Origin of the sequence: Asaia sp. SF2.1 (assembly GCF_000505765.1) — a bacterium.
Taxonomy (GTDB): Bacteria; Pseudomonadota; Alphaproteobacteria; order Acetobacterales; family Acetobacteraceae; genus Asaia; species Asaia bogorensis.
Map to the genome: position 1 here is coordinate 1 of NZ_AYXS01000023.1, position 57671 is coordinate 57671.

General features: G+C 60.9%; 42 protein-coding genes (1 of these 42 running past the window's edge). 23 read left to right on the forward strand and 19 right to left on the reverse strand.

The annotated features are described in order from the left end of the window. On the reverse strand, positions 1-2403 hold a 2403-nt coding region (locus P792_RS29475), incomplete at its 3' end, for a hypothetical protein (RefSeq protein ID WP_152530209.1). 239 nt (positions 2404-2642) lie between these two features. After that, positions 2643-3929 (reverse strand): TIGR03862 family flavoprotein, encoded by a 1287-nt coding sequence (locus P792_RS29480; RefSeq protein ID WP_235075470.1) that lies wholly within the window; start codon positions 3927-3929, stop codon positions 2643-2645. Positions 3930-4109: 180 nt separating this feature from the next. Between P792_RS29480 and P792_RS29485 the strand changes: the two genes are divergently transcribed. Both P792_RS29485 and P792_RS29490 read left to right on the forward strand, forming a co-directional pair. Next, a complete protein-coding gene (locus P792_RS29485; RefSeq protein WP_031240952.1) occupies positions 4110-5594 on the forward strand; it encodes a mannitol dehydrogenase family protein in 1485 nt (494 codons plus the stop codon). Between the two features lie 168 nt (positions 5595-5762). Beyond that, positions 5763-6791: a redoxin family protein gene (locus tag P792_RS29490; RefSeq protein ID WP_051395892.1), complete on the forward strand. Its 1029-nt coding sequence runs from the start codon at positions 5763-5765 to the stop codon at positions 6789-6791. Between the two features lie 66 nt (positions 6792-6857). Here the strand turns inward: P792_RS29490 and P792_RS29495 are convergent, their stop codons facing one another. The 6 genes from P792_RS29495 to P792_RS29520 all read right to left on the reverse strand — a co-directional run bounded on the left by P792_RS29495 (position 6858) and on the right by P792_RS29520 (position 14610). Continuing rightward, positions 6858-9185, reverse strand: a complete 2328-nt coding sequence (locus P792_RS29495) for a TonB-dependent receptor (protein WP_023978937.1) — start codon at positions 9183-9185, stop codon at positions 6858-6860. 465 nt (positions 9186-9650) lie between these two features. After that, entirely contained in the window at positions 9651-10511 is an 861-nt protein-coding gene (gene nadC / locus P792_RS29500; protein WP_031240957.1) for a carboxylating nicotinate-nucleotide diphosphorylase, read from the reverse strand. Then, a complete protein-coding gene (locus P792_RS29505) occupies positions 10508-12082 on the reverse strand; it encodes an L-aspartate oxidase (RefSeq protein WP_235075471.1) in 1575 nt (524 codons plus the stop codon). Before P792_RS29505 ends, nadC begins: the two co-directional genes overlap by 4 nt. An 11-nt stretch (positions 12083-12093) precedes the next feature. Continuing rightward, positions 12094-13071 carry a quinolinate synthase NadA gene (gene nadA / locus P792_RS29510; RefSeq protein WP_369794239.1) on the reverse strand — a complete coding sequence of 326 codons (978 nt, stop codon included), beginning with the start codon at positions 13069-13071 and terminating at the stop codon, positions 12094-12096. Positions 13072-13222: 151 nt separating this feature from the next. Next, positions 13223-14131 (reverse strand): NrtR DNA-binding winged helix domain-containing protein, encoded by a 909-nt coding sequence (locus P792_RS29515; RefSeq protein WP_031240959.1) that lies wholly within the window; start codon positions 14129-14131, stop codon positions 13223-13225. Beyond that, positions 14128-14610: an NADH-quinone oxidoreductase subunit B family protein gene (locus tag P792_RS29520; protein WP_023978942.1), complete on the reverse strand. Its 483-nt coding sequence runs from the start codon at positions 14608-14610 to the stop codon at positions 14128-14130. The genes P792_RS29515 and P792_RS29520 overlap by 4 nt, the downstream gene beginning before the upstream one ends. A gap of 65 nt (positions 14611-14675) precedes the next feature. Between P792_RS29520 and P792_RS29525 the strand changes: the two genes are divergently transcribed. From P792_RS29525 to P792_RS29540, 4 genes are all read left to right on the forward strand, one after another. After that, entirely contained in the window at positions 14676-15353 is a 678-nt protein-coding gene (locus P792_RS29525; protein ID WP_023978943.1) for an NUDIX domain-containing protein, read from the forward strand. Positions 15354-15475: 122 nt separating this feature from the next. Next, positions 15476-16282 carry a 3'(2'),5'-bisphosphate nucleotidase CysQ gene (locus tag P792_RS29530; RefSeq protein ID WP_023978944.1) on the forward strand — a complete coding sequence of 269 codons (807 nt, stop codon included), beginning with the start codon at positions 15476-15478 and terminating at the stop codon, positions 16280-16282. Continuing rightward, positions 16279-17292 carry an L-threonylcarbamoyladenylate synthase gene (locus tag P792_RS29535; protein ID WP_023978945.1) on the forward strand — a complete coding sequence of 338 codons (1014 nt, stop codon included), beginning with the start codon at positions 16279-16281 and terminating at the stop codon, positions 17290-17292. The genes P792_RS29530 and P792_RS29535 overlap by 4 nt, the downstream gene beginning before the upstream one ends. After that, positions 17292-17822 (forward strand): hypothetical protein, encoded by a 531-nt coding sequence (locus P792_RS29540; protein WP_023978946.1) that lies wholly within the window; start codon positions 17292-17294, stop codon positions 17820-17822. The genes P792_RS29535 and P792_RS29540 overlap by 1 nt, the downstream gene beginning before the upstream one ends. Positions 17823-18409: 587 nt before the next feature. On the opposite strand, the gene P792_RS29550 is transcribed toward P792_RS29540, so the two are convergent. Further along, positions 18410-18934, reverse strand: coding sequence for a hypothetical protein (locus P792_RS29550; protein WP_023978948.1), 525 nt, complete (start codon positions 18932-18934; stop codon positions 18410-18412). A gap of 438 nt (positions 18935-19372) precedes the next feature. Between P792_RS29550 and P792_RS29555 the strand changes: the two genes are divergently transcribed. From P792_RS29555 to P792_RS29565, 3 genes are all read left to right on the forward strand, one after another. Next, the gene (locus P792_RS29555; RefSeq protein ID WP_023978949.1) at positions 19373-20227 is read left to right on the forward strand and encodes an ABC transporter ATP-binding protein; all 855 of its coding nucleotides are present in this window, start codon (positions 19373-19375) and stop codon (positions 20225-20227) included. Then, positions 20224-21606 carry a hypothetical protein gene (locus tag P792_RS29560; protein WP_023978950.1) on the forward strand — a complete coding sequence of 461 codons (1383 nt, stop codon included), beginning with the start codon at positions 20224-20226 and terminating at the stop codon, positions 21604-21606. Before P792_RS29555 ends, P792_RS29560 begins: the two co-directional genes overlap by 4 nt. Before the next feature lie 149 nt (positions 21607-21755). Beyond that, entirely contained in the window at positions 21756-24548 is a 2793-nt protein-coding gene (locus P792_RS29565; protein ID WP_023978951.1) for a pitrilysin family protein, read from the forward strand. Between the two features lie 144 nt (positions 24549-24692). Here the strand turns inward: P792_RS29565 and P792_RS29570 are convergent, their stop codons facing one another. The 3 genes from P792_RS29570 to msrB are packed head-to-tail and all read right to left on the reverse strand — an operon-like array spanning position 24693 to position 25995. Beyond that, positions 24693-24920: a hypothetical protein gene (locus tag P792_RS29570; protein WP_023978952.1), complete on the reverse strand. Its 228-nt coding sequence runs from the start codon at positions 24918-24920 to the stop codon at positions 24693-24695. A gap of 2 nt (positions 24921-24922) precedes the next feature. Further along, positions 24923-25564, reverse strand: coding sequence for a uracil phosphoribosyltransferase (upp, locus tag P792_RS29575; RefSeq protein ID WP_023978953.1), 642 nt, complete (start codon positions 25562-25564; stop codon positions 24923-24925). Positions 25565-25596: 32 nt separating this feature from the next. Beyond that, positions 25597-25995, reverse strand: coding sequence for a peptide-methionine (R)-S-oxide reductase MsrB (msrB, locus tag P792_RS29580; RefSeq protein WP_023978954.1), 399 nt, complete (start codon positions 25993-25995; stop codon positions 25597-25599). A 383-nt stretch (positions 25996-26378) separates the two neighbouring features. On the opposite strand from msrB, the gene P792_RS29585 reads away from it, so the two are divergent. From P792_RS29585 to P792_RS29600, 5 genes are all read left to right on the forward strand, one after another. Further along, entirely contained in the window at positions 26379-27317 is a 939-nt protein-coding gene (locus P792_RS29585; RefSeq protein WP_023978955.1) for a YncE family protein, read from the forward strand. A 181-nt stretch (positions 27318-27498) separates the two neighbouring features. After that, on the forward strand, positions 27499-29037 hold the full coding sequence (gpmI, locus tag P792_RS29590; protein ID WP_023978956.1) for a 2,3-bisphosphoglycerate-independent phosphoglycerate mutase: 1539 nt from the start codon (positions 27499-27501) through the stop codon (positions 29035-29037). A 7-nt stretch (positions 29038-29044) separates the two neighbouring features. Continuing rightward, positions 29045-30628, forward strand: a complete 1584-nt coding sequence (locus P792_RS36030; RefSeq protein WP_023978957.1) for a murein hydrolase activator EnvC — start codon at positions 29045-29047, stop codon at positions 30626-30628. Between the two features lie 192 nt (positions 30629-30820). After that, a complete protein-coding gene (locus P792_RS29595) occupies positions 30821-32362 on the forward strand; it encodes a S41 family peptidase (RefSeq protein WP_023978958.1) in 1542 nt (513 codons plus the stop codon). Positions 32363-32443: 81 nt separating this feature from the next. Next, positions 32444-32941, forward strand: coding sequence for an RNA pyrophosphohydrolase (locus P792_RS29600; RefSeq protein ID WP_023978959.1), 498 nt, complete (start codon positions 32444-32446; stop codon positions 32939-32941). 137 nt (positions 32942-33078) lie between these two features. Here the strand turns inward: P792_RS29600 and P792_RS29605 are convergent, their stop codons facing one another. The 3 genes from P792_RS29605 to P792_RS29615 form a co-directional block, all read right to left on the reverse strand. Then, positions 33079-34851 carry an ABC transporter ATP-binding protein gene (locus tag P792_RS29605; RefSeq protein ID WP_231944689.1) on the reverse strand — a complete coding sequence of 591 codons (1773 nt, stop codon included), beginning with the start codon at positions 34849-34851 and terminating at the stop codon, positions 33079-33081. A gap of 81 nt (positions 34852-34932) precedes the next feature. Beyond that, positions 34933-36204 carry a CCA tRNA nucleotidyltransferase gene (locus P792_RS29610; RefSeq protein ID WP_023978961.1) on the reverse strand — a complete coding sequence of 424 codons (1272 nt, stop codon included), beginning with the start codon at positions 36202-36204 and terminating at the stop codon, positions 34933-34935. Positions 36205-36273: 69 nt separating this feature from the next. Next, positions 36274-36855 carry a DUF1285 domain-containing protein gene (locus tag P792_RS29615; RefSeq protein WP_152530222.1) on the reverse strand — a complete coding sequence of 194 codons (582 nt, stop codon included), beginning with the start codon at positions 36853-36855 and terminating at the stop codon, positions 36274-36276. Between the two features lie 239 nt (positions 36856-37094). Between P792_RS29615 and P792_RS29620 the strand changes: the two genes are divergently transcribed. From P792_RS29620 to P792_RS29640, 5 genes are all read left to right on the forward strand, one after another. Next, on the forward strand, positions 37095-38123 hold the full coding sequence (locus P792_RS29620) for a MoxR family ATPase (protein ID WP_023978963.1): 1029 nt from the start codon (positions 37095-37097) through the stop codon (positions 38121-38123). A gap of 2 nt (positions 38124-38125) precedes the next feature. Continuing rightward, positions 38126-39061, forward strand: a complete 936-nt coding sequence (locus P792_RS29625) for a DUF58 domain-containing protein (protein ID WP_023978964.1) — start codon at positions 38126-38128, stop codon at positions 39059-39061. Beyond that, complete coding sequence (locus tag P792_RS29630; RefSeq protein WP_023978965.1) at positions 39058-41871, forward strand: DUF4159 domain-containing protein; 2814 nt, start codon at positions 39058-39060, stop codon at positions 41869-41871. The genes P792_RS29625 and P792_RS29630 overlap by 4 nt, the downstream gene beginning before the upstream one ends. Continuing rightward, positions 41868-43937 (forward strand): glutamine amidotransferase, encoded by a 2070-nt coding sequence (locus P792_RS29635; RefSeq protein ID WP_023978966.1) that lies wholly within the window; start codon positions 41868-41870, stop codon positions 43935-43937. The genes P792_RS29630 and P792_RS29635 overlap by 4 nt, the downstream gene beginning before the upstream one ends. Before the next feature lie 90 nt (positions 43938-44027). Next, on the forward strand, positions 44028-44621 hold the full coding sequence (locus P792_RS29640; protein ID WP_369794245.1) for an ankyrin repeat domain-containing protein: 594 nt from the start codon (positions 44028-44030) through the stop codon (positions 44619-44621). A gap of 171 nt (positions 44622-44792) precedes the next feature. Here P792_RS29640 and P792_RS29645 read toward each other — a convergent pair whose 3' ends face one another. From P792_RS29645 to P792_RS29660, 4 genes are all read right to left on the reverse strand, one after another. Then, the gene (locus tag P792_RS29645; protein ID WP_181950274.1) at positions 44793-47027 is read right to left on the reverse strand and encodes a glycoside hydrolase family 3 protein; all 2235 of its coding nucleotides are present in this window, start codon (positions 47025-47027) and stop codon (positions 44793-44795) included. A 371-nt stretch (positions 47028-47398) separates the two neighbouring features. Continuing rightward, on the reverse strand, positions 47399-48487 hold the full coding sequence (locus tag P792_RS29650) for a DNA methyltransferase (protein ID WP_023978969.1): 1089 nt from the start codon (positions 48485-48487) through the stop codon (positions 47399-47401). Then, complete coding sequence (locus P792_RS29655) at positions 48487-49128, reverse strand: ribonuclease HII (protein WP_023978970.1); 642 nt, start codon at positions 49126-49128, stop codon at positions 48487-48489. The genes P792_RS29650 and P792_RS29655 overlap by 1 nt, the downstream gene beginning before the upstream one ends. Positions 49129-49327: 199 nt before the next feature. Continuing rightward, complete coding sequence (locus P792_RS29660; protein ID WP_023978971.1) at positions 49328-49621, reverse strand: CsbD family protein; 294 nt, start codon at positions 49619-49621, stop codon at positions 49328-49330. Between the two features lie 263 nt (positions 49622-49884). On the opposite strand from P792_RS29660, the gene P792_RS29665 reads away from it, so the two are divergent. The 4 genes in view from P792_RS29665 to P792_RS29680 are tightly spaced (at most 8 nt apart) and all read left to right on the forward strand, a layout consistent with a single transcriptional unit that may run on beyond the window. Continuing rightward, positions 49885-51204, forward strand: a complete 1320-nt coding sequence (locus P792_RS29665) for an efflux RND transporter periplasmic adaptor subunit (RefSeq protein ID WP_023978972.1) — start codon at positions 49885-49887, stop codon at positions 51202-51204. A gap of 8 nt (positions 51205-51212) precedes the next feature. Further along, positions 51213-54392, forward strand: a complete 3180-nt coding sequence (locus P792_RS29670) for an efflux RND transporter permease subunit (protein ID WP_023978973.1) — start codon at positions 51213-51215, stop codon at positions 54390-54392. Then, positions 54389-57667 carry an efflux RND transporter permease subunit gene (locus P792_RS29675; RefSeq protein ID WP_023978974.1) on the forward strand — a complete coding sequence of 1093 codons (3279 nt, stop codon included), beginning with the start codon at positions 54389-54391 and terminating at the stop codon, positions 57665-57667. Before P792_RS29670 ends, P792_RS29675 begins: the two co-directional genes overlap by 4 nt. Next, positions 57664-57671, forward strand: the 5' end (the start) of a protein-coding gene (locus tag P792_RS29680; protein ID WP_023978975.1) for an efflux transporter outer membrane subunit. The gene runs 1531 nt beyond the window's last position; 8 of the gene's 1539 nt are visible here — the first part of the coding sequence; the start codon lies at positions 57664-57666; its stop codon lies beyond the right edge, outside the window. The genes P792_RS29675 and P792_RS29680 overlap by 4 nt, the downstream gene beginning before the upstream one ends.

Here is a 57671-nt window from a genome sequence, read left to right on the forward strand (position 1 = left end):
AATATCGGCAATGCTGGCGCCATTGGCTAGCGCTCCCTGATAGCAGTCATACTGAAACTGTTCGGGGTTCTGAATGCCAGCCGTACGCGCATACACGGCCTGGACGGCACTCTTTCCCTCCCAGGCGTAAGCAATGTCATGCGTGATATCTGAGGTGGAAGAGCCTGTCGCTAGAGCGCGTTGATACCAATCATACTGACTTTGCGTGGGATTCTGGATGCCAGCTGTGCGTGCGAACGCTTTTTGTACAGCGTCATGTCCGAAATCAGACCAAGCCAAATTCTGACGCAGAGTGACGTAATTGCTGCCATTGGCGACAGCATTCTGAAGCCACTGTACATCCCCGTCACCAGGGTCTTTGCCCGCGACGTTGCGGAACATGACCCGGTAGTCCTGCGCTGCGGAAGCGCTATGAGCCTCGTTCCAACGATAGTCGGCGACAGACCAGCCGTTACCGATTTGTGTTGCTGCGTAATTGCGATCTCCGACTCCGGGAGCTCTGCCGTGAATGGCCTGGAAGGTGGCATCGTATCCTCCATTATCAGCGGTCCAACGCGCTATAGACTGACGAATCTGCGCCGGGGTCTGGTTTCCATTACCGAGATCGTCTTGCCGGGCTCTCACCCATGCAGCATCACCATCCTGATAGGACCTCCCCTGCGTTGTCGAGATGATCTCTCGCAACTGGTTGGCTACGGCATCACTATGGGCTTCGTCCCAGCGGTATTGCTGCCGGGAGGCGCCATTGCCGATCTTGTCCTGCGCGAACTGGATATCGGCTCCTGTTGGCTCGCGCCCATGCACCTGACGGAAGACATCGCCGAATTCCTGCGCCGTCTGCCCGTTATGGGCCTCGTCCCAACGATATTGCTGAAGGGAAGCGCCATTGCCAATCTTCTGTTGGGCATACTGGATATCTGCGGATGATGGTTCGCGCCCGTGAACCTGGCGAAAGACGTCGCCAAATTCCTGCGATGTCTGCCCGTTATGGGCTTCATCCCAGATATATTGCTGCAGAGATGTCCCGTTACCGATCTTGTCCTGCGCAAAGCGGATATCTGCCGCAGAGGGCGGATGACCGTGAACATCCTGATATTTCTGAGCATACAGAGTTGCTGCCTGCGCAGAATGAGCAAGACTCTGGCGTTCGGTGGAAAGCGTCGCATGCCCTATCGAGATTTGCGTGACGGCGTCGGATAGTTCAGATGACGTGATTGCGACCCCGAGAACCGTGTGCCAGATATTATTGAGCTGGGTCGTGGTCTGATTGTCTTGCGTTGCCAGCATATGCAGGACGTTCGAGATCGTCTCCTGATTCCCCATATGATGCTGTTTGATTTCACCGTGCAACCAGTCACGCAGCGCGATATAGCGATCATGTGGTATCGGGGTTCCAATAACGTTATAGCCGATCGTATCCGCATTACCCTCAAACCACGTCTGCACGGTATCAGCGCGCGCGCCAGAGTCAGTTGTCGCATAAGCGTGCATAGGGGGTTGAACCCAAGCCGCGTCGCGCCGGTCCCCAATGTCATCATAAGAGGTATTAACGATGACACCTGGATAGGCACGATTGAAATTATCTGCCAGACTTAGCTGGTTTGCCCAGCTATTGATCACGCCATTAACAACGACAACACCACTTGCCTCGTAACTGTAAGATGGTGCGTCTCCATAGGATGATAATACAACAGCATTGCTGCGTAACATCATGCTCGGTTGGGCGGCTGCCGTGTTTACACTCGAGGATTTCGTATTGACTTCTATAGTGTTGATTTGACTGTCTTGGATTATACCTGAAGACGTCCGATCCTGAACTGTCTCAGTTGGCGATGAAAAAGAGGCTTGCCCCACTGCGCCGGTTACTGTTTTTGGCTCTACTACCGACGTAACGGAAGGGGCAGCCGCTACAAACGCCGTTTTATCGCTGGATGTATTAGCCGTTTTCCCGTCAGCGACGACGGCAGGCGTTTTGATTGCGGTTGTATCGCTCAAGAATTGTAATTTGGGTGAACCCGTAGAGGGGTCTGTTGGCTGGGACAGCGCCTTATTACTTAATGACAGCAGATCAGACGCCGCGTTTCCGGCGCCGCTCGCAACTTCACCTAAGTTATTGCCTAAACGTATCGAAGAAGAAATCTCAGGAGCGAGGTCCTGGGTGCTCTGGCCTGAGCGATTCAAATCCAGAGAAATGCTCTTTGCCTGCAAGGCGGCAAGTTGATCACTGACACTGCCTGAGGCTCCGCCCGCGCTGACAGTTATGTCGTGTGGCTGGCCGACAGGCGATGTCATCGCTGTTGTGACGAGCATAGTGGGCGCCATGCCGGCCATACTGCCCGCCGGTTGAACCAGAGCATCCATCCCGTGTTCGGGGGGAAGCAGCAGCGTTTGTATGTCCGACATGGGTAGCCTTTTGCTCGTTTGTTACTGATGTAACGGAAAGCAAAACTTTGTCGTTATAAAGCCGTCAATCGATGACAAAATATTTCAAACTCTGTAAATTCAAGTATTAGATGGAATTGCACTGCCATCGCTCAGTAAAAAAAGACCGTCATGTTGCGTGCGCGCAACACAAAAGAACATATCCAAAAACGAGTCTTGTCTTGTCGCCGCCGTCATTTTCCGATGCGGATCAATGAGTCTTACCTCTTAGGCCCCGCCTCCAGCCACGACAGTACCCCTTCACCTGCCGCCCGACCGGTGGCGAAACAGGCCTGGAGCAGATAACCACCCGTTGGCGCTTCCCAGTCCAGCATCTCTCCTGCCACGAACACGCCGGGCCGCGCCTTAAGCATCAGCGCCTGGTTCACGGCATCGCGCCGCACACCGCCCGATGTGGAAATGGCCCGGTCAAGGGCATCTGTGCCGCTCAGCCCTAGCGGGCAGGATTTGATGAGCGCGGCTAGCCCGTCAGACGTTCCTTGGCCAAGATTTTCAACGCAGGACCCTGCGGGTTGCACCCTCCCCTCAAACGCCTCGCGCAGCAGCCAGCGGGCGGGTGCGGAAAGGCCAAGACGACGCAGCCTGTTCGCCTGGCTCTCCCGCGCGCGGAATTTGTCCAGACGCTGGGTGAGTGCGTCACGGATCAGGCCGGGGCGGAAATCGATCCTGATGTCGAGCGGCGCCCTCTCCGCCAGCGCGTCGCGCCATGCCGCCGACACGCGATAGACGGGTGCCCCTTCGATGCCGCGCTGCGTGATGGTCACATCACCCCGTGCCTGCACGCCCACCCCACTAATGACGACCGAATGGAGCACCTCACCGTGAAAGCGCTCGTGAAAGGCCGCAGGACAGCACGTCTGAAAGCCGCAATTGGCTGGCTGGAGCGGAGCAACGCTCTCGGGGGGCAGGTACTCGACCCATCCGCCATCACTCCCCAGTCGAGACCATGATGCACCACCGAGAGCCAGAACGACAGCGTCCGGGCAGGCGCTGACCACGCCTTCAGGCGTGGAAAATTGCAACCGTCCCTGTGCGTCCCATCCTGTCCAGCGGTGGCGCAAAGCAAGCCGCACGTTTTGCGCTGCCAGACGCCCGAGCCACGCCCGCAAAAGCGGTGAGGCCTTCATGGCATGAGGAAAGACGCGACCACTGCTGCCCGTAAAACAGCTCTGCCCCAGCCCGTCGGCCCAGTCGCGCAGCGCTTGCGGAGGAAAGCGCTCGATGAACGGCGTCAGCCATGCCTCTGCTGCACCATAGCGCGTCCGGAACAGGGAGAGATCTTCGGCATGAGTGAGGTTCAGCCCGCTGCGCCCGGCCATCAGGAATTTACGGGCCGGGCTTGGCATATGGTCATAGACCACTACATCGTGCCCGGCCGCCGAAATCCGCTCGGCGGCGGCAAGTCCGGCCGGGCCCGCGCCGATTACGGCAATCGTTTTCCTGTTCGTCATCGGGGCGGTGTAATCCTCCTCACCAAATAGTGCCATAGACAGTCCGTTTTATCGCTTGAGGGATATCAGGGAACCGCCACATCATCCGGCGCGCTGCACTACAGATTGCGTGGCCGAACGAGGCCATGCCCGGACTGTTCCGGCATTTTTCCATCCGGGGCAGGACGACCCCAACGCCATTGTTGTGATCGCGAAAGATCACACCCAGGATAGCTCATGATTGCTCTTTCCACAGCAACTCTCCCGGCCCTGCCCTCCAGTGTCGAGACATTCTCCTATGATCGCGACGCCCTGACAGCCGGGATCGTGCATCTGAGCGTGGGCAATTTCCACCGCGCCCATCAGCTTTGGTACATGGACAAGCTTCTGCACGAACCGGGCAACAGCCATTGGGCCTTCTGCGGCGTCGGACTGATTGATGACGCCACCGAGCGCCTCAAGCTGGAGGCCTTTCCGGCGCAGAACGACCTGTACACGCTGACCCGCTACGCCCCTGACGGAAAGACCCGCCATCAGGTGATCGGCAGCATGATCGACTATCTTTTCGCCCCGGCCGACCCTGAGTCCGTTCTGGCCCGCATTGCTGCTCCTGCGACGCGCATCGTCTCCATGACCATCACGGAAGGCGGCTATAATCAGGATCACGCCACAGGTGCCTACCGTCTGGAAGCCCCTCTGACCCAGCGTGAGCTGGCCGATCCGGCCCGACCGGAATCGGCTTTTGGCTTCATTGTCGAAGGGCTGCGCCGTCGCCGTGAGGCGGGCATTGCGCCCTTCACCGTGCTGTCCTGCGATAATCTGCGCGATAATGGCGTGGTGACGCGCCGTTCCGTTCTGGCCCACGCCGAGGCGCTCGACCCCGATCTGGCAGCCTGGATCGCCCAGGAGGTCTCATTTCCGAGTTCGATGGTCGATCGCATCACGCCAGCCGTGCTCAAGGAAGATGCAGAGCGGGTCAATGCCGAATGTGGGGTGATTGACCAGCTGCCCGTGATCTCGGAAGAATTCGCGCAATGGGTCATTGAGGATCATTTCGTCAACGGGCGCCCCGAACTCGAAAAGGTCGGCGCGCAGCTTGTCCCTGACGTGCATCCCTACGAGCTGGCCAAGGTGCGTATGCTCAATGCCTCCCATTCCATGCTGGCCTATCCCGGCCAGCTTGCCGGGCTCGACACCGTGCGTGATGCGATCACCGATCCGGGCATCCATGCTCTTGTCGATCGTTTCATGACGCTGGACGTCATCCCGCATCTTACCGCGCCCGCCGGTATGTCCCTGACCGATTATCGCGACCTGATCGTAGCCCGTTTCAGTAATCCAGCCGTGGGCGACAGGCTGGCCCGCATCACGGGTGATGGCGGCAGCAAACTGCCCGTCTTTCTTGCGCCGACATGGAACGTGCTGATTGAAAAAGGGGCTGACATACAGCGCATCGCTTTCGTGCTGGCCTGCTTCATTCGCTACCTGCACGGCCGCACCGATGCCGGCGCTCGCTTTGAGCCCTTCGAACCCGCCATGGGCGACGCCCAGCGCGAGCGCGCCCTGTCATGGGAGAGCGTTTTCAGCATGACAGTGTTCGAGAGCTTCACCCTGAGCGAAGCGCATCGCAGCCTGATACGTGAAATGGCAGAGAGAATGGAACAGAAGGGAACCCCCGCCGTTCTTGCTGAACTTCTCGCAGCGACGGGTTCCGGCAACTGACCTGACAGGCCCCGGAAGCACGTTGCCCCTGCCCAAAAAGGCCTGTTCATGGCTCAGCGCGCTTCCGGTTCTTTCCAGCCTCTCTCAACCCAACCTGCCATTTCGCGGCCCAGAACAGCCGGGTTCCGGTTCAGGTCAGGCCTGCCAGCGATTCCCCACCTTGGAGAAATGCGTCTCGCCCTGGGTGGCCTGTGCCTCGCCCTGGCGTTCGGGTGGGGCATTACAGGGGCAAAAGCGGCCCCGCTCGACTCACTGAGTGGCGCCACCAACTGGCTGAACTCTGCGCCGCTCACGGCGCAGGCGCTCAAGGGCAAGGTGGTTCTGATCGATTTCTGGACCTATTCCTGCATCAACTGCCTGCGCGAAATGCCTTATGTCGAGGCCTGGGCCAATAAATACAAACCCTACGGGCTTGTCGTGATTGGCGTCCATGCACCCGAATTTGCCTTCGAGAAAAATCTCGAAAACATCGAGAAAGCGGTTGCACGCTTCCACATCACCTTCCCGGTAGCCGTCGATAACGACCGCGCCATCTGGAACGGCTTCAACAACGAATACTGGCCTGCCGCCTATTTCGTTGAAGGCGATGGCAAGATACAGGCCCATCATTTTGGTGAGGGTGATTACGACCGCTCCGAACATCAGATACAGGCCATGCTGCGCGATAATGGCGCGAAGAACGTGCCAGATGACCTTGTTCATCCTGTGGGAACCGGCGAGCAATCCGAAGCCGATCTCTCTGCTATCGGCTCCCCCGAAACCTATATTGGCTATGAACGCGCCAGTCATTTCATCTCGACCGGAGGGGCCGTTCAGGACTCACCCAATGATTATGTCATCGAAAACAGCCCCGCCCTCAATGAATGGGGTCTGAGCGGGAACTGGACGATCGGGCCTGAGGCGGCGCGCCTCAACAAGCCGGGTGGGTCGATCGCCTTCCGCTTTCATGCGCGTGACCTGCACCTTGTGCTCGGTCCGGCGAAAGACGGCAAACCCGTCAGGTTTCGTGTCACCCTCGATGGCCAGCCTCCGGGTGCCATGCACGGAACAGATTGCGATGCCGACGGCATGGGAACGGTAAGCGGCCAACGTCTCTATCAGCTCATCCGCCAGGGTGAGAACAACGTGGGCGACCATCTGTTTCGCATCGAGTTTCTGTCACCCGGTGTCGAGGCATTCTCCTTCACCTTTGGCTGACCTGCGAAAAACGCCCCGCGCTTCGGCCGGGGCGTTTTCGCTGGTTCTACCTTCAGCGAGATCCACTCAGAAGCTGGTGGAAACCGTTCCTGTCATGGTGAAGCGTGCAGCTGTCATGAAGGAATTGCCGTAGCCGGTATAAGGCGCAAGGCTGCCGCTATAGACTGTGCTCGGATCCTTCGCGCTATAGATCGCACCCATAGCCCCCGTTCGCACAATCGAGCCCGTTACATTGGCGAAGTTCAGCTTGATGGTTGGCGACTGGGCGATACCGATTGGCTTGAAGCGATAGCCCAGTGAAATCGTGTTCGTGACGAAGCCGGGCATGCGTTGATCGCCTGCAACACTGACCGATTGCGGGCCCGTGTAATGCAGGCTCGCATTGCCAAAGAACCCGGCATATTTGTAGGTCAGACCGAAATTCGCGAGTACACGCGGCGCCATGATGGCCTGCGTGCCCTTCGAGTTCAGCATGACATTTGTATAGGGGTCGAACACATTGCTGTCCTGAACAGCATGGAGATACTCGACCGAGGCATAGGGGCTGAATCCGTGAATCGGGCGGCCCGAAATCATGAAATCGAAACCACGCATATGCTGGTTACCGATTGAGAACGGCTTGAACTGGTTCATGCCCAGATACTGGTTCACGATACGGTTAGTGACATTGTAGTTGAAGAATGACGCATCAACGATGATGTGCTGATCATGATAGCGATAACCCAGCTCTTCCTTGATGGAATACTGGTTTTTCGGGATCGGTACGCTGGTATAGAGCCATCCCAGATCCACGGCGCTCGGCTGACGGTAATCCCCTTCGGCATTCAGGTAGATCTGGCTGTGCTCGTCGATGGTATAGCCGACAGAAAGCTGTGGCAAAGGGGCAGTCCGGTTGTTGGACATGCGCCCGTACAGATCCTTGTTCCAAGTATTGGACATGACGAATTTGAATCCGGCCTGGATATCAAGCTTGTCATTTAGATATTTGGCATGATCCTCGACAAACAGGCTGTGGATTTCCGTGCCAGCATTCTGCTGATCGCCCGCGTCGATCCGATAGGCTGCCCAGTTGGGGCTTGGGGCAGCCCCGTTACCCTGCGTGTAGCTGGTTGGGTAGGATTGCTGGGTGTAGTTGTTTTCGTACCAGTATCCAAAGGACACATGGTTGTGGCGATCCACATCAATGCCGAGCTTTGCGGTCGCCCCGCGGCGCTCGGTCGCTCCCTGCAGGAAGTAGCTGGTCACGTTGCGGGTGGTGCCGTCATTCTGCGTCACGGTGCCACCCGGTGACGCATCCCAGCCCCGTCCAAGATTGTAATAAGGCTGAAGATCGAAGGCGATGCGGCGCGTCAGGACAATATGGATCGGAGCAGAGAGATTGACCTGATTCCAATAATCCGTATTGTTTTTCCAGTAATTGATGTTGTTCGAATTTGCCGAGCGGCCGTAGCCTTCACCCGTATGCTTGTATTTGTAGAATTCCTGCTGCGTCGGATAATTGTCGATCGTGAAATCTTCCCAGTTCCACGAGACAAAGGCCTTGGCAAACGAGCCATTCTTCCACTGCTTGTTCAGGCCGAAATCAACATGACGGCGGTCATTGATACCCGCCCCCATCCAGCTGCGTGTGTGGGTGTTTGAAAACGAGACATAGCCGCGCACGCCACTATGGCCGATTTCGCCGGTTTCCAGCCGGATGAACTCGCGCGACAGGTTGTTCGTGCCATAGGAAAAATCGACCAGACCGCCAAACTTCTTGTCGGGCGTATGGGTGGTCTCGTTCATCGTTCCGCTGGCCGCCGACATCACAGGCAACGCGGTCTCGGAACTGCCGGGCGTCAGCGAGACCGACTCGACGTTCTCGGTATCCACATTCTCCGTGATGTATTTGGCCGCCGCCGCGGGCGCGCCATCGACCAGAAGCGCCATATCGAGATCAGTCAGACCACGTGTCTGGATCTGACCACCCTGCATACCATAGGGGTCGGGCGTGCTGATGCTGACGCTGGGGAGGTTCTGGATCAGATCGAGCGCCGTGCTGGATGGGTTACGCATGGAGATATATTCATGATCGACCGTCTGAACATTACGCGGCGCGTGCTCGATGCGCATCATGCCACCACCGCCATTGAGGGCCTGGCGTGAGGTGGTGACCGATATCTGCTCCTCGCCCCTGGCCTCGACAGCCTTCTTGCGACCCGCGTGCGGCACGGGTGCCGTCGCTGCCTGGCCAGGCCGGGCCACCATATGTTTCGGACTACCATGACGCGGGGTCCCGGCTGAAGCCGGCGCACCGGAGGCCGCATGGGCAAAATTCTGCCACAGACAGGTGGCCGAGGCCAGACAGATTGCCAGCCCGATTTTCAGTTTCGCACGACCAAACACATACGCCATCGAGATCCTCTTCCAAATTCCCGAAAGTTTTCGAGTTTATTACTTGAGAGACATAAAGTTACGCCTCGCGAGCCCCGCTTGCAGTTTTATATCTGCACGAACACAAGCAGGTATACAAGTCGAAATCAAGTCGTAATGTGTCGGATATGGAACGTTTCTGTTCGGGTCTGATGCATAGGGGCCACCCTGCCCCCACGGCCAGCATGTTGGACTTATGCCTTCCGAGGCATGGCTTTGCCCGACCTGCACCCACTTCGAACGCCTTCAGACCGCCCTCCCTCATGGGAGGCCGACGATCTTGCGCCTCAGGTCAACAGAGATGGAGAACACCGGCCAGAAGGGCCAGAACGCAAACCGTTCCATGCCGGATGGTACGCACTCATTTGCCGCGCTCATAAATCACCGGCATGCGAGCCTGCTCCCCCCTGCCCGAAATAAGGGTGGGAGCAGGAGAAGGCGACATCGTTACAGATCGATATCAAGCCCGATATCCAGAGCCTTGACGCTATGGGTCAACCAGCCGAGCGAGAGCACATCCACCCCTGAAGCCGCAATGGCTGGCGCAGTATCAGGCGTAATGCCACCGGAGGCTTCTGTAAGGGCGCGGCCCTTCACCATCTCCACCGCGCGCCGAAGCATGTCGGGCCCCATATTATCGAGCAGATAGACGTTTGCCCCGCCCGTCGAGAGGGCCGTTTCAAGCTGGTCAAGCGTATCGACCTCAAGCGCGATCGCCATCAGATGCCCCGCGCGCTGCCTTGCGGATTTGAGCGCCGAAGCCACCCCTCCGCACAAGGCAATATGATTATCCTTGATCAGGATCGCATCATCAAGACGATAGCGATGATTGCTCCCGCCTCCCGCCTTGACGGCATATTTCTGAATGGCTCTCAGGCCCGGCAGGGTTTTGCGCGTACAGCATACACGCGCTTTCGTACCGTGGATGGCGTCTACAACCTGACGCGTTGCGGTTGCGATGCCGCTCAGATGGGAGAGCAGATTGAGCGCTGTACGCTCTCCCCCCAGAACGATTTCCGCGGGCCCCTCAATTTCGGCAAGGATGTCACGCGGCAGAATGCGGCATCCATCCTCCTTGAGCGCTGTGAAATTCGCATTCGGGTCAAGCAGGGAAAATGCCAGCCTGACACCTGCCATTCCAGCCATAACGCCTTCATGACGGGCGCGGAATACCGCGCGCAGGCGTTGACCGGGCCGGACAATGGCCTGTGACGTGGCATCACCCCCGGTGCCGAAATCCTCGGCCAGACCAGCCCGTATGACAGGCTCCCACAACAGATCGGGCAAGGGAGGAATGAAAATTGTCATGCGTGTACAAAGCTCCTCTGCGCATGGATCATGGGGGCCGAACCCACCGCGACGATATCGCCCTGTCCGAGGCCAATTTCGGCAAGGGTAAACTGGAAACGCCCGGTCTGAGGCGCTTCGTCTCCATCGAGACGCCAGTGGCTTCCACGGCTCTCCTTGCGGCGTAAGGCAGCTTTGGCGATGGCAGCACCAACCAGAGCATGGTCATCGCGCGCGGCAAGCGGGGTGAGAAAGGACGACAGACCCTCCAGCCCGTCATGATCCCGCAGGATCCCTGCCCCCTTATCCATGCGCGGCCCAAAACTCGCCGCACCAAAGCGCACAGGCTCTGCGGGATTCTGGCAGGAATGGCGCTCGCGCGTGGCATTGTTCACATCCCACGCCACGGCCCGCCCCATCACGAACGCCTCAAGCAGGGAGTTGCTGGCCAGTCTGTTCGCGCCGTGCAACCCGGTGCAGGCGACCTCGCCGCAGGCCCACAGTCCCGCGAGGCTGGCCCGGCCATGCAGATCTGTCGCCACACCGCCCATGTGGTAATGAACCGCTGGCCTTACCGGAATGGGCTCACGATCGGGATCGATACCGTGCTGGGCACAGATGCGCGCAATACCCGGAAACTGGCGTGAAAAGACCTGCCGCAAACCCGTCGCCTGCCCGGCACCATGCCGGTTGCCCCGCACATGCGACCCGCTATATCGCGCATCGAGAAACACGCGATGCCCCAGTGCCCGATGGCGCGCAATCGCGCGTGATACGCGATCACGGGACTGCAGTTCGTCCGTGAAGCGGTTGCCGGTTTCATCTACGAGCACCGCGCCCGCACCCCGCACGGCTTCGCTGATCAGAGGCGAGCGTCCACCCCCTGTCTCGACATCGAGGGCAGTTGGATGAAACTGGACAAATTCCATATCGGCCAGCCGGGCCCCGGCTCGCGCGGCGGCTGCCAGACCCCGCCCCGTATTGCTGGCAGGGCTCGTTGCACCGACATAGAGCGCCCCTGCCCCGCCACAGGCCAGGATACAGTGATTGGTTGGAATGAACTGCCCCGTGTTGAGCCATACGCCGCGCACACGTCCGTCCAGCACATGGAGGTGGTCCAGTGTCACCCCATCGAGCACCACAATGCGCTGGGAGGCTTTGACCCGCGCTATGAGCGCCTCCATAATTCCCGCACCGCTGCCATCACCACTCACATGCGCAATGCGCGCGCGTGAATGGGCCGCCTCCAGATGCAGGTCCAGATCGCTGCTCCCTGTGCGGGTGAACGCCACCCCCCAGTCAAGCAGTGTCGCTATTGCAGATGGACCAGCCCCGATGATGGCCTCGACCGCACGGGGGTCACACAGCCCGTCACCGGCATCGAGCGTGTCGCGCATATGAAGCGCCACGTCATCATCATGGCCGATGGCCGCTGCGAGGCCGCCCTGCGCCAGCATGCTGGCCGCTTCCGTCCCCAGAGGTGACGGGCTGAGCACCACACACGGCCGGTCGAGATGCAGGGCCGCCGAGAGCCCTGCAAGACCCGCACCCGCAATGACGGGCCAGCCTGCGAAACGGGTGAGTGTCATCATGGCTCAGGCCCTCAGACCGCAAGCATCCGCTCGACCGCGCGCCTGGCCTGCGGGAAGAGCGCATCGGGAATGGTCACTTCCTCCTGCATGGTCTCCAGCGCACGACGAATGGCGGGCAGCGTGATGCGTTTCATATGTGGGCAGAGATTGCACGGGCGAACGAACTCGACCGCAGGGTTGAGCGCGGCAAGGTTGTCGCTCATGGAACATTCCGTGACCAGCAGCACCTTGGCGGGCTGCTTGACCGCCACAAATTCCATCATCCCCGCCGTCGAGCCTGCATAATCGGCTTCCGCTACAACTTCGGGCGGACACTCCGGATGGGCCAGCACCACGACACCGGGATGCATACGCCGGTACTGCCTGATCTCGAGGGGCGTGAACCGCTCATGAACCTCGCAATGGCCAGGCCAGGTGAGCATCTCGATGCCGGTCTCGTTCTGGATGTTCTTCGCCAGAAACTCGTCAGGAATCATGATGACGCGCGGCACACCCAGGCTCTCAACCACTTTTTTGGCATTGCCGGACGTGCAGCAGATATCGGTCTCCGCTTTGACGGCAACCGAACTGTTCACATAGGTCACGACCGGAACACCGGGATAAGCCGCCTTGAGAGCCCGGACATTCTCAGCCGTGATGGATTCCGCGAGCGAGCAACCTGCCATCGAGTCCGGTATGAGCACCGTTTTCTCCGGATTCATCAGCTTGGCTGTTTCAGCCATGAAGTGAACGCCGGCCATCACGATCACCTGCTCCTCACAGCGCTGGGCCTCGCGGGCGAGCGCAAGACTGTCACCGCGGATATCGGAGATGCAGTGGAAGATTTCCGGGGTCTGATAATTATGCGCAAGAATGACCGCATTGCGTTCGCGCTTCAGCCGCAGGATCGCCCGGATATCATCCTCGAAATTGCGCTCCCAGTCCTCGCGCGTCATCAGACGTGAAACGGGTTCGTACAGGGCATCGCCACGATCTCTGACGAGGGTCATCTGATCCATCGGATCCTCTCCGCTTAGTTATGCTCTATATGAGCATAATAGGGACAAAACTGTTGAGACCCATACATTGGGTGCCTCCCTGATGTTTTCAAAGCCACAAAGCCGTGATTGTCGAAAAAGCACGGCCAGGAACCATTCAAGATCACACTGACCGGGCAATCGGTAATTTGGAACCCATGAGCTGTCGCGCACCGATCACCTCGCGCCTGAAGCGATAGAGCCGTGCGGGGCGTCCCTGGGGCTGGTTTTCCGCCTCGCCCGTCTCTTCCACGAGGTCCTGGGCCAGGATCAGCCGCCTGAAATTCTGCTTGTGCAGCGGTCTTCCCGCAATGGCCTCGACCGTGCGCTGCAACTGCCAGAGGGTGAAGGTCTCGGGCATGAGTTCGAACACCACGGGGCGATAGCGTATCTTGGCCCGCAGACGCGCCAGAGCAGTCGCGAGGATGCGCCGACGGTCCGACGGCATGGCACGGCCAGGTACCACCCAGGCGCCGGGCCTGCGCGATTCAGGCAGAAGATCGGCCTCCCACAGCAGTTCATAGCGGTGCAGGACCAGCTCGTCATTCCAGGGCTGCCCTTCAAGCCCGAACGTCTCGGCGCAGCGCCATTGCCGTGCCGGATCGCGCCCGGCCCAGTTTTGCAGCGCCCGGCCGATTTCGCTCTCGATCAGTTCCGCGCCGCTGCCCCGCAAATTCTCCCACGGGAAATATTCGTACAGCCCGCGCCAGCCTTCCTGTGCATCCTCCAGACGTGTCAGCCCCATATAGGAAATGCGTATGAGACGCGGCGCGTCTGCGCTGGCCTGCCCTGCATCCGCCGATCCTGCTTCACCGCCCGACGCCTCAGCAAAGGTATAAAGCTGCTCGATATGGCCGAGGTGACATTGCGTCTGCTGCTCGACCCAAAGGCGCATGCCACGCTGCAAGGAGCGATGCGCCGTTTCAAGCGGCCCAGAAGGCAGGTTGCGCCCCTGGTCGAGTGTCAGCACGAGAGGCTGCTCATCCTGCACCGCAAGCAGCACCGCCACCAGTTCGGTCTCGATATTACTCATGCATTCACGACCCGTCCGGTCGTCAGCAAAAGCAGGGCGCGCAGGATTTCTGCCGGGCTGGGTGGGCAGCCACGCAGGGCCACATCGCATTGCCGCACACCGGCCAGACCCGCCTCCATGATACCGCCCAGCACGGCGTAATTCACCCCGAACGGCCCCATACCGAGCGCACAATCACCGATCGCCACAATGCCCTTTGGCCCCGGCATGGCCTCCCAGCGGGCCTGAAGCCCGGGCAGCATGGCGCGCGTCACAACGCCGGTGACAAACAAAAGCTCGGCATCATGGGGTGTCTCGACAAAACGGATGTCGTGACGGGTCAGATCATAGGCCGCGCCCTGAAGGGCCTGTGCCTCGATACGACAGCCATCGCAGCCACCACCTGCCACGATATGAAGCGTGAGTGGCCGCGGCGCGGGTGGCAGGGAATCACGGGGCCGCCATCTATTGGCGTCCAGCAGGGCGCGCAGAAAAATCATGGACAGTTCCGGTCATCTGGTTCGTTGTGAGTAAAACCATAAACCGGCTCAAGGAAAAACCCCGCATGGTTCTGGCCTTTGCGTCTCATATTCCACAAGACTGGCATGACGCCATTGCCAACGCACCCCATGTGCGTCGCTGGATTGAAGGCGTGGAATGCGAATTCGAGGTTTCCTCTCTCACGATCCGTGATGCCGTGAAGTTCGGAAGCCGGATCGGCTTTGTCTTCGCCGAGGCGCAGGCCCGTCATGAGGGGGTTTCCGTACCCCGCTATGCCTTCCTGCGCGGAAACTCCGTCGGGATCCTCGTGGTGCTGCGTCATCCCGATCACCCGCCAAGAACCGTGCTTACCTGCGAGCCGCGCCTCCCGATAGCCACCGCAGAGTCCCTCTCCCTGCCCGCCGGAATGGTCGATGACGGCACAGTACAGAGCACCGCGCTGCGCGAATTTGCCGAGGAGACGGGCATCTCACTGGCGCTTGCGGAACAAGACCTGATCTCGCTCGGCACCGTCACGCTTTCACCCGGTGGTTGCGACGAACATCTCACGCTTTATGCGCTGGAAATCGATCTGGATCCGTCGGTGCTGGCCAGTCTCGACAATCGCGCAACGGGGCTGGAGAGCGAGCACGAGCATATCAGACTTCGCGTGTTGCCCCTTGCTGCCATACCGACCCTTCCGCAGCAGGACGCCAAGCTTCTTCTGGCCTTCCACCTTTATGGCGCCCGCACGCGTGACTGACGCAGAGCCACCAAGCACATGGTCAGGCAAAATCCAGGCCGGATAATAACGATACGGAAAACAACACGTCGGCGGCTCTTTTTGCTCATGACGATATCCTGAACTTCGGGTAAGCCGGATCCATGACCCAGACCGAAGCCCTTCCCCCTGATGCTGAAGCCCTGCTTGCCCTAGCCGCTCGCCTGGCCGATGAGGCCGCCACACTTATCAACGAAATTCGCGACCGGGGCTTCGAGACGATCATCAAGGCGGATAAATCGCCGGTAACCGAAGCGGATCAGGCGGCAGAGCGTCATATTCTGGCAGGGCTGCGTGCCGCTCGCCCTGATATACCGGCTATTGGCGAGGAGGAAATCGCCAGTGGTGCCTTTGCGGAGCCAGGTGAAATCTACTGGCTTGTCGACCCGCTTGATGGCACGCGCGAATTCGCCGCAGGACGTGACGACTTCACGGTCAATATCGGGCTGATCTATCGTAACCGGGCTGTTCTCGGGGCGATGGCCCTTCCCGCTTACGGGCAACTCTATACCGGCCTCGTGGGCCAGGGTGCCTGGCGTCGTGACAGCAAGGGGACGACCCCCATCGCTGCGGTCGTGCCGCCCGAGAACGGGCTGCGTATCCTGGCTTCGCGTCACTACGCCGATGACCCGCGCCTCAAGGAATGGCTTGCCGGGCGAAAAATCGGAACGCTGGGCAATATCGGCTCGGCCGCCAAATTCGCGCGTGTCGCAGAGGGTGAAGCCGATTTCTACCCCCGCCTTGGCCCGACGATGGAATGGGACACGGCCGCCCCGCAGGCCATTGTCGAAGCCGCAGGCGGCCATGTGCTCGATGAAAAAGGCGCGCCCCTGCGCTACGGCAAGCCGGGCTGGTTCAATCCGCCCTTTCTCTGCACCGGACGCCACGCCACACAAGGGCAGGACGCATGACAGAAATTCTCAAGGCCGATCCTGAGGCCATCCAGCGCGCCGCGACACTTTTGCTTGATGGCAAGCTCGTGGCTTTCGGGACCGAGACGGTTTACGGTCTGGGCGCGCTGGCCACGTCCAACGCTGCCGTTGCTCATATCTTTGCCGCCAAGAACCGGCCGCGGTTCAACCCGCTCATTAGTCATTTCGCCAGCGCGGAAGCCGCATTCGAGCATGTCGAGGCCAATGACATGGCCCGCCGTCTGGCCGAGATCTTCTGGCCGGGCCCCCTCACCATGATCCTGCCGCGCAAGAGCGGTTCAACCATCTGCGATCTGGCGACGGCCGGTCTGCCAACCATCGCGGTACGCGTTCCGCGCGGCAAGACCGCTCTGGCGCTGCTTCAGGCGGTCGGCCAGCCGGTGGCAGCCCCTTCGGCCAACCCGTCGGGGCGTGTCAGCCCGTCCGATGCCTTTCATGTGCTGCGCAACATGCATGGTCGTATCGACGCCATTCTCGATTCCGGCCCCTGCTCGGTCGGGCTCGAAAGCACCGTCATCGACCTCTCTCGCGAGGTGCCTTTCCTGCTGCGTCCGGGCGGCATCACGCTGGAACAGCTCGAAGCCGTCTGCGGCACGATCCGCAATCCGGACGATTACGCCACCAAGCTTCCCTCCTCCCCCGGCATGCTTGCCTCGCATTATGCGCCCGGCCTTCCGGTCCGTCTGAGCGCCGAAAGCGTGGATGAGCATGAGGCGCTTCTGGCCTTCGGCCCGGCCCTGAGCGGCGCGGGACTGGTTTACAACCTCAGCGAGCGCAGCGACCTTGAGGAGGCCGCTTCGCGCCTCTTTGCCGGGTTGCGCTTTCTGGATGGCGAGGGGCAAAGGCGTGGCCTCAAGACCATCGCCGCCATGCCGGTGCCCCGCCAGGGCCTTGGCCTCGCCATCATGGACCGGTTGCGTCGCGCTGCCAGCCCACGGCCGACAGCGTCGGGTGATGACGATGATGATCTGGAGAGCATGATCGGCTGATGTCCGGCTCGTTCGACCCCAAGGAACTCAAGGTTCTCTCGGATATCCTCGCTCTGGTTCTTGAAGAACAGGAAGGGCAGTCCATTGCCGCGCTCAATGCGCTGCGCTCGCGTGCGCGCAAGAGCGGTACGACAGGCGGTGCCCTCAAGAACCTCTTTGTCGCCATTGCGCCCAACCCACCACCACGCGCCAAGCCCAGACCACGAACCACCAAGGCAGAGAGCGGCCCTGACGTGCAGGCCGCCAGACAGCAGATTGTGACGCTCACCAACAATCTGCGTCAGATGGACCTTGAGTTACGCAATTCACGTGCCCGTCTCGAATCCGTGCGGTCAGAGCTGTATCAGACCCAGCAATCCCGCGCTGAAATCCAGTCCAAGCTACTGGCCCGCGATGCGCGCAAGCCTTTCTCCAGTACCTTGATCTGGTGCGGCTTCGCTGTCGGCATTCTTATCGGGATCGCCAGCACACAGTTCATCCATTCCATAGTGGATGTCCCCCGCGTCGATCGCTCGGTCTTTCTGCGCTAGGCTCTACAAACAGCGTGATCCGAAGCAAGAGAGCCCCGCGCTGCGGGGCGTCTCGGTCCAGTGCGCGCATAGCTGCTACGCGCCTCACCAGATTTGCGCATGTTATGGAGCGTCGGCCTCAGCCTTCAACGGCTCACATGCGAGAGGGAACACTCTGCCACTCGCATCTCGTGCTCGAAATGACCCTCCTGATCGGCATCCTTGTGAATTCTCGCGGGCGTTCCACATTCCAGGCAGGCATAGATATAGCCCTTTTTCCCGGTCCTCTCTCGATAAGCGATGGCATCCGCAGCGCTTATCGGCTTCCCGTCTAGCTTGGCCATTTTCATTATTCGGATCTCCAGACTTATTAATGGAGAAACTCTACCTTATACTGAGTCATATTTTCATAGCAAGTGAGATCAACATTTCGTTGTCTTGATTTACCTGAACAGTTCATCCGCTCAGTTGACGCTGACTGCATACTGATCGCAACGCGTCCAAGCATCACTCTTGATCGCGATCAAATCCCAGGATCCAGTACATCAAATGCGGTGCGTCAGTGACTCAACCGCACTGTGCAGGCACGAATTTGCTTAATCCTGCCCCTAATCCTGCAAACCGCCCATGATGGGGGTCAGATGGGCGCGGCTCTTGCTCGTGCGGCGCACCGGAGGGCGTGGCTGGCAGGAGACGAAATAGAGCCCGATTACAAAAATCAGGTTGGTGATGTTGATGAACAGATCGACCAGCATGATCAGGCCGCTGCCCGACACGCCATTCCACAGGGATACCCCAAGCCAGACGATACCGAGCGGCCTCATGCCCAGCAGGAAGCTGCGCAGCGGGTTGGCCTGACCGGCGCGCACCAGCGGGCGCATACGCTGGATCGCCATGTAGAAGCAGACGAACAGCACCCAGTTGAGGATGTTGAACATCGACCCGCTTAGAGATGTGGCACCCGTGAAGATGAGTATGGCAATGGCTGCCAGAAAGAACAGGATCGCACCAAGCTGGAGGCTCATCCCCAGTTCGGCAGCAGAAAGCCGCTCAGGCAACCTGTCCGATACAGGCTGGAAGATCTTATCGAGCAGCCAGAGATCGGCCTGATTGACGCGTTCGACGAAGGACATGACGCTGACTTACCGCGCCGCTCCGGCGGACGCATCTGTTTTCTGCGCCTCACCGTGCGAGGGCTACCCCCCAAAGAAGAAAAGCCCCCTTCCACGCTCCACAAGCGCCCCGTGTCGCAGCCTGGAACAGCCCGGGCCGCAAAGCAGACCCGCGCAGACAGAGGCTCACGCCGGTGCGCGTTGTGATCGCAATTGAGTAGAATGCGCTCATTCGTCCGGTACAGATCATCAGCCAGACAACAAGTTGAGGGCGTGGCCCGCCTGGATATAAGCGCACAAGAAATGAGCCTCTGCCCGAAAGTCGAGAGGTTCAGCCCGTGCACAGGAAGCATGATTTCCAATAAATCGGCCCGACAGACTCCGTTTATCGGTTTTCTAACGGAACAATATGGAACATGATCGCAGTCAATCGACGCTATACAGGGTGGCCAGATAGTCATGTTTCCAGTTGGGATAGAGAGCCTTTCCAAAAACTACGGCACAAAGCGCGTGCTGGATCAGGTCTCTCTCAATCTGGAACCGGGAAGTATTACAGCTCTGCTTGGCCCCAACGGAGCAGGCAAGACCACCCTGATTGGTTGCCTGCTTGGCTTGCTGCAACCGGATTCCGGTTCGATCAAGGTCTGGAGCCAGTCAGCGGATTCCCTTACTTCATCACTCCGTGAGCGAATTGGTTTTGTTCCGCAGACGATGACCGGGCTCACCTGGTTTCGCGTTCAGGAACTGCTCGATTATCTCGCGGCCTTCCATGACAGCCAAGAACGAAAGGACGCAGGTAGCGCCACCCGGTCACGCGAAGATAAAAGCTGGTCGCAATGGGCCAGCCTTGATCCGAAATCGCGTATCTCGGCTCTCTCAGGGGGCGAGAGACAGCGTCTGGCCATCGTGCTGGCCTTGCGCTTTTCACCCGATCTTATCGTGCTGGATGAACCCGTTGCCAGCCTCGATCCTCTCGCCCGTCACGATTTCATCGCCCTGCTGGCAGAAACCGTGAAGCAGCGCGGCGCGACAGTGCTGCTCTCATCGCATATCATCTCCGATCTCGAGCGGATCTGCGATCGCTTTGTGACGCTCAACAAGGGCCAGATCATCAGTACGGTCGATGCCAGCCAATTCAACAGCCATATCCGCCATCTCGCCCAATGGCCCGACGCGCATCACGGACTTCGCGTTCTTGTCGATCTTCCTGACGGAAGTGTCTGGGTTGAAGGCTGGACACCCGCCCATGAGGCCCTTGGCCTGCCCATGCTACCCGGCGATCTGGAAGCCTTCTTTCTGGCGCTGACGCGATGAGGGATACCTTGCGCGCCATGAGGCTCTACGCCTCACCGATTTTCCTGCGCGAAAATCCCATGGTTCTGCTCGGACTGCTTTATGCCGTCATATGCTATGGTATAGCGGTTTGGCTCCGTCTGGCACCACCGCATGTCGATGGCCTGCCCATGCTAGTCAACCTTGTCATGTCCGCATGGTGGGTCTTGCTGCTGAGTGCGTTCAGTTCCGTCAACACCCATTACTGGCGTCAGATACGCTCACCCGTCACGTTCATGCTGCCTCGCCTGCAACACGGTGAATACTGCGCAGTCCACGCGATTATCGCCATCGCCTTCACCGTTCTCTGCGCCCCGCCCCTTTTGATGGGGGCCCCTCTTCTCAACACGCTTTCCGTTGAGGCATTGGCTCTGGCCCTGTGGTCGGGCGCGGATCAAACAGGCCCCAAATCGATGCGGCGCGCCACGCGCATCATGCGGCGTATCGTCTCGCGTATCGGGTTCATTCTGCTACTGGTCCCAAAAATCCAGCTTCTGGTCTTTACGGCCCCCTGGCCCGTAGCGCTCGGGTTGCTCCTGGCTGGTCTGGGCATTGCCCTGTACGAATACCGGTTTCGCGATTACCGCCTGGACCCACTGCCGGAAACCGTCTTAGTCGGCAGAGATCATTTCCCAAGGCTGCTGCAACCTGTCATTTCCTGCCTCATGTGGCGGCCAAGCTTTCTGCCGCATATTCCGCTGCAGGATCAGTTCCTGACAACACGACCTGTGATCGTCGCCCTTGTCCAGATTGGCGGCACCCTGATTTTCGCCGCGCTGAGCGCCATTATGCTTTTAGTCATGGACGGCCATCTTCCGACAATTGATGCGTTCCGCCACAGCCTGCCCGGCTATGCCCGACAGGCCACGCTCCTCGTGGCCCTTGGTCTTTGCCAGAAATTCCAGAAGCGCACGGACTGGCCCTTTCTCGTTGCGCTTTGCCCCTTTGGCGACAAGGCAGCCTTTACCCGCAAGCTGCTTCAGCTTCACCTCATGACGGCCGTCTTTGCCGGAGGCGTGTCCGGCCTGTGGCTTGGGCTGGTGAGCTGGTATGGCAAAAACCTTCCTCTCTTCCATTGCCTGACATGGGGACTTGCTGCGGGTATTTTTCTGGTAGGGACCGTATGCGTGCCATGTTTTGGCCTGCTCTCCGCCCGCCTGAACCGGCCTGCCGTCAATATGGTTCTCACGATCAGCGGCGTTGTCATCGTGCTTCAGGCCTGCACAGCTCTAATGATCGAGAGTGCTTTCTGGTGGCGTGGGTTGCTGCCCCTGGGCGCCATCGTTGTCGTGGCCCTGCTCTACATCATAACGCCGCATGCGCTGGCTCGGCAGGACTGGCCACTGGAACCGCCGCGCTGACCGGGCGGCCCGCCAGACGCCCATCACTGGGCGGCACCACACAGGCACACGGCATGGACAGATCATGCCAAGCTGTTACGCTGCGTCCGTTACATAGTATCATTCCATGTCGACCCGCCTGACTGAACGAGACCCCAAGGGAGTTATGAATGTCCGTGCTGCCCCCACTGCGTAAGGCGCTACTGGCGTCCAGCCTGCTCGTTGCACCAACGCTGTTTGTCGCGGTTTCAGCACCCTCGATGGCTGCCGAAGCGACGGTCCAGCAGGGCGCTGCTACCGGCACCTCCCCGAGCAGCCCTTCTGCGAGCCACACCGGGGGGATACCAACCCCGCATGGCGCGACGGCAATGGACAGCGCAGTGCGTAAGACCCTCTCCAACGGACTGCGGGTTGTCATCGTGCCCGACCGTCTGGCCCCTGTCGTTCAGACACAGGTGATCTACCTCGCGGGCTCTGCTTCTGCCCCGGCAGGCTTTCCCGGTACCGCTCATGCGCTTGAGCACATGATGTTCAACGGGTCGAAAGGGCTGAGCCGTGATCAGCTTTCAACGGTCAGCGCCCGTATCGGGAATGTGAGCAACGCCTTCACCACCGAGGATACAACCCAGTATTACTTCCAGGCCCCGTCTCATTATCTGGATGTGCTGCTCAAGATCGAAGCCGATCGTATGCGCAACGTCCTGTTGAGCGACGCCGACTGGTCGCATGAGCGCGGTGCCATCGAGCAGGAAGTCGCGCGTGATGTATCGATGCCGTTCGAGCGCTTTACCATCCAGCAAAACCTCGCCCTTTTCGCAGGCACGCCCTACGAGCATGACGCCCTTGGCACACGCGAGTCATTCGACAAGACCGACGCCAAACTGCTGCACGGCTTCTATGACAGCTGGTACCAACCCAATAACGCGATCCTGCTGATCGTGGGGGATGTCGATCCCAAGACCACGCTCGAGAAGGTAAAAGCGCAGTTCGGTGCCATTCCGGCGGGCAAGCTGCCTGCGCGCCAGGTCATCACCCCGGCCCCGGTCACGCCCCGCACCATCACGCTCGATAGCGATTATGCCACGGGCATATTGAGCATCGGTTTTCGTATGCCCGGTGCCGGCAGCCCCGATGCGGCGACGGCACAGATCCTGGCCGATGTGCTTGGCAGCCAGCGCGGCGCGCTTTTTGCGCTTGTGCCGCAGGGCAAGGCGCTGGCGACCGAATTCTCCTATAATGCCCGCAAGCAGGCAGGGGTTGGCAATGCGCTTGCCGCCTTCCCCAAAGGGCAGAACCCCGAGGCCCTTCTGGGCGAGATACGCGCGATCCTCTCAACCCTGCGCAGCAAGGGTGTGCCTGCCGAACTCGTCGAGGCCGCCAAGCGCAAGGAAATCGCCGCGCTCGAATACAACGCCAACAGCGTAACCGATCTGACCCAGAGCTGGGCCAGCGCCCTCGCCTATAATGGCCTGGAATCCCCTGCCGAGCTGGTGAAAGCCTATAACGCCGTAACACCCCAGATGGTAAATGCGCTTGCAGCAACCATCCTCGACCCAGACCATGCGGTGACCGGTATCCTGACCCCGTCGGGAGGGAAATCGCCCAATATCAGCAGCAATAAGGGGCCCGAATCCCTCCTGCCGCCACCGGGCAAGAACATTGCCCTGCCCGACTGGGCCGCGACCGCACTGGCCGATCTGCCAGCCCCCAAGCCGCTTGCCCAGCCTACACGATACACGCTCAGCAACGGCATCACCCTGCTGGTCCAGCCCGAGCATGTCAGCCATACCATCGTGCTCTATGGCAGCATCCGCCATAACAACGACCTGCAACAGCCCAAGGGCAAGGACGGTGTGGCCGGTTTGACGGGCGATCTGTTCCTTTATGGCAGCAAGACCCATGATCGCCTTGCCATGGCAGCGGCGCTGGATGATCTGGCTTCCGATGCCGATGGGGGCACCTCCTTCTCTCTCAGCACGCTCACACCCAACTTCGAGAAGACGCTGTCCCTTCTTGCCGAGATGGAGCTTCATCCGGCTTTCCCGGCGCAGGCCTTTGCCATTCTCAAGCAGCAGGCGGTAGCGTCGCAGGCCGGGGTGATGCAATCGCCCGGCTATCGCTTCCAGCGCGCCCTGACCAGAGCCCTTGCACCGGCAAACGATCCATCACTGCGTGAAACCACCCCACAGACGCTGTCCTCCATCACGCTTGCCGACGTCCAGAATTTCTACAAGGCAGCCTATCGTCCCGATCTGACGAGTATCTTCGTCATCGGTGACATCACCCCCGAAAAGGCGCGCGATGCGGTCGAGAAGGCCTTTGCAGGATGGAAGGCAACCGGCCCCAAACCCGCCGTAGACCTGCCGGACCGTCCGCTGAACAAGCCGTCTCAGGCCGTCATTGATGATCCGGGCCGTGTTCAGGATTCCGTCTATCTCGCCCAGACCGTTCCCGGCGGCATTCATAACCCGGACCGCTATGCGCTTGAGGTCGGCAACGAGATTCTCGGTTCCGGCTTCTCCTCGCGTCTCATGCAGGATCTGCGCGTGCGCACCGGTATGGTCTATACAACCGGGAGTGATTTCGGCTGGTCGGTCAATCGCGGCGCGTTCGTGATCACCTACGGTTCTGATCCTGACAAGACCCTCAGGGCACGCGATGCTGCCCTGCGTAACGTCCGCGATATGCAGACCCATCCCGTGACCGATGATGAGTTGCTGAACGCCAAGGCCTCGATCCTGCGGGCCATTCCGATGGAACGGGCCAGCTTCGGGGGCATTGCCGGGCAGTATCTCTCACTGATCGGTCTGGATCTGTCGCTGGACGAGCCCGATAAGCGCGCTCAGGCCGTTTATGGCATGAAGCCCGCACAGGTTCAGGACGCCTTCCATCGTTGGGCCAGACCGCAGGATATGGTGCAAATGATCCGTGGCCCCGCACCGATAAAGAGCACAGGGAAATAACATCCAGTTTCTCTTACCCTCTCCCTCCGCTCTTCACCGGTGGGAGAGGACCATCAAGTTCGCTCTACCTGTGTACGGCGGGGCAGAAGACAAAAAAAACCTGCCCGGATCGGGCAGGTTCAGGAACTCACCACAAAGGTGCTGTCAAAAGCCTTCGGGCGCTTCATCTGATGCTTCGGCAATCGCTTCGGCTTCTTCCTGAAGATAGGTCTCCAGATCACCATCGGCCGCGTCGTTCAGATCACGCGGGCTGATGCCGCTTTTTTCGGCATCGGCCAGACAGGCCGCGACGGCCTGCGAGGGCTCCCCCCAGTTTTGGTGGTGGGCTTCGATCCAGCTATCGAGCCATTCATCGATATCTTCGCCCGTCATGCTCAGCGTGTTCCGAAAAGACGATCGCCTGCATCACCGAGCCCCGGGCGGATATACCCTTTTTCATCCAGCCCACGATCGACAGCGCAGGTCACGATACGCACATCGGGGTGGCGTTCATTCAGGCAGATCACCCCCTCGGGTGCAGCCAGAAGGCAGACGAAGATGATCTTGCGCACACCGCTGGCCTTGATGCGATCGATGGCTGCTGCGGCGCTATGGCCCGTCGCCAGCATCGGATCGACCACGATACATTCACGATCGGCCACGTCCTCGGGCAGCTTCATGTAATATTCGACGGCTTCGAGCGTGTCGTGGTCGCGATAAAGCCCGACATGGCCAACGCGGGCTGCCGGGATCAGGTCAAGCATACCGTCGAGGATGCCATTGCCTGCGCGCAGGATGGACACGAAGCAAAGCTTCTTGCCGGAAAGCTGACGGCCTTCCATGCGCTCCAAGGGCGTCTCGATCTCGACCGGTTCGGTGCTGAGGTCGCGCGTCGCCTCGTAGCACATCAGAAGGCTGAGCTCGCGCGTCAGCCGCCTGAAGCCTGCAGTCGAGGTCGACGCCTGACGCAGGCGCGTCAGCTTGTGTTGAACGAGCGGGTGGTCAAGCACGACCAGGGAAGAAGGAAGGGCAGTCATGAGGCGTTCCTTAGCGTGAATTCGTTGCGCTGTCAGCTTGGTTCAAAGCGCAACGCCACACCATTCATGCAAAAGCGCAGCCCCGTCGGCTTTGGCCCGTCTGGAAACACGTGGCCAAGATGCCCCTTGCACTTGGCGCAATGCACCTCGATGCGCGTCATGCCATGCGTTTTGTCGACCGTCGTTTCAGTCATGCCATCGCGCGGTTTGAAAAAGGACGGCCACCCGCTGCCGCTCTCATATTTGGTATCTGAGTCGAACAGCGCCTCGCCGCAGCCTGCACAGTAATAGACACCCTCACGCTTCTCATCATTCAGCGGGCTTGAGCCCGGGCGTTCGGTGCCATGCTCACGCAGGACGCGATGTTGCTCGGCGGTCAGGGGCAGGCCACAGCTGGGCATTGCGCCGCTCTCTCGGGTGTCGTCGGTCATGGGAACGCTTCCTTCGCAAATCATCGGCCATGCGGGAGAAATCCCGCTCGGGCCCACAGGATATGGCGTCTCAACGCGCCGCTTCCAGAGTGTTTCATCCATCCTGCCAGTTGCTTCAATGACCGCCCTCCCGGCTCAAGGCTGCAGGGCGGGTGCGCTGGAGGATGCGCGGGTCATTTGCCAGCATGTCTTGATGCCGCCGTGGAACGGGATCCTCATTCACCATCCTCCGGGCCCACACATGCGCGTCTCGGCGACGATACAGAAATCTGTCCCTGTCCATTGGCTAAGAAGCGGGGGACACAAACGGTGATCGCGCAAACGCGTCTTGGCGGGCACGGCATGCAGGGTTTCAATGGTGCCATCAGCAAGGAGCAGGCATCATGAGCCGCAACAATCCGCACTCTCTCACGGGCAACGCCGAGGAAACCGGGGCTGACCCGCTCGATGCCTACGACGTGCTCTACACGCTGGAAACCGATCCGCCCCAGATCACGGCGCTTCTCACGGAGACGGGTGTTGTCGTCTCACGGTGCGATGCGCGCTGGGGCACACCTGATGGTATCTGGCTCGACCGGACACATATCTACTGGACCAATATGGGCGCCGATTACAATGTCGCCGATGGCACCATAGAACGCGCCCGTCATGATGGCAGCGCTCATGCAGTTCTGGTCGGACACGGGCTTGTCGTCACGCCCAAACAGCTCGCGGCAGATCCGCAGGCAGGTTGGCTCTACTGGTGCGATCGCGAGGGCATGCGCATCATGCGCAGCCGTTTCGATGGTGCCGATTTGCAGGTTCTGCTTCAGAACGGGACCTACCCCAGAGATACACGCGATATCACACGCCACTGCGTGGGCATTACGCTCGACCCTGAGCGCCAACACCTCTACTGGACCCAGAAGGGGCCACCCAAGGGAGGCAAGGGCCGCATCTTCCGCATGGCGCTCGCCCTGCCCGAAGGGGCCGATCCTGCTTCACGTGACGATGTGACCCTTCTGGCCGATCACCTGCCTGAACCTATCGACCTGCATTTCTGCCCGGCTTCGAACCGCCTCTACTGGACCGATCGTGGCGCGCCGCCAGACGGGAACAGTCTCAACGTGGCCGAGGTGACTGCCGATGGCCTGTGCAATCACAGGGTCATCTTCCGTGGGCTGGATGAAGGAATCGGACTGGCCATCGATCCGCAGGAGAAAACGGCTTTTGTCAGTGATCTGGGCGGCAACATACGTCGTATTGACATCGCGAGCGGGGTAGCGGTGATCCTGCGCCATCAATCCCGCACAACAGGTGTCTTTCTGGTTCCCCGGCGCTGACGGGACGCGCCTCATGATGAGCCACCCTGCCCTGATGCATCAGCACGCGAATACCGACAGGGTGGCCACCATTCGCCACTCACAGCATTCTTAGCCAGAAAATGGCGTGAACCCGCCGGGGGAGAGTTCGCAGAGCACGCAAAATGCGGCATCATGGGCGCAAAATTGCAGGAGACTACTCATGTCCGCATCCCCTTCCAGCGTGCCGCGCCCGGTCATGCTCGTCATCCTCGACGGTTTCGGCGATAGCGCCACCCGCGAGGACAACGCCGTAGCTCTGGCCGATACGCCGAATTTCGACCGTCTCTGGGCAGGCTCTCCTCATGCCTATCTGAAGGCGTGCGGCGAGGATGTCGGCCTGCCGGAAGGGCAGATGGGCAATTCGGAAGTCGGTCACCTCAATATCGGTGCTGGTCGCGTTGTTATGCAGAACCTGCCGCGGATCAGCCGCGCCGCGCGCGATGGGTCGCTGGCCAGCAACCCGGCCCTGTGTGCCTTGATCGACGCGCTCAAGGTCAGCAAAGGCACCTGCCATCTGATGGGGCTGGTTTCCACGGGCGGCGTCCATGCCCATATGGACCACGTCATTGCGCTCGCCCAAATCGTGGCACAGGCCGGTATTCCCGTGGCCGTGCATGTGTTCTCCGATGGGCGTGACACTGCGCCCGATTCCGGCGACGGCTTCATCCGCACTCTTGCTGCCGCCCTCCCGGCCGGCGCCAGCATCGCCACGGTCAGCGGGCGCTATTACGCCATGGATCGCGACAATCGCTGGGAACGCGTCAGCCGCGTCTATGATGCGATCGTCTCCGCAACCGGCAATCACGCAGATGACGCATTAAGCGTTCTGCCAGCCAGCCAGGCCCTGGGCGTGACAGACGAGTTCGTCGAGCCGACCGTGATCGGGTCCTACGCCGGCATGAAGGATGGCGATGGCATCCTGTCCGCGAATTTCCGTGCCGACCGCATTCGCGAATTGCTCGCTGCGATGGTTTTCCCCGATTTCGATGGCTTTGCGCGCTCGAAAACCATCAAATTTGCCGCTGTATGCGGCATGACCGCCTATAGCTCGGCTCTGGCACCGTTCATGAGCGTCATGTTCCCCAAGGAATCGATGGAGCACCTGCTGGGCGATGTCGTTTCACAGGCTGGGCGCACACAGCTGCGCATGGCCGAGACCGAGAAATATCCGCACGTCACCTACTTCCTCAATGGTGGCCGCGAGGCTGTTCTGCCCGGTGAAGAACGTATTCTGGTCCCCTCACCCAAAGTGGCCACCTATGACCTGCAACCGGAAATGTCTGCCCCGGAACTGACCGACAAGGCCGTAGCTGCCATCGAAAGCGGCAAGTTCGACCTTATCGTTCTGAACTTCGCCAATCCCGACATGGTGGGCCATACTGGCGTGCTGGCAGCCGCCATCAAGGCCTGCGAAACCGTGGATACCGGGCTCGGCCGTATTGTCGATGCCATCGACAAGATGGGCGGCGCGCTGATCGTCACAGCCGATCACGGCAATTGCGAGACCATGCGCGACCCAGTTACCGGTGGCGCTCATACAGCCCACACCCTCAACCGGGTGCCGGTGCTGCTTCACGGTGCGAAGGGCGTCACAGCCATCCATGACGGACGTCTGGCTGATCTGGCTCCCACGCTGCTTACCCTGATGAACCTGACCAAGCCTGCCGAGATGACCGGCAAGTGCCTGATCAACGGCTGAATCTACCATGCCGGTCGCGAGCCTCTTCCTGACCGGCTGTTCAGCCTTCGGTAAAATGCGCTTCACGGGCGGGCCGGCTCAACCTGCCCGTCTGAAAGAGCGTTGGGGAGAAAAACCCCTCGAGACATCAGGTCAGAGCGGGGCCTTGCCTCAGGATGCCTCCCACTCGCCGTCCATTCCGATTTCCTCCGACTGGCGATGCACCATCACCCTCTTCGCGCCTCTGCACCCCGTAGGGCGAGATACATCACGAGGTGACGCCTCTTCTCTTGCCGATACCCATCATGCCGCCGCGCCTGAAGCTGTGCCATTTGGCGCAACACGTTTCACAAGGGCGTTTTGCCTTAGCTGCGTGACGCTGAGCTTTGGGTTTGCGCTGGCCGTGTTATCGCCAGCAACGGGGGCGACACTCCATACGAAACAGGGCAACGCCAACCAGAAGGCGCTCGACAAGGCCATTGCAGACAAGAAGGCCCTTATGGCCCGCCAGGCCAATGAGGCGGCCCTTATCGAGACCCGCCGCAAGGATCAGGCGCGTGCCGCTCAGGAGGCGGCGTTGCAGGCCCAGAAGGCCCGACGTTTCTCTGCCCTAACCAACCAGGCCGAGAACGAACTGGACGCAACGCAAAAGCAGATCGACGCCCTGACAGCCGATATCGCCTCACTCACGGCAAGACAGAACGATCAGCGTCTGGCGCTTGCCCGACGCCGCGCCGCCCTCCAGACCATTCTGCCTGTCGCCCTGCGCCTTGCCCGCTATCCCGGCACGTCTGTCGTTGCCCTCTCGGGGCAGGCCGATGATGCGGTTCAGGGCCTGAGCGTGATTGCGGGGCTGACACGACTGACCACCCGGCAGGCGGAGGATTTGCGCAGCCAGAAAACACTCCTCGATCAGACAGCTCACGAACTTGCAGACCGCAACACGGCGCTCGGAAATGCGAGACGCAAACTGGCCGCTCTACGCGATCTCAACGCCAGCCGGCTGGAAACCGCCACCCACCAGCAGGCCGAGGCCGAGGCACGAGCCCGTCAGGCTCATGATGAAATCGCCGCCGCAACAGCAAAGGCCGCGACGCTCGAGGATGCGCTGACAGCCATCGACAAGGCGCAGGCCAGCATCAAGGCACGAATGGAAGCCGAGGCCAGAGAACTGGAAAGGCAAAACCAGCAGGTAAAGGCGCGTGCGCTCAGCACACAGGCCCGCGCCCTGAGCAGTTCGGGCAATGGCGTGACACGGGGCGGCGGACATGGCCCCGTATCCGGTCGTGTGCTGACTGCGTGGCACCAGACCACCGAGAGCGGCCCGGCCAGCGGCATCACCTATCAGGCAAGCGCCGGGAGTTCTGTCAGCGCGCCTTGTGCCGGGCAGATCGATTTTGCCGGCCCGTTCCGATCATTCGGCAACATGATCATTCTCGATTGCGGGCATCATTTCCGCTTCGTGCTCTCTGGATTGGGGGGGCTTTCCGTCTCGACGGGGCAGACTATCAGCCGCCATGCTGCGCTCGGCACCATGGGCGGTGGCGGCGGGGCACTCTTCGTGCAACTGCGCTCGGGAAGTAAAATCATCGATCCCGGCCCCTATCTCTGAAGGGTAACCTCACGCGACCCCAGAACCCCTCTTGGCGATTCTGTGTTGTTTCGACAGACTGCGTTAATATCGCTATAGATTTCAGATCTTAGTGCGGTGGAGACCCTGGTGTTCAGGCTCCGCTGCAAGACAGACGCTAACAGGATCGGCACCGGACCTCAGGCTCCGTACCGGATTCAAGGGATGAATTGCATGAAGCTCCGCACTGGTCTGCTGCTCGGAACGGCATTCCTGGCCGGAATCACCGCCGGTCCGGCGTTGGAAGCCGCCATGGCCCCGAGCCTTGGGCAGATGATCAGCAGCAAGGCCTTCGCCAAGGAAGTCGCGGCCGACCCCGACAACCACAGCGAAACCCTGCGCCTGCTCACCTTGTTCGGAACCGTGCTCGACCTTGTTCGCGCCGAATATGTCGAGCCTGTCAGCGACAAGGATCTGATCAACAACGCCCTCGATGGCATGGTGGGCGGTCTCGATCCCCACAGCTCCTACATGAACGAGAAGCAGTTCAAGGAGATGCAGATCCAGATCAGCGGCAAGTTCGGCGGTCTGGGCGTACAGGTCCAGCAGCAGAACGGCCATATCCGTGTGGTCTCGCCCATCGATGGTACCCCTGCCTCGCGCGCAGGACTCAAGCCGGGCGATTACATCACCGAAGTCGATGGCAAGTCGCTTGAGGGTCTGACCCTCGATCAGGCCGTGACCAAGATGCGCGGCGATCCGGGCACCAAGATCACCCTGACCATCATTCGCGCGAAAGAGCCCAAGCCGCTCAAGGTCACCATGACCCGCGAGGTCGTGCATGTGCAGGTCGTGCGCTCGTCGCTTTATGGCAATATCGGCTATATCCGCATTTCCGAATTCGACGACGACACCGAGACCGCACTGCATGAGGCCTATGACAAGCTGAAGGCAAAGTCGGGCAACAAGCTGCAGGGTCTTGTGCTCGATCTGCGCCTGAACCCCGGCGGCAAGCTCGATCAGGCCATTGCTGTCAGCGATGATTTCATCCCCGAAGGCGAAATCGTCTCGATCCGTGGGCGTCACGCCGAAAACAACCGTCGCTGGGATGCCAAAGGCACCGATATCACAGGCAAGCTGCCGATTGTCGTGCTGATCGATGGCGGATCGGCCTCTGCCTCCGAAATCGTGGCCGGTGCGCTTCAGGACCATCGCCGCGCCGTTCTGGTGGGCGAAAAATCCTTCGGCAAGGGCTCCGTGCAGTCGCTCATCCCCGTGCCGGGCCATGGCGCCGTGCGTCTGACAACGGCGCGTTACTACACGCCATCGGGCCGCTCCATTCAGGCTTTGGGCATCGCGCCCGATATCGTGGTCAAGGAAAGCAAGGACGACGATGGCTACGGCTATCGTGAAGCCGATCTGGCCCATATCATCACCAATACGGGCGGCAACAAGAACAAGGCCCCGACACGGACCGACCTGCCTTCCATCTCGGCAAGCATCCCCCACGCGCCTGCCGATAACTGGCCCCGTTTCGACCCGGCCAAGCCGGCGACGGACTTCCAGCTGCAGCAGGGTCTGCGTGTGGTCCGCGCCATGGCATCGCTGCCTGATGAAGCGCTTCCGCTGGGGCAACCGGCCGCTGACAAGGCTGCTGCAAAAACCGCCGATGCGAAGCCCCCGGAAAAGGCGACTGACGACAAGGCCGCCGGGGAAAAAGCGGCGGGCAAGGATCAGAAGCCCCCTGCTCCGGCTTCTTCTTCCACGCAGCACTGATCTTTTCTGGCACCGGCCCCTTTCGAGGGGCCGGTTTCATATCTTCCGCTTGACGCTTCAACTCCATCCGAGCCCTACGCCATGATCGATCCGGCCACGCTTCCCTATCGCCCCAATGTGGGCATCATGCTGTTCAACCGCGAGGGCGCCCTCTTCCTCGCCAGACGGACCGATCTGCGTGATGTCTGGCAATGCCCTCAAGGCGGGATTGACGAGAACGAATCTCCGGAAGAAGCGGCACATCGTGAATTGCGTGAGGAGACCGGGCTTCGTCATGCCACCCTGCTGGGCAGCTATCCCGGTTGGTTGCCCTATGACCTGCCCGCCCATCTGATTGGCAAGGCACTCGGGGGACGATATCGCGGTCAGACGCAACGCTGGTTTGCCATGCGCATGGCCGAGCCCGACAGCGCCATCGATCTGGCAGGAGATGGCACGGAACCTGCCGAATTCGATCGCTGGGAATGGGTCCGCCCTCAGGACGTGACGACCTATAATCTTGGCTTCAAGCGTCCGCTTTACGAGCAGATCCTGCCCGCCCTGGCGGCATTGGCCCCTCCTGTGGTTCAGGAAATCTGATCATCCTCAGCAGAAGCTTCTCGCCGTAAGCCCTGAGTCTGGGCCACCTCTCCCCTCAAGACCATCAATCCTGATCATGCATGCCTCAGGCATTCAGCAGGGGGCGTGCTGGCGAACCCCGGCGCGCTCCCGGTGTCTCAAGGGGCGTCTATGATTTCGAGCGTGGCGGCTTCCAGCACAACCTCCGGTGCGGCCTCAACCAGATCGAGCGACTGGTTGCGCACAAGGCGGGCATAGAGTCCGCCCTGCGCCTGCAACTCGGCATGGGTACCCATTTCGACGGCCGCGCCTTCGCTCATGACGATAATCAGGTCAGCACTCTTAACCGTCGACAGACGATGCGCCACAATGATGGTGGTACGGTCACGGCGCAGATCGGCCAATGTTGCCTGAACCTTGGCCTCGCTCTCTGAATCCAGTGCGCTTGTCGCCTCATCCAGCAGCAGCAGACGCGGATCACGCAGCAGCGCGCGCGCCAGCGCGACGCGCTGCCTTTGCCCACCCGAAAGACGCTGACCACCCGGACCAACCCGTGTATCGAGCCCCTGCGGCAAGGTGTCGGCAAAATCGACTGCCGCCGCAAGGGCAGCCGCCTCGACTTCTGCACGGCTGGCCGTGGGGCGACCGATGCGAATGTTCTCAAGCACGGACATGTCGAAAAGCGTGGTGTCCTGGCTGACATAGGCAATGGCGTCGCGCAACTCGGAGAGCTTCAAATCACGCAGATCCACCCCGTCGAGCAAAATCTGCCCAGCGCTGACATCGTGAAGTCTCGGAATGAGCGACAATGCCGTGGATTTACCGGCCCCTGACGGCCCGACCAGCGCCACGGTCCAGCCCGGTCGCACATCAAAGCTCAGGCCACGCAAACCTGTGCGGCCATCGGGATAGACAAACCCGGCCTGATCGAACACCAGGCGTCCATGTCCCGGCGGCAGGAGACGCGCATCCGTGCGTTCGGCCACGGCTGGCGGTTCGTCGATGACCGAAAAAACGCGCTCCAGCCCACCGAGACCTTCCTGCAGGGCCGCATTAAGCGACCCAAGGGCGCGCAAGGGGCGCGAAGCGGCAAAAAGAGCGGCAATGAAGGCCGTGAAATCGCCCAGCGTCGCGCCACCCATCGCGGCACGCCAGCCAGCGAAACCGAGCACCGCAGCAATAGCCGTGCCACCCAGCACCTCAAGCACAGGATCGACACGCGCCCGCCCGCGTGAAATCCGCCAGAAAGCGTTGTGCAGCAGGTCCAGCGATCCATCCACACGTCGTGCTTCGCTATCCTCCATACGATACACGCGCACCTGACGGGCCAGCGCAAAGCTCTCATTGAGCAATGTCGCCGTCTCACCGATCTGCTCCTGCATACCCCCCGAAGCGCGACGGACACGCTTGCCAAGTTTCTGTATCGGCACAGCGGCGACCGGATAAAGCACGAGCGCGATCAGGCTCAGCTCCCAGTCGGTATAGATCATGGAGGCAACAAGCCCGACCACGGTCACGACATCTCCCAGCGCATTGACGGCGCGGATCATGGCCTCACGGATCGAGACCGCATCGGTGGTAAAGCGCGCAGCCCACTGCGCGGGTGCTTCCTTTTCGATACGCGCGATATCGGCTGTGAGAGCATGGGCGAACATGCGTGACTGCAAGCCGCGTATGACCACGAGAACGAGCCCCTGTACGGACAGGGTCTGGCCATACTGTGTGGCGGCCTTGAGCCCTGTCACCAGCACCACCAGAGCAGGCACCTGATAGAGAATACGCGGGTCATGCACCGCAAACATATCCACCGCGCGCTTGATAACGAGCGGATACAGAGCCGTCAGCCCGGCGGTCAGAACCGTAAGCACCACGACGGCGGCCAGACGCCCGACATGGTGACGGACTTCCTCACGCCAGATGCGAAAAATCATCTGGCGTCCCTGCACCCCCTGCGGGTCGATGCGTCGCAAAGGGGTCTGGGCTGCAGGCTGCGCTGTTTTCATTCCTGCGGTTTACCCCCCAGCGCCCTGTGACGAAAGAGGCAGGCGCGTTTTCAGTTCGGCAAGACAGGCCATCCGGTCAGGCAGGCAGCCCTGGCTGCGCCACCAGGCAGCCAGATGGGCAAGAGTCTCCCCTATGGCCGGCCCCGGTCGCACACCGGCGGCCATGACATCACGCCCGGCCAGCGGAAAAACCGGCCTCTCAAGCTGTGCGATCCTGTTTCTCAATGTGTTCCATGATTTGGACGAGACATCGGCTATCCTCTCGGCCTGTGCAAACCAGCTGCGGTCGATCAATGTCTGCCGGTCATGACAGGACAGCAGCATGCGAAGCGCGTGGTCGCCCAGTGAGGGCGCGAGGATCAACGGGTTCTGCGTTTCATACCCTTGCACATCGAAACCATGCAGCAGGGTAGATGGGCTCATACGGGCAAGGCGCTGCGCCTGTTTGCCCGACAGCCGAAGCCGCTCAGCCAGATCCGGCGTATCAGCAAGCAGCCCAAGACGCAGGATGTCATCGGGCGGTACATCGGCATCGAGTGCACGGGCCAGACGCGGCAAGTCTGCCGAAGGCAGGAGGCGAGGCAGGATACCGGTATCGGCCATCAAATGCAGGCTGCGCATGAGATTGGGCCCTGTGAGAATACGCAGTATCTCGCTGGCCACACGCTCGGCGGAGAGCCCATCGATCAGGGCGGCATGGCTGGTGATTGCCCGTATCGCTTCCGCATCGGGTCGATCCTGCGGGCCGGTGCCCCCGAAACGCGCCTGAAAACGGAAAAACCGCAGGATACGCAGCGCATCTTCCTCAATGCGGCGGGCGGCATCGCCCACAAAGCGCACATGACGCGCCGCAAGATCCTCAAGCCCCCCGAAATAATCATGAATGTCACCATGACGGTCACAGAAGAGCGCATTGATCGTGAAATCGCGTCGCGCTGCGTCCTCCTGCCAGTCTGTCGTCCAGGCAACCTCGGCATGACGTCCGTTCGTTTGCACGTCACGCCGCAATGTCGTGATTTCATAGGGCACATGATCGATCAGCGCTGTGACGGTGCCATGAGCCAGCCCGGTCGGTATCGTCTTGATCCCCGCCGCTTCAAACAGGGCCTGAACCGTCTCGGGGGGCTCCGGGGTTGCCAGATCGAGATCATGCACCGCGTCACGCCCGATGAGCAGATCGCGCACCGATCCACCAACGAGACGCGCTTGCGGCAAGATATGCCAGAGGCGATCGAGGCCCGAACGATCAGGCAGTTTGTCGAGAAGGCTCAGATGGGACACGGCTGTTGATCAGATTCCGGAACAGAAGAAAAAACGGCTGTGATGCCCGCTGTCCCATACCCACCCCGGTTACGGCATAGGGGCCAGCGGGAAGAAGCGATTATGGCTCCATACGCCCATGCAGGGGCGACAGCCAACATGACCGGGCACAGCAAGTGCCACGAGTTCGTAATAGACCGGGCGCGACAGCCGGGCGAGCACGGGCTGGTCGCCCTCACCGTGACGGACCTGAACATAGGGTATGGCCGCGCAATCTTCCGATGGCGGATGGTCCCAATCGACAATCAGGGGATGGGCGGGTCCAACGCAAAGCAGCTCATCCATATTGGTGCGCAGGCACAGATTTTGCTGACGGCCGCAGCCACCACGAAAATCGAGTTCCCGCACGATGAACGGGGCATCTTCCACCTGTATGATACCAGACTCAGTCGGCGTCCTCAGCCAGAACTGCCCCTGAGCGTCACGTGTCAGCATGGAGCCAAACAGACACAGCATTTCCTTGCGGCGTATGGGCGAGCCCCGATACAGCCACGTCCCGTCGCGTCGGATGACAAAAGGCAGGGCACGGGGTGTCTGCTCGCCCCCTGTCCTTTCCAGCGGGGCAAGCCCGATATCGGACGCGCCCTGATCTGCGATCCCTTCCGCTCGCATCGCGCCGGCATGATCCATGCCGGAAGGAACAGAACCAGCGGATGACCGGCTCTCGCAACCTGCACGGGTCGGGAACCCGGCTTCATGAGTCGCAGAACGCTCTGCGCCGTCTGTCGCCTGTTTAACCACGCCGTCCTTCAAGGTTCTCTCCGCTCACGGTCCAAAAAATCTGGTCTCCTGCTGCAAGTTGGGTCGTCTTATGGCTTGATGAAACCCCCGGAACTGTCAGATTGGCAAATATGAGCCAGAACGATCTCTCTTCCTTCCCCGCCGGATACCGCCCGGATGAAAACCCGGCTGATCTCGCTTATGTCGAGCAACTGACCGCCCAGCTGGGTGCCGTCAGGCAGGCCATAGGCCAGGTTGTTCTGGGTCAGCGCGATGTCATCGACCGTCTGCTGGTCACGATCCTCTCCGGGGGTCACGCGCTTTTGATCGGCGCACCGGGCCTCGGCAAGACGCTTCTTGTCAGTACCGCAGCCCGCGTTCTGGGCCTCGATACACGCCGCGTGCAGTTCACGCCGGATCTGATGCCATCGGACATCACGGGCAGTGATATTCTCGACGAGGACGAAAACGGCCGTCGTTTCTTCCGCTTCGTCCGCGGGCCGATCTTCACGCAGCTTCTCCTGGCCGATGAAATCAACCGTGCCAGCCCGCGGACGCAATCCGCCCTGCTTCAGGCCATGCAGGAATATGAAGTGGCCCAGGCAGGCACAAATCACCCTCTGCCTCGCCCTTTCCACGTTCTCGCAACACAGAACCCCATCGAGCAGGAAGGCACCTACCCCCTGCCTGAAGCCCAGCTCGACCGCTTCATGCTGCGTATTGCGCTCACCTTCCCTGAGCGCGATGCCGAGCGCGACATGCTGCTCCAGACGACTGGTGCCGTAACAGCAAGCGCTCCGACACTTCTCACCCCGGCCGATCTGATCGAGGCGCAATCCCTGGTACGACGTCTGCCGGTAGGGGAAAAAGTCCTCGAAGCCATCCTGACCCTTGTGCGTGGTCTGCGCCCCGAGACAGCCTACAAGCCCGAAATCGGCACGTCGCTGCTCTACGGGCCGGGCCCGCGCGCGGCGCAGGCGCTCATGCTTGCCTGCCGTGCCCAGGCGCTTCTCGATGGGCGTCTGGCACCCAGCCTCGATGATGTGGCGGAACTGGCAGAGCCGGTTCTCGCTCATCGTATGGCGCTGAGCTTCCCCGCGCGCGCCGCGGGACAGAAGGTGGAAGCGCTGATTGCCTCGGCTGTCGAGGCGCTTCTCTGATCGTGAGCGGTTTTTTCGGCAAATGGCGGCGCAGCGAGGCAAAGCCATCTCCCGCTGCGCAGGCCGGGTCATACCCGGAGGCGGAAGCCCTCCTCCCGTCTCTGGTCATCGAGGCAGAGCGCATCGGGCGTCAGTTGCGCGCTGGCGTGCATCATCAGCACCGTGCTGGCGCAGGGGAGGATTTCTGGCAATACCGCGCGGCCCATGACCATGAACCGGCGCATCGTATCGACTGGCGTCAGTCCGCCCGCAGCGACCAGCTCTGGGTCCGTGAGCGTGAGGCCGAAGGGGCACAGATCCTCTCCCTCTGGTGTGACCCCTCGCCCTCGATGAACTGGCGCTCACGCCCCGAATTGCCGCTCAAGACCACGCAGGCCCAGCTTGCCACTCTGGCGCTAGCCTCCGCCGCGCTGCATGGTGGCGAGCGCGTGACGCTGCTCAATGGGCCAGAGCACGGACGCTCCGTCAGTGGGCCTCACTCCCTCTCCCGCCTCGGGCAGAATCTGGCGTTTGCCGCCTCGACGCCCCTGCCCCAGCTCGACACGCTACGCGCCTACGGGCAGCTCGTTCTGGTCAGTGATTTCCTGATGCCTCCCGAAACCCTGGACCGGATTCTGCGCGATATCGCAGCCCGACCAGCCCGCACGGAGCTTCTCTGCATCCTCGACCCCGCCGAGCGAAGCCTGCCTTATGCGGGACGTATCAGCTTTGACAGCCTAGAGGATGAGGGACAGCTTGTCCTGCCAGCAGTCGAAACCCTGGCGGAGCCCTTTGAACGCGCCATGCAGGCCCATCTCGATCAGCTGGTCACCCTGGCCGAAGCGCATCGCGCCGGCTTTACCCTTCATCATACGGACCAGCCGCTCATGCCCGCCCTTCTAGGCCTGCATGCAAGGTTGAGCGGGGGCCATACGAGCGGGGGAAGCCTGCGTCCATGATCTTCCTGACCCCCCTTGCCCTGGCGGGGCTGATCGCGCTGCCCCTGCTTTACTGGCTGGTGAAGGCGACCCCACCGCCGCCGAAGGATCTGGCTTATCCCTCGCTCCAGATCCTGCGCCGCCTGCAAGCCAGAAACACCGATACGGCGCGTTCACCGCTCTGGTTGCTCCTGCTGCGCCTGCTCGCTGTTGCCCTGCTGATCCTCGGTCTTGCGCAGCCCGTCTGGCTGGGGCGCGAAATCAGCGCAGGCGGCGGGCATGATCTGGTTCTGGTGCTCGATAATGGCTGGGCCGCCGTGCCGCACTGGCAGGAGCGCATCCGCGCAGCGCGTAGTCTGGCCGAGCGCAGCTTTCGCGCAGGACACGCCGTCACGCTGGTTCTGACTGCCCCTGACCCCGATGGGACGTCCCCTGCTCCCTTCACCACACGTGATCGCCCGCGTTTCGAAGAGCGTCTTCTTGCCCTCGCCCCCCATTCATGGCCCACGGATCGTGCCCATACGGCCAGCCAGATCGATGCCCTGAGCCACAGCGCCGCCCTGACACAGTCCGATCTCGTCTTCATCTCGGACGGCGTGGCGACAAGTGGCGATACGAGTCTTGCGAAGGCGCTCGCCAGCTTCAACGGCACGGTGCGTGACATGCGCTGGCCGGGCTGCGACACGATGATTCTGAGCGTTCATCGCGCGGCCGACAATAATTTCACTGCGACCACAAGCGGGTTGTCCTGCCCCGCCACAGCATCGGGCGGACTGCAAGTCAGGGCACGGTCGGAAAATGGTGGTACGCTCGGTATCTTTCCGCTGCCCACCGGTCAGACCACGCCGCTTGACCTGCCGCTGCCCCCGCTTCTGCGTAATCGCGCCGCACGCTTCGTTCTCGAACGCGATGCAACCCCTCTCCCCGGTCCCGCCGCAATTGCCCTGCACGATGCAGGTGAACACCGGCATCCGGTCGGTCTGCTCACTCCCGGCACGCAGGATACCCCGCTGACGGGACAGGGTTTCTTTCTGTCCCAAGCCATCAGCCAGGTAGGTGAATTGCACCGTGGCGCTGCTGATGACCTGCTGCGAGGGAAGCTCTCGGTACTGATCGCGACAGATGGCACCCTCGCCGATGAGCAGACACGCCAGCATGTGGCGGAATGGGTGCGTCACGGTGGGGTGCTGATCCGTTTCGCCGGCCCCGTTCTGGCGGCCGATACACAGGCCAGCGCGCATGACATGGCGCGTACCCTGCTGCCTGTGCCGCTCATAAGCGGCATGCGCCAGCTTGGCGGCCCGATGTCATGGGGCAAGCCACAGGTCCTTGCCGCATTTGCCGAACATTCCCCCTTCGAGGGCTTGCCCCTGCCCCATGAGGTGACAGTGACGCGTCAGGTTCTGGCTGAACCCACCGCCGATCTCGGTGCGCATGTCTGGGCCCGACTGAGTGACGGCACGCCTCTGGTGACGGCCAGTCCGTTCGGACAGGGAGAGCTGGTCCTTTTCCACGTCACCGGCACCGCCGACTGGTCGAGCCTGCCGCTTTCCGGTCTGTTTCCTGCCATGCTCGAACGTCTGGTTGAGCGCTCGCTCGGCCAGCAGAACGAGACCGCCCTGCGCCAGCTTGTTCCGTTCACCATGCTCGATGCCAATGGCCAGCTTGTTCCGCCCCCCGAAGCTGCCCGCCCTCTCGATGTGGGCACACTCGCCACAACGCGTCCCGACGCCCAGCACCCGCCGGGTTATTATGGTCCGCATCTGTCGCGCCGGGCCTTCAATCTGGGCGATCATCTGCCCCCGATCGCAGCGGCGCCTCTGATGGGGCGCAGCCTCACCCCCGACCATGTTTCGCCCGACCGGCCTCTTGCGCCGTGGCTTCTGGGCATGGCTCTGGTGATGCTGTTGGCCGACTGCCTTGTGGCATTGTGGCTGCGTGGGCTGCTGGGTGGCCGCCAGGGCCAGGGTCAGGGCCATACCGAGAGCAGAAACCGCACTGGCGCGAAAGGCGCAGGACTTACCCTGTCAGCCCTGATCCTGCTCGGCGCTGTGTCTGCCTCTCCGGCGACCGCGCAGGAAGATGACGAGAGCCCGAAACATGCCGGGGTGACCAACGGCGTCGTTCCCGGTGCCGCGCTTGAAACACGGCTTGGCTATGTGCTGACGGGTCATGACGATATCGACGAGGCCTCCCGTGAGGGTCTGCAAGGCCTGTCCAACTACGCGTCCGATCGCTCCTCCGCCGTGATGGGCCATCCGGACGGGCTGGTCCCCGGCAAGGATGATCTTGCCTATTATCCCCTGATCTACTGGCCCATCACCGACGATGTGCAGGAAGATTCCAGACGCTCGGCGGCCCTCAACAGCTTCATGGCGCATGGCGGTATTCTCATGCTCGACACACAGGGCACGGGCTCCGATCTTTCCACGCAGGATGAAGGGCAGATGCGCTCGGCCCTGCGGCGCGCCACGGCAGGTCTTGTGGTACCCCCACTGTCAAAGCTCGATGATCATCACGTTCTTGCCCACAGCTTTTACCTGCTGCACGATTTCCCCGGCCGTGTTCAGGGCCTGCCTGTTTGGGTGGCCCGCAGCGGCGATGACAGCAATGACGATGTCAGCCCCATCATTATCGGTGCCGGTGACTGGGCTCATGCCTGGGCGATGGATGCCCAGGGCAACACCCCCTACGCCGTGATCCCCGGTGGTGACGAGCAACGCACGCAGGCCTATCGCTTTGGCGTCAATCTGCTGCTCTATGCCCTGACCGGCAATTACAAGGCCGACCAGATGCGCGTGCCCGAACTCCTGAAGAGGATGGAGCAATGATCCATCTCACCTTCATGCCGTTCCTGCCTTTCTGGCTGCTGACAGGCTCTGCCGCGCTGGTTGTGGTGGTCGGCGCCTATGCGCTTTTTCGTGGCGCACCGGGCAGCGTGCCACGCCTGCTTGCGCTTCTCCTTGTGCTGTTCTGGCTGAGCGGCCCACGGCTGAGCCGGCCATTTTTCGAGGCCGCCCCGCAGGATGTGCTGCTGGTGGTGGATCATTCGCCGTCCATGGCCCTTCGTGGCCGCATTGACAGCGCGGACAAGGCCGCCCGCACACTGCAACAGGCAGCCCACGACATTCCCGGCCTGACGCTGCATGTTGTCGATGTTCCGGGCGGTTCAGGCCATGGCACACGCCTGTTCGATGCCATCGCCCAGGCCGATCTGCCGCCGGGACGGTTCAGCGGTGCCATCATGGTCACTGATGGCATGGCGCATGACATCCCGTCAGCACTGCCTCCGCTTTTCACGCGCGATGGCAAGACCCTGCCGCTCCATGTCCTGCTCACGGGCAAGGGCGAGGAAACGGATCGGCGCCTGCGCGTATTGCAGTCCCCCCCCTATGCCCTTGTCGGCAAGGAAGCCCAGCTGCGCGTCGTTGTGGATGACCTCGGTGTAACGGGCAAGCAGCCTGTCACCCTTACCGTGCGTCAGGGCGATGAGCCGCCCCGCCACATCGACGCCCTGTCGGGCGAGCCCATCGATATTGCCTTGGCCGTAAGGCGTCCCGGTGAGACCCTGGTCACCCTCGATGCCGCGCCGCTTGCCGGTGAAGTCAGCACGCGCAACAACAGCACCATCGTGCGCATCAACGGCGTGCGCGACAGGCTGAAGGTGCTTCTGGTCTCGGGAACACCCAATCAGGGTGAGCGCGTCTGGCGCAGACTGCTGAAGGCCGATCCCTCGGTCGATCTGGTGCATTTCATCATTCTGCGTCCGCCCGACAAGGATGACGGCACCCCGCTTTCCGATCTCGCCCTGATTCCGTTTCCGATCAAGGAGCTGTTTCAGGACCGCATCAAGCAGTTCGACCTGATCATTCTGGACGGGTTCCACAATGCCGGGATCCTGCCACAGGATTATCTCGCCAATATTGCGGATTACGTGCGCGAAGGGGGGGGATTACTGCTGACTGCCGGACCGGAATTCACCGAGGACGGCACACTTCAGGACACGCCTCTTGCCGATATCCTGCCTGCCCATGTGCCTGGCGATGGTGTGATCAGGGAGCGTTTCGTTCCGCAGCTTACGCCATCGGGCAAGCGTCATCCGGTGACGGCAGGGCTGCCGACCAACTGGGGACCCTGGTATCGGGCGCTGGCCTCCGACCGCATCAAGGGCACCCCCCTGCTGACCGGGCCGGAGCAGCAGCCACTTCTGGTGCTCGATACGGTTCAGAAAGGGCGCGTGGCGCTGCTGCTTTCCGATCAGCTCTGGCTCTGGTCACGTGGCGAGGGCGGCGGCGGCCCGCAGGCGGAACTGCTCAAGCGTCTGTCGCACTGGCTCATGAAGGAACCGGACCTGGAGGAAAACCAGCTGCGTGCGACAATTGGCGAGGACAGCTTGCACGTCGAGCGTCACAGTGACAGCGAGCGTCTGTCGGGGCCTGCCATGATCACGGCACCCGATGGGCGCACCTTCCCCCTGACGCTCAAGCCGTCGGGCAATGGCGTATTCGAGGCCCGTTATCCCGTCACGGGTCAGGATGGGCTCTGGACCATCCGGCAGGATGGTCTTACCTCCTTTGCAGCGCAGGCCAGCCGCAACCCGATTGAGGATGCCGATCTGCGCGCGACTGCCCTGCGCCTCTCGCCTCTGGCGAAACAGTCGCATGGAGCTGCCCTCTGGCTTGGCCCTGATACCGCCACCCCTGCGATCAGGCAGATTGCTGATGCTGGCCGCGGTACAGCCATGTCTGGCGCGGGATGGATCGGTTTTCCACGTCAGATGGTGCCTGTTGCCTCGTCGAGCCGCCTGACCGAGATTGTTCCGTCCTGGCTCGCGCTGTGCGGGGTTCTGGCGCTTCTCTTCCTGGGCTGGTGGCGCGAAGGGCGGCTTCGCCGCTGATAGGGAGTCGCCAGCTTGTTAACGATCATTTATAGTCAACTCATGCGCCACTCGAGACTTCACATGAATGTCCCACGATTCTTTCCCCTGATGCTGACGGCTGCCCTTGCGGCAACGCCAGTCCTCTTCGTTCCCTGGCATGCTGCGCATGCGCAGTCTGCAGATGATGCGGAAGCGGAACAGGAGGCCGAAGAGGCGCAGAAGAAGGCTGAAGCCCGTCGGGCCGCCAAGGCGGCAGCGCCGCCTTCCGCCCTGCCTGGCGCTGACTCACAGGAATCAGATGCGGGCCACGCCAATGTGGACCTGAACCCAACCGACGCCCTGTTTGATGCCATCAACCGTGGCTCGCTCAATGCGGCGAAGGAGGCTCTCAACCGCGGCGCGGACATGAATGCCAAGAATGTCCTGTTCCAGACACCGCTGGACATGGCGATTGACCTCAACCGCAAGGATATCATGTTCCTTCTGTTGTCGATGCGGACCTATGGCGATGACAGCCGATTCGCTGCAGAAACGACCCACTCGCAGATCGAAACCGATGCCAAGGGCAACGGGCACCTGACCATCAAGGGCAAGGGTCGCAAGGGGACCTCGGCCGTGGCCGCATCCACCAAGCCGCGTTTCGACGTTTCCGGAGGCCAGGCCCAGCCGGATATCGGGTTCCTCGGTTTCGGCGGTCGCTGAAAGCTTCCTGCCTCCGCCTCGACGAGCCTCTGCACCAGACGATCCTCTGGTCGAGCGTACGAACTGCAAAAAGCGTATCGGTCTCCCGATACGCTTTTTTTTGCGACTGCCCTCATGCCAGCAGAAAAACGGAGCCGGATATCTCACCCGGCTCTCGCCCTCGGCTGAGCATCAATCGATCGCCGCTTCATGACGCAAGGGACGGACCCATTCATCGAGCGTCAGGCTTTGTCCGGTAATAGGCGTCACCGCGTCACGACGCAGATCGAAACGATAGCGCCCCGCCTTGCGCACCCAGTTTTCTCCCTCGACCCGCGCCAGCAAACGCGGCTCCAGCGACACCTGCACTTCCTCCGTCTCGCCCGGTGCGAGCATGATCTTGGCAAATCCCACAAGGCGGGGCTGGAACGAGGAATCACCTTCGAGGGTGGCATAGATCTGCACGACTTCTGCCCCGGAAACCGGCCCGGTATTGGTGACGGGCAAGCGCGCCACGAGTGCCTGCGGGTCGATCGTCACATCACCATGGTCGAAATGCGTATAGCTCAGGCCGAACCCAAACGGATATGCGACGGACTTCCCGGTCCGTGAGAACCAGCGATATCCTGTATCGGCACCCTCAATCGCGTAGTCGCGATGCACGATGGGTTTGTCGACGGGCTCGCCGGGATTGGAGATGACCGTCTGCGGATCGATCTGTCCGAGGCGTGGCAGATCGCTCTCACTCAGGGGAATGGTGAAGGGCAGACGTCCTGAAGGATTGACGCGCCCGAACAGGATGGACGCCATTGCCTCTCCCCCGCCAGACCCAGCGTAGAATGCATGCAGGATAGCAGGCACCTTGTCACGCCAGGGCATGAGAACCGGGCCGCCGGTTTCAAGCACCACGACCGTGTTGGCATTGGCCGCCGCCACACGCTCGATCAGGCGTTCCTGCTCACCGGGCAACGAAAGCCCCTGCACATCCTGCCCTTCGGTGCGCCACAGCTCCGCGAAAATGACCACGATATCCGCTGCCGCTGCCAGACCGGCAGCACGGTCGATATCCTGACCGTCATCATAACCCAGATGCGCCTGCGGCGCTGCAGCGGCGATGGCCCGCATGGGAGAGGAAGGATGATAGACTTTTTCCAGCGGTACACCGGCAAAAGTCGCGCCCTCCATCTTCAGGCTGCCCTTGAGCGTGACCGAGGACGAACCACCTCCTGAAAGAACACCCTGATCAGCGCGGGCACCGATCAGCAGAATATTCTGTGCCGCCGCCTTGAGCGGCAATAGGGTGTTTTCATTACGCAGCAGGACAATACCGCCCTCGGCGGCACGCTGAGCGATCCGCTTATGCGCCTCAAAATCAATGCTCCCACCCGGCTCGGCAGGATCGTCAATGGCTCCCACGGCGAAGAGACTGCGCAGCTGTCTCTGAATCGACTGATCAAGACGCGCCCGCGGCACCTCACCAGCGGCTATTGCCTCGTCCAGCAGCGCACCAAAGTACGGCTTGGGGTCGATATTGGCGCCGGACTGCACATCGAGCCCTGCCGTAATGGCCTTGACCGTTGTGTGGGTGGCTCCCCAGTCCGACATGACCCAGCCACGATAGCCCCAGTCCCGACGGAGCACCTCGCTGAGCAAAAAGGTATTTTCTGACGCCCAATGGCCGTTGACGAGATTATAGCCAGGCATGACGGCACCCGGGCTGCCGATCTCGATGGCAATCTCGAACGCCAGAAGGTCGCTCTCCCGCAGGGCTGCCTCATCGATATCCGAGCTGATCATCACCCGACCGGTTTCCTCGGGGTTGATCGCATAATGCTTGATGGTCGAGACCACCTTCTGTGACTGGATTCCCTCAATGGACGCACCAGCGATCTGACCGGTCAGCAGAGGATCTTCAGATATATATTCGAAAATGCGCCCCCCGCGTGGTTCGCGCACGAGATTGGCACCCCCACCGAGCACGACATTGAACCCCTTCGCACGTCCCTCGCACCCAACCACGCGGCCCGTCTCGCGGGCAAGCTCAGGGTCGAAAGAGGCACCAAGCATAAGGGATGATGGCAGCGCCGTGGCATTGTCATTGGGGCGGACACTATTGAGGTTGCCTATGCCCAGGCTTGCATCGCTCTGCTGCTGCGCCGGAATACCCAGCTCTGGCATCGCCGGAAAATAACCGGCGGAACCAATAGCGCCTTCCGGTTTGCTCTCATCGCCAATCGGGATAGCCATCGGGCCGGCCATCCATGACATCTTTTGCGTATGGCTCATGGCTTCGGTGGCCGCGCGGGCACGCGTATCGGGGTCCAGCGTCGGGTCGAGCCACAATGGCGTGCCCTCTCTTGGCCCTGTGCAAGTACCAGTGCCAGTGCCAGTGCCCTGGGTATCTGCGCGGGATGTCGTCGTATCCATGATCGATATCAGCCTCATCATCTTCAGCGGATACTCGCAGGACGGAAAACGCACACACCCTCCTTGATGGATCGGCACAGCGCTCCAAAGACGCTTGCCCGCGAGCCTGATCTATAAACGCACCAGCATGTTACAGATGCAAAGTCACAGTAACGCGACACAATTTGTCAATAAAACCAACGAATACACGATCGCCGGCTTGCACTGGCCTGATGCCGGTTCTGTCTGCACAATCAGGGTGCGACACCTTCCCAAGCCCTTTGACGTGCCGCAATGCCATCAGCACAAACAGCGTGCCGGGCAGCGTGATCTTGCCCAGTTTTACGAATCAGACCCCATGGACGCCGAGCCTTGCGGCAGGACGGGCGAACCTAGCCGACGTTACGCAGGGGCGTCTGCGCCATTTCGGTGCGCAGGATATCAATCTGAAGCACTTCGCCCTGACGTTCAAAATACCAGAACGTCCAGCCGTTGCAGGATGGGGCGTTGGTCAGCAAGGCGCCCATCTTGTGAATGGAGCCACGATGCGAGCCGGAAACGAGGCTGCCATCGGGCATGACAATCGCGCTGACACGACGCTGGCGGTCGAATAGTTCGGTCCCGGCAGGTAAGGCCCCCTGCTCGACGAAGCTGCCAAACGGCACGCGCGGCATCTCGCGCTTGGCCGGAGTGATCGCCAGTTGCTCGTCAGAAAGACGCACCTCCGCTTCGACACGGGCACGTGCCGCCTCGATATAGTCGGGGTGCCGCTCGATACCGATAAACCGGCGCCCGAGGCGCTTTGCCATCGCCGCCGTTGTCCCGCTACCCGAGAACGGATCAAGAACAATATCATCCACGATAGTGGACGCAATCAGGACGCGATGAAGCAGGCTTTCCGGCTTCTGGGTCGGGTGCAGCTTCAGCCCGTGCGCGTTGCGCAGGCGCTCGTTGCCGGTGCATAGCGGCAGATACCAGTCGCTTCGCATCTGCATGTCATCATTCAGCGCCTTCATGGCCTGATAATTGAAGCGATATTTGCTTTCAGGTCCGCGCGCGGCCCAGATCAGGGTCTCATGGGCATTGGTGAAACGACGCCCCCTGAAATTGGGCATCGGATTGGCCTTGCGCCAGACGATGTCATTCAGGATCCAGAACCCCAGATCCTGCATGATCGCGCCCAGCCGGAACACGTTGTGATAGGACCCGATTACCCAGATCGTCCCGTCCTTGGTCAGGAGGCGACGGGCTTCGGTCAGCCATTCACGCGTGAAATTGTCGTAGGTCGCGTAATCGGCAAATTTGTCCCAGGCATCGTCCACACCATCGACCACGCTTTCATCCGGGCGGCGCAGTTCGCCGCGCAGCTGCAGGTTATACGGCGGATCGGCAAAAATGCAGTCGATGCTGGCATCAGGCAGGCCGCGCATCGTGTCGATGCACTCGCCACACAGGATCTGATCGAGAGGAAAATCCTGCATTAGATGGCTCCGGCCGAATGGGTGGCACCCGCAATATGGGCACGTATAGGGGCAAAATCGCGTCGGTGATGCGGCGTGACACCGGCTTCGCGCAGACCGGCCATATGGACAGCCGTGCCATAGCCCGCATTTTTCTCCCAGCCATAAGCGTTATGGCGTTCCGAGAGGCGAGCCATGAGGCGATCTCGCTTGACCTTGGCGATGATCGATGCCCCGGCAATGGAAAGGCTCTTGCGGTCGCCGCCAATGACAGCGATGGCCGGGCAACCCAATGCAGGCAGGCGATTGCCATCGACAAGGGCGAGGTCTGGAACGGCACCGAGATGCGTTAGGGCGCGCTGCATGGCAAGGTGGCAGGCTTTGCCGATATTGATCTGCTCGATTTCAGCCACCGATGCCGCTCCAAGCCCGATCCGGACTGAAGGGTGATCGATCAGCGCCGCATAAGCTGCCTCGCGACGACGGGCGCTCAGCTTCTTTGAATCATCGATCAGCACAGAGAGCGCCGCATCGGGCGGCTCGAGAAACATGAGTGCTGCCGCGATGACAGGTCCAGCAAGCGGGCCACGGCCCACCTCGTCCAGGCCGGCGACCCTCTTCTCCGGTGCCCCATTGGCAAGTTCGAGAGTGTAGTCCGGCATGGTGCAGTTACATGATCCCTGGCAGCTTGAAACAAGACAGACTGCCCGAGTCGCACAGTCCTGCGAATCGCTTTTGAATCACCCGAATCGCGCTGTAAACCCCTGTAATGCGTGAGTGAATCATTTTTGCCCGCAAAATGACAAAAGGGAGACCACATCGCTGCGATCTCCCTTCCTCCATCAGGTCTGCCCTTAGGTCTTACTTCTTCTTGGAGCGTCCGAAGAAAATTGCGCCAAGAATGGTGCCGACCAGAATGGCAACGCTGAGTGAAATCAGCGGGCGGTCCTGCACGAAGGCAGTCGCCTTTTCCAGAGTGGTCTCGGCATCGTCGTAAAGATCGGCGAATTCCTGCTGGGCCATGCCGGAAAGCTGATCGATCTTGCCTTCAGCCTGAAGCTTGGTATCGCCTGTCAGACCGCCGGCAGCGTCCTTCAGACGGCCCTTGGCTTCATCAAGCAGACCTTCGCCCTTTTTCTCTACTGCATCAGCCATTGTCATAATCCTTTCACTTAACGGTGCTCTAAACATCCGTGACGTTAGGACGAACGGCGCATGAGCAAAACGGTTTCCTCGACATCTTCGCCAAATTCCGCCTTCCCGAGCGACCGCATGTAACGTGGGATATTGTGAATTGTTTCGTGTTTGAACTAGAATTTAGCTGACGTCATGTTACGGCGGCCTCAAATAACGTATGTCTCAAACACCAGTAGGCGCATGTGTCCGCCTTTGGTTTGGGTGATGGAAGACGAGAAGAGATGACTGATCAGACGGGCCCTGACCGGACCCAGCCTGCGCGCCATGCTGCGCCCCACCCTTCCGCCTCGCCCGCGCCGGCAAGACCCCGGCGCAAGCGGCGCCTGCTTTTCATTATCGGCGGTCTGATTGTCCTGCTTCTTGCCGTCGCCTTCCTGCGCCCCCATTCACGCACGCATCATGCCGGTCGCGGTGGCCATCGCACCGGTGCCACCGCACAGGGCAACAGCGAGGCAACACCTGTCGCCGTGGCTGTGGTCAAGACGGGTGACATGCCCGAGGTCCTGACAGAGCTCGGTACCGTCGTGCCGATCACCAACGTGACCGTGCAGGCCCGCGTAAGCGGTTACATCATGAATGTGGCCTTCAAGGAAGGGCAACACGTCAAGGCCGGTGACGAGCTGGTGCTGATCGATCCGCGCCCCTATCAGGTAGCGCTGGAACAGCAGCTTGGCACACTGAAGCAGGATCAGGCCCAGCTGGCCGATGCCCGCATCAATGCCGGGCGTTACGACAAGCTGATCAAGCAGAACTCGATTGCCGCCATGACGGCCATCGATGCACAGTACAAGGTCCAGCAGCTTGAGGGCACCGTCAAGCTCGACCAGGCCAATGTCGATAATGCTCGCCTGAACCTGTATTACTGTCACATCATTGCGCCTGTTGATGGTCGTGTCGGCATCCGCGCTGTCGATATGGGCAATTACTTTACGGCGGGACAGTCAGGCGGTCTGACCATCCTCACGCAGATGCAGCCGATCTCCGTGATCTTCACCCTGCCGCAGGACCAGTTGCCGCAGGTCATGGACAGGCTGCGCGCTGTGGGCCAGCTTCCTGTCGATGCGTGGGATAGCGCGAACCTGAACAAGATCGCCTCCGGCACCGTCAAGGCGCTGGACAGCCAGATCGACACGGCTACAGGCACAGTGCGTATGCGCGCCATCTTCACCAATGAAGACGAGCACCTGTTCCCGAACCAGTTCGTCAATGCCCGTCTGCTGGTCGACACGCTGCATAACGTCATCCTGCTGTCGTCCAACGCGCTTCAGACTGGCCCGGATGGCCAGTTCGTCTATGTCGTGAAAGACGACAACACGGTTGAGGTCCGCAACGTCACGACCGGCATTGCCAGCAATGACGTGACGGTCATCAAGACGGGGCTCAAGCTGGGCGAGCGCGTAGTGACCGATGGCACCAATCATCTGCGCCCCGGTGCCAAGGTGAGCATCCCTGCTGACAATGCCAATGCCAATGCGTCGGATAACGGGAACAAGGGCGACACCAGCGCCACTCCCGCTCCTGCCGCCAAGCCCGCGCAGTAAGCCCGCCCATGAATCCTTCTCGTCTCTTCATCGATCGCCCGGTCGCCACATCGCTCCTGATGCTGGCGATCATGCTGACCGGCCTGCTCGGCTATCACTTCCTGCCGATCTCGGCCCTGCCCCAGGTGGAATATCCGACCATCACGGTCTCGACCTTCTATCCGGGCGCAGGCCCGGATGTGATGGCGACATCGGTCACGGCTCCGCTCGAAACGCAGCTCGGTCAGATGCCTGGCCTCGACCAGATGACCTCGCAGTCATCGGGCGGCGCTTCGGTCATCACGCTGCGCTTCGGGCTCGACATGTCGATGGATATTGCCGAGCAGGAAGTCCAGGCGGCCATCAACCAGTCCAACTCTCTTCTGCCGACCGACCTTCCGGCCCCGCCGATCTATGCCAAGGTCAACCCGGCTGACACCCCCGTCCTCACGCTGGGCATCACCTCGCGCACCATGCCCCTGACCGAGGTGCAGGATTATGTGAATACGCGGCTTCAGCAGCGTGTCAGCCAGATTTCGGGTGTGGGCCTTGTCACGCTTTCGGGTGGCAATCGCAAGGCCATACGCGTTCGGATCAACATTCCCAAGCTGACCTCCTACGGTATCGCCATCGATACGGTGCGCACCACCATCGGCACGGTCAACATCAACTCACCAACCGGCACGTTCGACGGCCCACATCGCTCGACCACGCTGCGCATCGACGGACAGATTTCATCTGTCGACCAGTTGATGAACCAGATCATCGCCTATCAGGATAACGGCCCGATCCGCCTGCGCGATGTGGGCACCGTGGTGCAGGGACCCGAGAATGACCAGCTTGCCGCCTGGTCGGACAAGACGCCCGCACTGATCCTGAACGTCCAGCGCCAGCCCGGCGCCAATGTGATTTCAGTGGTCGACAACGTGCTGGCGGTCCTGCCGCAGCTGCGCAAGACTCTGCCGCCCGGTATCGAGATCACCCCGCTCACCGACCGCACCACCACCATTCGCGCCTCGGTGGCAGATGTGGAATTCGAGCTCGGCATGGCCATGCTGCTCGTGGTGGCCGTGATCTTCGTGTTTCTGTTCAACGTGCCCGCCACCATCATTCCAAGCCTAAGCGTACCGCTCTCGCTTATCGGCACGTTGGCGGTGATGTATCTGCTCGATTTCTCGCTCGATAACCTCTCACTTATGGCTCTGACCATTGCGACGGGCTTCGTGGTGGATGACGCCATCGTGGTGATCGAAAACATCGCGCGCTACATCGAGATGGGAGAAGACCGCTATACCGCGGCCGTCAAGGGCTCGCAGGAGATCGGGTTTACCATCATCTCGCTGACGGTCTCGCTCATTGCCGTGCTTATCCCGCTGCTTTTCATGAGCGATGTGGTCGGTCGCCTGTTCCATGAATTTGCCATGACGCTGGCGATCACCATCGTGATCTCGGCCATCGTTTCCATTACGCTCGTGCCCATGATGTGCGCCCGTTTGCTCAGCGAGCGCGCCCATGACGAGCATGCCACCACCCGCTTCCAGCGCGTCGCCGCACGGGTTGGCAATGCCATCGAGCGCCTGATCGCCACCTATGCGCGCTGGCTCGATTTCGTGCTGCGTCACCAGACAGCGACCCTGCTCGTGGCGCTGGGCACCTTTGTGCTGACCGTGTTCCTTGCCGTGATCATCCCTAAGGGGTTCTTCCCCCGTCAGGATACAGGCGTGGTGCAGGGTATTACCCAGATGGCGCAGGCCATCTCATTCGACAGCATGAAGAAGCATCAGGAGGCGGTGATCGCCGCCGTGCTTGAAGATCCTGACGTTGCCAGCGTGTCGAGCTTCGTCGGTATCGACGGGCAGAACATGACGCTCAATGTCGGGCGTATGCTGATCAACCTCAAGCCGCTGGACCAGCGCAGCAGTGGGCTTTCTGCCATCCTCAAGCGTCTGGCCGAGCGGGGAAGCTCGACACCCGGTGCGCGGCTGTTCCTTCAGCCCGTGCAGGATCTGTCTCTCGATTCCACGGTGTCCGCCACGCAGTATCAGTTCCTGCTCGAGAACCCGGATTACGATACCTTCAAGACCTGGGTGCCCAAGCTCCTTACCGCCTTGCAGCAGGAACCCGCTCTGGCCGATGTCACCTCCGACCTGCAGGCCGAGGGGCTGGTCGCGCATGTCGACCTCGATCGTACCAATGGCGCACGCTACTCCATTACGCCGCAGACCATCGATAATCTGCTCTATGACAGCTACGGCCAGCGCCAGATCTCGACCATCTATACCCAGTCCAACCAGTATCGCGTGATCCTCGAAACTGAGCCGCGTTTCCAGCATGACCTAGCCAGCCTCGGCCAGCTTTACCTGCCTGGCATCTCCAGTGAGGCTGGCCAGAGCTCATCCGGCCCGACCCGTCTGCCCACCTCAGGTCTGGTGCCGCTGCATCAGGTAACCACCATCACCAAGGGCCTCGCCCCGCTACTCATCACGCATTTCGGCCAGTTCCCGGCCACCACCGTGTCCTTCAATGTGGCCGAGGGCTATTCGCTGGGTGCAGCAACGAATGCCATCGACCATGCAGCGTCGAGCATCGGTCTGCCTCCCGCTTTCCAGACGGCGTTCCAGGGCACGGCGGCTGCGTTCCGCTCCTCGCTGAGCAACGAGCTTTATCTGGTGATTGCGGCGCTTGTGGCGGTCTATATCGTGCTGGGCGTGCTCTATGAGAGCTTCATTCATCCGATCACCATCCTCTCCACCCTGCCCTCTGCCGCCATCGGCGCACTGCTGGCGCTCTCGCTTTGCGGCATGGATCTGGATGTCATGGGGATTATCGGCATTGTGCTGCTGATCGGCATCGTGAAGAAAAACGCCATCATGATGATCGACTTCGCGCTAGAGGCCGAGCGACTGGACGGGCTGGCACCTTTCGATGCCATCCGTCGTGCGGCGCTGCTGCGCTTTCGCCCGATCCTGATGACCACGCTGGCCGCCTTCTTCGGTGCCCTGCCCTTGATGCTCGGCCATGGCGTAGGATCCGAGCTGCGTCGCCCGCTCGGTGTGTCGATTGTGGGCGGGTTGCTGCTGTCGCAGCTTCTCACCCTCTTCACCACACCGGTCATCTACCTGATGATGGATCGCATCGCCGCCGCAACGCGTCGTCGTTTCGGGCTCCGCTCCATGTCTGAGCGCCTTGCGGAACAGGGTGGCGAGTGAATATCACCCGCCCCTTCATTCTGCGGCCCGTTGCGACCTCGCTCCTGACGGCCGCCATGCTCATTGCCGGAATGCTGGCCTACACCATGCTTCCGGTGGCCGATCTGCCCAATGTGGACATGCCGGTCATCATGGTGCAGGCGCAGCAATCGGGTGGCTCGCCTACCGAGATCGCAAGCACGATCGCAGCGCCGCTTGAGCGTCATCTGGGTGCTATTGCCGGGCTGAGCGAGATGACCTCGCAATCCATGGTCAATCAGGCCCGGATCATCCTGCAATTCGATCTGTCACGCGACATCAACGGGGCAGCGCGCGATGTCGAGGCTGCCTTGCAGGCCGCCCGTGCCGACCTGCCTACCACGCTGCGCACCAACCCCAGCTATCAGAAGGCCAATCCGAACGGCGCGCCCATCCTCGTGATGGCGCTCACCTCCCCCACCAAGACCCCGGCCATGCTGTACGATCAGGCCACGAACGTTCTGCAGCAGCAGCTTAGTCAGGTTCAGGGTGTCGGCGAGGTGGAAGTCGGTGGCGGTGCCCTCCCTGCCGTGCGCGTCGAGGTCAATCCGCTCCTGCTCTACAAATTCGGGATCAGCTTCGAGGATGTGCGCGCATCGCTGACCTCGGCCAATGCCCATACGCCCAAAGGCTTCATCGATCAGGGCGGCTATCGCTTTACGCTGGACACCAACGACCAGGCTGAGAAGGCCCAGGCCTATCGCGACCTGATCATCGCCTATCGCAATGCCCGCCCTGTCCGCCTGTCGAGTGTGGCCGAGGTCAATGACAGCGTGGAAAACCTGCGTACGCTCGGCGTCTATAACGGACAGCGTGCCGTGGTGGGGCTGGTCTTTGCTCAGGCAGGGGCGAACGTGGTCAAGACCACCGACGAGATCAAGGCGCGTCTGCCCCTTATCCGGGCGGCCCTACCCCCCGATATCGACCTGCATATTGCCGTTGATCGCTCCAAGACCATTCGCGCCGCGCTGGATGACACCAAGCTGACGCTCATCCTTGCCGTGGTGCTGGTGGTGCTGGTCGTGCTGGTGTTCCTGCAATCGGCCCCGGCCATTCTGGTCCCGGCGATTGTGGTGCCCACCTCCATCATCGCGACCTTCGCTGTCATGAAGCTGCTGGGCTACCAGCTCGACAACATGTCACTCATGGCGCTCACCATCTCCACCGGCTTCGTGGTTGATGATGCCATCGTGGTGCTCGAGAACATCACCCGTTATCTGGAGCAGGGTCTCTCGCCACTCAAGGCGGCGCTGATCGGCGCGGGTGAAGTGGCCTTTACGGTCGTCTCCATCACCCTCTCGCTTATTGCGGTGTTTGTGCCGATCATCCTTCTGGGCGGGATTGCCGGGCGACTGTTCCACGAATTCGCCATGACCATCTCGATCACCCTTGTGATCTCGATGATCCTGTCGCTGTCACTCACCCCCATGATCTGCGCCCTGCTGCTGCGCCCTGCAAAAGAAGGGCATCAGCGCGCACGTATCGCCATCTTCCTTGATCGGCAGATCACCCGTGTTACCGATGGCTATGTCGCCTCGCTCGACTGGTCTCTGCGCCATCGCTGGTTGATGCTTCTGACCCTGCCAGCCACCCTGTTCATCGCAGGTGCGCTTTTCGTGAAGATGCCCAAGGGCTTCTTCCCGGATGAAGATACCGGCATGATGATGGGCCATATCATCGGCGATCAGTCATCGTCATTCAGCCAGATGAGCGGCAAGACCTATGAGGTAGCCAGGACCGTCTCGAAAGATCGCGATGTCGCCGCCATCGTCGGTTTTCTGGGCGGTCGTCAGGCCAATCAGGCCAATCTCTTTGCCTCGCTCAAGGACAAATCCGCTCGTAGCGACACGGTCACCCAGACCATCGAACGCCTGGGCCGCAAGTTCAGCCATATGGTCGGCGCCGAGATTTTCTTCATGGCACCCGGTGCCGTAAGAGCGGGTGCCCGTGGCGGCAATGCCTCTTACCAGTATGCCCTGCAAGGCCCCGATGCCGATGAGCTTTTCACCCTCACCCCCAAGGTGGTGGAAGCCTTCCAGAAAATTCCGGGGCTTATGGATGTCTCCTCCGATCTGAGCGAAGGCGGCTCGGCACTTGATGTGAAGATCAACCGCGACCTGTCGTCACGTTTCCAGATTACCCCACAACTTGTCTCGAATATCCTGTTCGATGCCTATGGGCAGCGTGCTGCCTCAGTCATCTACAAGCCGATCAACCAGTATCGTGTGATCATGGAAGCCGCGCCACGCTTCTGGCGGGACCCCAACACGCTACAGCAGGTCTGGATCAGCACCTCGGGCGGTACGGCCTCAGGCAGCGTCGCGTCGAACCGCATCCGCGTTGTCACGACCAGCACGGCCTCAAGCAGCGTCTCGACCGCCGATTCCAACTACCAGAACCAGATGGCCAACAGTCTGGCCGGCGGTAGCAATGCCTCTTCGGGCTCGGCAGTTGCGACCAGCGCAGAGACTATGGTGCCGCTCAGCCTGACCTCGCATATCATTCCGGGCACCACGGCCCTGAGCGTGAACCATCAGGGACAATCGGTGGCCACCACCATTTCGTTCAACCTCAAGCAGGGCGTGTCACTGGGTGATGCGGTGACGGCCATCAATGCTGCACTGATCAAGCTGCATGTGCCCTCAGATATTCAGGGTGGCTTTGCCGGTAATGCCGCCCTGTTCCAGAAATCGGTCAATGACGAGCCCCTGCTCATCCTCGCGGCCCTGGCCGCGGTCTATATTGTGCTGGGCGTGCTCTATGAGAGCCTCGTGCACCCGCTCACCATTCTCTCCACGCTGCCTTCCGCCGGGGTCGGGGCCATTCTGGCGCTCCAGATCTTTGGTGAAGAGTTCTCGCTGATCGCGATGATCGGCGTGATCCTGCTGATTGGCATCGTCAAGAAAAACGCCATCATGCTGATCGATTTCGCCATGCAAGCCCAGCGCGACGGCGCCACCCCCGAAGAAGCCATTCGTCAGGCCAGCGCCCTGCGCTTTCGCCCCATCATCATGACCTCGCTCGCCGCAGCGCTGGGTGCAGTTCCGTTGATCATTGCCAATGGCTATGGTGCAGAATTGCGCCGCCCTCTGGGTATTTCCATTCTCGGCGGTCTGGTCGTCAGTCAGGCCCTCACCCTTTACAGCACGCCTGCCGTTTTCCTGACGCTCGATGCGATGGGACGCAGGATCTCACGGTTCTTCCACTCCACCTCCATGCTTTTCCGCCGGCACCATCAGGATCAGACCCAAGGATGACTTT

Coding starts and splice junctions, on each gene's coding strand:
- P792_RS29480 (WP_235075470.1), bottom strand. CDS start 3,929: ATGGCACTATTTGGTGAGGAGGATTACACCGCCCCGATGACGAACAGG.
- P792_RS29485 (WP_031240952.1), top strand. CDS start 4,110: ATGATTGCTCTTTCCACAGCAACTCTCCCGGCCCTGCCCTCCAGTGTC.
- P792_RS29490 (WP_051395892.1), top strand. CDS start 5,763: ATGCGTCTCGCCCTGGGTGGCCTGTGCCTCGCCCTGGCGTTCGGGTGG.
- P792_RS29495 (WP_023978937.1), bottom strand. CDS start 9,185: ATGGCGTATGTGTTTGGTCGTGCGAAACTGAAAATCGGGCTGGCAATC.
- nadC (WP_031240957.1), bottom strand. CDS start 10,511: ATGACAATTTTCATTCCTCCCTTGCCCGATCTGTTGTGGGAGCCTGTC.
- P792_RS29505 (WP_235075471.1), bottom strand. CDS start 12,082: ATGATGACACTCACCCGTTTCGCAGGCTGGCCCGTCATTGCGGGTGCG.
- nadA (WP_369794239.1), bottom strand. CDS start 13,071: ATGACCCTCGTCAGAGATCGTGGCGATGCCCTGTACGAACCCGTTTCA.
- P792_RS29515 (WP_031240959.1), bottom strand. CDS start 14,131: ATGAGTAATATCGAGACCGAACTGGTGGCGGTGCTGCTTGCGGTGCAG.
- P792_RS29520 (WP_023978942.1), bottom strand. CDS start 14,610: ATGATTTTTCTGCGCGCCCTGCTGGACGCCAATAGATGGCGGCCCCGT.
- P792_RS29525 (WP_023978943.1), top strand. CDS start 14,676: ATGGTTCTGGCCTTTGCGTCTCATATTCCACAAGACTGGCATGACGCC.
- P792_RS29530 (WP_023978944.1), top strand. CDS start 15,476: ATGACCCAGACCGAAGCCCTTCCCCCTGATGCTGAAGCCCTGCTTGCC.
- P792_RS29535 (WP_023978945.1), top strand. CDS start 16,279: ATGACAGAAATTCTCAAGGCCGATCCTGAGGCCATCCAGCGCGCCGCG.
- P792_RS29540 (WP_023978946.1), top strand. CDS start 17,292: ATGTCCGGCTCGTTCGACCCCAAGGAACTCAAGGTTCTCTCGGATATC.
- P792_RS29550 (WP_023978948.1), bottom strand. CDS start 18,934: ATGTCCTTCGTCGAACGCGTCAATCAGGCCGATCTCTGGCTGCTCGAT.
- P792_RS29555 (WP_023978949.1), top strand. CDS start 19,373: ATGTTTCCAGTTGGGATAGAGAGCCTTTCCAAAAACTACGGCACAAAG.
- P792_RS29560 (WP_023978950.1), top strand. CDS start 20,224: ATGAGGGATACCTTGCGCGCCATGAGGCTCTACGCCTCACCGATTTTC.
- P792_RS29565 (WP_023978951.1), top strand. CDS start 21,756: ATGTCCGTGCTGCCCCCACTGCGTAAGGCGCTACTGGCGTCCAGCCTG.
- P792_RS29570 (WP_023978952.1), bottom strand. CDS start 24,920: ATGACGGGCGAAGATATCGATGAATGGCTCGATAGCTGGATCGAAGCC.
- upp (WP_023978953.1), bottom strand. CDS start 25,564: ATGACTGCCCTTCCTTCTTCCCTGGTCGTGCTTGACCACCCGCTCGTT.
- msrB (WP_023978954.1), bottom strand. CDS start 25,995: ATGACCGACGACACCCGAGAGAGCGGCGCAATGCCCAGCTGTGGCCTG.
- P792_RS29585 (WP_023978955.1), top strand. CDS start 26,379: ATGAGCCGCAACAATCCGCACTCTCTCACGGGCAACGCCGAGGAAACC.
- gpmI (WP_023978956.1), top strand. CDS start 27,499: ATGTCCGCATCCCCTTCCAGCGTGCCGCGCCCGGTCATGCTCGTCATC.
- P792_RS36030 (WP_023978957.1), top strand. CDS start 29,045: ATGCCGGTCGCGAGCCTCTTCCTGACCGGCTGTTCAGCCTTCGGTAAA.
- P792_RS29595 (WP_023978958.1), top strand. CDS start 30,821: ATGAAGCTCCGCACTGGTCTGCTGCTCGGAACGGCATTCCTGGCCGGA.
- P792_RS29600 (WP_023978959.1), top strand. CDS start 32,444: ATGATCGATCCGGCCACGCTTCCCTATCGCCCCAATGTGGGCATCATG.
- P792_RS29605 (WP_231944689.1), bottom strand. CDS start 34,851: ATGATTTTTCGCATCTGGCGTGAGGAAGTCCGTCACCATGTCGGGCGT.
- P792_RS29615 (WP_152530222.1), bottom strand. CDS start 36,855: ATGCGAGCGGAAGGGATCGCAGATCAGGGCGCGTCCGATATCGGGCTT.
- P792_RS29620 (WP_023978963.1), top strand. CDS start 37,095: ATGAGCCAGAACGATCTCTCTTCCTTCCCCGCCGGATACCGCCCGGAT.
- P792_RS29630 (WP_023978965.1), top strand. CDS start 39,058: ATGATCTTCCTGACCCCCCTTGCCCTGGCGGGGCTGATCGCGCTGCCC.
- P792_RS29635 (WP_023978966.1), top strand. CDS start 41,868: ATGATCCATCTCACCTTCATGCCGTTCCTGCCTTTCTGGCTGCTGACA.
- P792_RS29640 (WP_369794245.1), top strand. CDS start 44,028: ATGCTGACGGCTGCCCTTGCGGCAACGCCAGTCCTCTTCGTTCCCTGG.
- P792_RS29645 (WP_181950274.1), bottom strand. CDS start 47,027: ATGGATACGACGACATCCCGCGCAGATACCCAGGGCACTGGCACTGGC.
- P792_RS29650 (WP_023978969.1), bottom strand. CDS start 48,487: ATGCAGGATTTTCCTCTCGATCAGATCCTGTGTGGCGAGTGCATCGAC.
- P792_RS29655 (WP_023978970.1), bottom strand. CDS start 49,128: ATGCCGGACTACACTCTCGAACTTGCCAATGGGGCACCGGAGAAGAGG.
- P792_RS29660 (WP_023978971.1), bottom strand. CDS start 49,621: ATGGCTGATGCAGTAGAGAAAAAGGGCGAAGGTCTGCTTGATGAAGCC.
- P792_RS29665 (WP_023978972.1), top strand. CDS start 49,885: ATGACTGATCAGACGGGCCCTGACCGGACCCAGCCTGCGCGCCATGCT.
- P792_RS29670 (WP_023978973.1), top strand. CDS start 51,213: ATGAATCCTTCTCGTCTCTTCATCGATCGCCCGGTCGCCACATCGCTC.